Source organism: Streptomyces sp. NPDC052023 (assembly GCF_044548465.1).
Lineage (GTDB): Bacteria > Actinomycetota > Actinomycetes > Streptomycetales > Streptomycetaceae > Streptomyces.
Map to the genome: position 1 here is coordinate 387,386 of NZ_JBIUBW010000004.1, position 57,369 is coordinate 444,754.

General features: G+C 72.9%; 48 protein-coding genes and 1 pseudogene (2 of these 49 only partly in view). 33 read left to right on the plus strand and 16 right to left on the minus strand.

What is annotated here, in order from left to right; genetic code table 11:
• Together aceB and ACIHCM_RS12140 are read right to left on the minus strand one after the other, a co-directional pair.
• Positions 1–1,598, minus strand: partial view of a malate synthase A gene (aceB, locus tag ACIHCM_RS12135; protein WP_399893121.1) — the 5' portion only. 25 nt of this gene lie to the left of the window's left edge; 1,598 of the gene's 1,623 nt are visible here — the first part of the coding sequence; it begins with the start codon at positions 1,596–1,598; its stop codon lies off the left edge, out of view.
• Positions 1,599–1,782: 184 nt separating this feature from the next.
• Positions 1,783–2,385 carry an NTP transferase domain-containing protein gene (locus tag ACIHCM_RS12140; protein ID WP_399893124.1) on the minus strand — a complete coding sequence of 201 codons (603 nt, stop codon included), beginning with the start codon at positions 2,383–2,385 and terminating at the stop codon, positions 1,783–1,785.
• Between the two features lie 185 nt (positions 2,386–2,570).
• On the opposite strand from ACIHCM_RS12140, the gene ACIHCM_RS12145 reads away from it, so the two are divergent.
• Positions 2,571–2,888, plus strand: coding sequence for a DUF5955 family protein (locus ACIHCM_RS12145; RefSeq protein ID WP_399893127.1), 318 nt, complete (start codon positions 2,571–2,573; stop codon positions 2,886–2,888).
• A 144-nt stretch (positions 2,889–3,032) separates the two neighbouring features.
• Here ACIHCM_RS12145 and ACIHCM_RS12150 read toward each other — a convergent pair whose 3' ends face one another.
• The gene (locus ACIHCM_RS12150) at positions 3,033–3,827 is read right to left on the minus strand and encodes an IclR family transcriptional regulator (RefSeq protein ID WP_399893130.1); all 795 of its coding nucleotides are present in this window, start codon (positions 3,825–3,827) and stop codon (positions 3,033–3,035) included.
• 280 nt (positions 3,828–4,107) lie between these two features.
• Here ACIHCM_RS12150 and allB point away from each other — a divergent pair, with 280 nt between their 5' ends.
• On the plus strand, positions 4,108–5,442 hold the full coding sequence (gene allB / locus ACIHCM_RS12155; RefSeq protein WP_399893133.1) for an allantoinase AllB: 1,335 nt from the start codon (positions 4,108–4,110) through the stop codon (positions 5,440–5,442).
• 31 nt (positions 5,443–5,473) lie between these two features.
• The gene (alc, locus tag ACIHCM_RS12160; RefSeq protein WP_399893136.1) at positions 5,474–6,589 is read left to right on the plus strand and encodes an allantoicase; all 1,116 of its coding nucleotides are present in this window, start codon (positions 5,474–5,476) and stop codon (positions 6,587–6,589) included.
• A 686-nt stretch (positions 6,590–7,275) separates the two neighbouring features.
• Here the strand turns inward: alc and ACIHCM_RS12165 are convergent.
• Positions 7,276–8,019, minus strand: a complete 744-nt coding sequence (locus tag ACIHCM_RS12165; RefSeq protein ID WP_399893138.1) for an SDR family NAD(P)-dependent oxidoreductase — start codon at positions 8,017–8,019, stop codon at positions 7,276–7,278.
• A gap of 124 nt (positions 8,020–8,143) precedes the next feature.
• Between ACIHCM_RS12165 and ACIHCM_RS12170 the strand changes: the two genes are divergently transcribed.
• From ACIHCM_RS12170 to ACIHCM_RS12180, 3 genes are all read left to right on the plus strand, one after another.
• On the plus strand, positions 8,144–8,965 hold the full coding sequence (locus ACIHCM_RS12170; RefSeq protein ID WP_399893141.1) for an AIM24 family protein: 822 nt from the start codon (positions 8,144–8,146) through the stop codon (positions 8,963–8,965).
• Positions 8,966–9,109: 144 nt separating this feature from the next.
• Positions 9,110–9,736 (plus strand): dihydrofolate reductase family protein, encoded by a 627-nt coding sequence (locus tag ACIHCM_RS12175; RefSeq protein ID WP_399893144.1) that lies wholly within the window; start codon positions 9,110–9,112, stop codon positions 9,734–9,736.
• A 121-nt stretch (positions 9,737–9,857) separates the two neighbouring features.
• Positions 9,858–10,256, plus strand: a complete 399-nt coding sequence (locus ACIHCM_RS12180; protein WP_399893147.1) for a ribonuclease domain-containing protein — start codon at positions 9,858–9,860, stop codon at positions 10,254–10,256.
• Positions 10,257–10,339: 83 nt separating this feature from the next.
• Here ACIHCM_RS12180 and ACIHCM_RS12185 read toward each other — a convergent pair whose 3' ends face one another.
• Positions 10,340–10,543, minus strand: a complete 204-nt coding sequence (locus ACIHCM_RS12185; protein ID WP_399893149.1) for a hypothetical protein — start codon at positions 10,541–10,543, stop codon at positions 10,340–10,342.
• A gap of 170 nt (positions 10,544–10,713) precedes the next feature.
• On the opposite strand from ACIHCM_RS12185, the gene ACIHCM_RS12190 reads away from it, so the two are divergent.
• The 5 genes and pseudogenes from ACIHCM_RS12190 to ACIHCM_RS12210 all read left to right on the plus strand — a co-directional run bounded on the left by ACIHCM_RS12190 (position 10,714) and on the right by ACIHCM_RS12210 (position 15,725).
• Positions 10,714–11,985, plus strand: coding sequence for a sensor histidine kinase (locus ACIHCM_RS12190; RefSeq protein ID WP_399893151.1), 1,272 nt, complete (start codon positions 10,714–10,716; stop codon positions 11,983–11,985).
• 234 nt (positions 11,986–12,219) lie between these two features.
• Entirely contained in the window at positions 12,220–12,933 is a 714-nt protein-coding gene (locus ACIHCM_RS12195; RefSeq protein ID WP_399893154.1) for an RNA-guided endonuclease TnpB family protein, read from the plus strand.
• 26 nt (positions 12,934–12,959) lie between these two features.
• Positions 12,960–13,631, plus strand: coding sequence for a response regulator (locus ACIHCM_RS12200; RefSeq protein ID WP_399893157.1), 672 nt, complete (start codon positions 12,960–12,962; stop codon positions 13,629–13,631).
• Positions 13,632–13,800: 169 nt separating this feature from the next.
• Positions 13,801–14,334 (plus strand): hypothetical protein, encoded by a 534-nt coding sequence (locus tag ACIHCM_RS12205; protein WP_399893160.1) that lies wholly within the window; start codon positions 13,801–13,803, stop codon positions 14,332–14,334.
• Positions 14,335–14,541: 207 nt separating this feature from the next.
• A pseudogene (locus ACIHCM_RS12210) lies at positions 14,542–15,725 on the plus strand (cytochrome P450).
• 270 nt (positions 15,726–15,995) lie between these two features.
• Here the strand turns inward: ACIHCM_RS12210 and ACIHCM_RS12215 are convergent.
• The gene (locus ACIHCM_RS12215) at positions 15,996–17,018 is read right to left on the minus strand and encodes a Gfo/Idh/MocA family oxidoreductase (RefSeq protein WP_399893163.1); all 1,023 of its coding nucleotides are present in this window, start codon (positions 17,016–17,018) and stop codon (positions 15,996–15,998) included.
• A 130-nt stretch (positions 17,019–17,148) separates the two neighbouring features.
• Between ACIHCM_RS12215 and ACIHCM_RS12220 the strand changes: the two genes are divergently transcribed.
• The 8 genes from ACIHCM_RS12220 (at position 17,149) to ACIHCM_RS12255 (ending at position 28,028) form a co-directional block, all read left to right on the plus strand.
• Complete coding sequence (locus tag ACIHCM_RS12220; protein WP_399893400.1) at positions 17,149–17,886, plus strand: GntR family transcriptional regulator; 738 nt, start codon at positions 17,149–17,151, stop codon at positions 17,884–17,886.
• Positions 17,887–18,092: 206 nt separating this feature from the next.
• Positions 18,093–19,070 (plus strand): sugar ABC transporter substrate-binding protein, encoded by a 978-nt coding sequence (locus ACIHCM_RS12225; protein WP_399893403.1) that lies wholly within the window; start codon positions 18,093–18,095, stop codon positions 19,068–19,070.
• Positions 19,067–20,095, plus strand: coding sequence for an ABC transporter permease (locus ACIHCM_RS12230; RefSeq protein ID WP_399893167.1), 1,029 nt, complete (start codon positions 19,067–19,069; stop codon positions 20,093–20,095). The genes ACIHCM_RS12225 and ACIHCM_RS12230 overlap by 4 nt, the downstream gene beginning before the upstream one ends.
• Complete coding sequence (locus tag ACIHCM_RS12235) at positions 20,092–20,883, plus strand: ATP-binding cassette domain-containing protein (RefSeq protein WP_399893170.1); 792 nt, start codon at positions 20,092–20,094, stop codon at positions 20,881–20,883. Before ACIHCM_RS12230 ends, ACIHCM_RS12235 begins: the two co-directional genes overlap by 4 nt.
• Before the next feature lie 136 nt (positions 20,884–21,019).
• On the plus strand, positions 21,020–22,204 hold the full coding sequence (locus ACIHCM_RS12240; RefSeq protein WP_399893173.1) for an ROK family glucokinase: 1,185 nt from the start codon (positions 21,020–21,022) through the stop codon (positions 22,202–22,204).
• On the plus strand, positions 22,201–22,791 hold the full coding sequence (locus ACIHCM_RS12245; protein ID WP_399893178.1) for a sugar kinase: 591 nt from the start codon (positions 22,201–22,203) through the stop codon (positions 22,789–22,791). The genes ACIHCM_RS12240 and ACIHCM_RS12245 overlap by 4 nt, the downstream gene beginning before the upstream one ends.
• A 99-nt stretch (positions 22,792–22,890) precedes the next feature.
• Positions 22,891–25,710, plus strand: coding sequence for a DEAD/DEAH box helicase (locus tag ACIHCM_RS12250; protein WP_399893181.1), 2,820 nt, complete (start codon positions 22,891–22,893; stop codon positions 25,708–25,710).
• A 314-nt stretch (positions 25,711–26,024) separates the two neighbouring features.
• Positions 26,025–28,028, plus strand: a complete 2,004-nt coding sequence (locus ACIHCM_RS12255; protein ID WP_399893405.1) for an SWIM zinc finger family protein — start codon at positions 26,025–26,027, stop codon at positions 28,026–28,028.
• A gap of 78 nt (positions 28,029–28,106) precedes the next feature.
• Here the strand turns inward: ACIHCM_RS12255 and ACIHCM_RS12260 are convergent, their stop codons facing one another.
• The gene (locus tag ACIHCM_RS12260) at positions 28,107–29,048 is read right to left on the minus strand and encodes a ScbA/BarX family gamma-butyrolactone biosynthesis protein (protein WP_399893183.1); all 942 of its coding nucleotides are present in this window, start codon (positions 29,046–29,048) and stop codon (positions 28,107–28,109) included.
• 126 nt (positions 29,049–29,174) lie between these two features.
• Between ACIHCM_RS12260 and ACIHCM_RS12265 the strand changes: the two genes are divergently transcribed.
• Genes ACIHCM_RS12265 through ACIHCM_RS12275 form a run of 3 tightly spaced genes read left to right on the plus strand, consistent with a single transcriptional unit; the run spans position 29,175 to position 31,515 of the window.
• Positions 29,175–29,804, plus strand: a complete 630-nt coding sequence (locus ACIHCM_RS12265) for a ScbR family autoregulator-binding transcription factor (protein ID WP_399893187.1) — start codon at positions 29,175–29,177, stop codon at positions 29,802–29,804.
• Positions 29,801–30,673: an NAD(P)H-binding protein gene (locus ACIHCM_RS12270; protein ID WP_399893189.1), complete on the plus strand. Its 873-nt coding sequence runs from the start codon at positions 29,801–29,803 to the stop codon at positions 30,671–30,673. The genes ACIHCM_RS12265 and ACIHCM_RS12270 overlap by 4 nt, the downstream gene beginning before the upstream one ends.
• Positions 30,674–30,732: 59 nt before the next feature.
• Entirely contained in the window at positions 30,733–31,515 is a 783-nt protein-coding gene (locus tag ACIHCM_RS12275) for an SDR family NAD(P)-dependent oxidoreductase (RefSeq protein ID WP_399893192.1), read from the plus strand.
• Between the two features lie 5 nt (positions 31,516–31,520).
• Here the strand turns inward: ACIHCM_RS12275 and ACIHCM_RS12280 are convergent, their stop codons facing one another.
• A complete protein-coding gene (locus tag ACIHCM_RS12280) occupies positions 31,521–32,177 on the minus strand; it encodes a TetR family transcriptional regulator (protein WP_399893194.1) in 657 nt (218 codons plus the stop codon).
• Between the two features lie 191 nt (positions 32,178–32,368).
• On the opposite strand from ACIHCM_RS12280, the gene ACIHCM_RS12285 reads away from it, so the two are divergent.
• The 4 genes from ACIHCM_RS12285 to ACIHCM_RS12300 all read left to right on the plus strand — a co-directional run bounded on the left by ACIHCM_RS12285 (position 32,369) and on the right by ACIHCM_RS12300 (position 36,906).
• Positions 32,369–33,229: a BTAD domain-containing putative transcriptional regulator gene (locus ACIHCM_RS12285; protein WP_399893197.1), complete on the plus strand. Its 861-nt coding sequence runs from the start codon at positions 32,369–32,371 to the stop codon at positions 33,227–33,229.
• Between the two features lie 349 nt (positions 33,230–33,578).
• Complete coding sequence (locus ACIHCM_RS12290) at positions 33,579–34,202, plus strand: isochorismatase family protein (protein WP_399893200.1); 624 nt, start codon at positions 33,579–33,581, stop codon at positions 34,200–34,202.
• Positions 34,199–36,121 (plus strand): anthranilate synthase family protein, encoded by a 1,923-nt coding sequence (locus tag ACIHCM_RS12295; protein WP_399893203.1) that lies wholly within the window; start codon positions 34,199–34,201, stop codon positions 36,119–36,121. Before ACIHCM_RS12290 ends, ACIHCM_RS12295 begins: the two co-directional genes overlap by 4 nt.
• Positions 36,122–36,363: 242 nt before the next feature.
• Entirely contained in the window at positions 36,364–36,906 is a 543-nt protein-coding gene (locus tag ACIHCM_RS12300) for a transketolase-like TK C-terminal-containing protein (RefSeq protein ID WP_399893206.1), read from the plus strand.
• 329 nt (positions 36,907–37,235) lie between these two features.
• On the opposite strand, the gene pabB is transcribed toward ACIHCM_RS12300, so the two are convergent.
• Positions 37,236–39,434, minus strand: a complete 2,199-nt coding sequence (pabB, locus tag ACIHCM_RS12305) for an aminodeoxychorismate synthase component I (RefSeq protein WP_399893208.1) — start codon at positions 39,432–39,434, stop codon at positions 37,236–37,238.
• Between the two features lie 72 nt (positions 39,435–39,506).
• Positions 39,507–40,280 (minus strand): methyltransferase domain-containing protein, encoded by a 774-nt coding sequence (locus tag ACIHCM_RS12310; protein WP_399893211.1) that lies wholly within the window; start codon positions 40,278–40,280, stop codon positions 39,507–39,509.
• A 223-nt stretch (positions 40,281–40,503) separates the two neighbouring features.
• Between ACIHCM_RS12310 and ACIHCM_RS12315 the strand changes: the two genes are divergently transcribed.
• Both ACIHCM_RS12315 and ACIHCM_RS12320 read left to right on the plus strand, forming a co-directional pair.
• Positions 40,504–42,462: a helix-turn-helix domain-containing protein gene (locus ACIHCM_RS12315; RefSeq protein WP_399893214.1), complete on the plus strand. Its 1,959-nt coding sequence runs from the start codon at positions 40,504–40,506 to the stop codon at positions 42,460–42,462.
• A 253-nt stretch (positions 42,463–42,715) separates the two neighbouring features.
• A complete protein-coding gene (locus ACIHCM_RS12320) occupies positions 42,716–44,293 on the plus strand; it encodes an FAD-binding oxidoreductase (RefSeq protein WP_399893217.1) in 1,578 nt (525 codons plus the stop codon).
• 84 nt (positions 44,294–44,377) lie between these two features.
• Here ACIHCM_RS12320 and ACIHCM_RS12325 read toward each other — a convergent pair whose 3' ends face one another.
• Positions 44,378–45,526, minus strand: a complete 1,149-nt coding sequence (locus ACIHCM_RS12325; protein WP_399893220.1) for an IS701 family transposase — start codon at positions 45,524–45,526, stop codon at positions 44,378–44,380.
• 492 nt (positions 45,527–46,018) lie between these two features.
• Here ACIHCM_RS12325 and ACIHCM_RS12330 point away from each other — a divergent pair, with 492 nt between their 5' ends.
• Positions 46,019–46,777 (plus strand): SGNH/GDSL hydrolase family protein, encoded by a 759-nt coding sequence (locus ACIHCM_RS12330; RefSeq protein ID WP_399893222.1) that lies wholly within the window; start codon positions 46,019–46,021, stop codon positions 46,775–46,777.
• Between the two features lie 338 nt (positions 46,778–47,115).
• On the opposite strand, the gene ACIHCM_RS12335 is transcribed toward ACIHCM_RS12330, so the two are convergent.
• Positions 47,116–48,060, minus strand: a complete 945-nt coding sequence (locus tag ACIHCM_RS12335; protein ID WP_399893225.1) for an NAD-dependent epimerase/dehydratase family protein — start codon at positions 48,058–48,060, stop codon at positions 47,116–47,118.
• A 60-nt stretch (positions 48,061–48,120) separates the two neighbouring features.
• Complete coding sequence (locus tag ACIHCM_RS12340; protein ID WP_399893228.1) at positions 48,121–48,969, minus strand: arylamine N-acetyltransferase; 849 nt, start codon at positions 48,967–48,969, stop codon at positions 48,121–48,123.
• Between the two features lie 445 nt (positions 48,970–49,414).
• On the opposite strand from ACIHCM_RS12340, the gene ACIHCM_RS12345 reads away from it, so the two are divergent.
• From ACIHCM_RS12345 to ACIHCM_RS12360, 4 genes are all read left to right on the plus strand, one after another.
• Entirely contained in the window at positions 49,415–50,233 is an 819-nt protein-coding gene (locus tag ACIHCM_RS12345; protein WP_399893231.1) for an isocitrate lyase/phosphoenolpyruvate mutase family protein, read from the plus strand.
• Positions 50,234–50,803: 570 nt separating this feature from the next.
• Positions 50,804–52,099, plus strand: a complete 1,296-nt coding sequence (locus ACIHCM_RS12350; protein WP_399893234.1) for a 3-hydroxybenzoate 6-monooxygenase — start codon at positions 50,804–50,806, stop codon at positions 52,097–52,099.
• Between the two features lie 68 nt (positions 52,100–52,167).
• Positions 52,168–53,337, plus strand: coding sequence for a 3-deoxy-7-phosphoheptulonate synthase (locus ACIHCM_RS12355; RefSeq protein WP_399893237.1), 1,170 nt, complete (start codon positions 52,168–52,170; stop codon positions 53,335–53,337).
• A gap of 60 nt (positions 53,338–53,397) precedes the next feature.
• On the plus strand, positions 53,398–54,168 hold the full coding sequence (locus tag ACIHCM_RS12360; RefSeq protein ID WP_399893240.1) for a 2,3-dihydro-2,3-dihydroxybenzoate dehydrogenase: 771 nt from the start codon (positions 53,398–53,400) through the stop codon (positions 54,166–54,168).
• A gap of 154 nt (positions 54,169–54,322) precedes the next feature.
• Here ACIHCM_RS12360 and ACIHCM_RS12365 read toward each other — a convergent pair whose 3' ends face one another.
• The 3 genes in view from ACIHCM_RS12365 to ACIHCM_RS12375 are tightly spaced (each overlapping or abutting the next) and all read right to left on the minus strand, a layout consistent with a single transcriptional unit that may run on beyond the window.
• Positions 54,323–55,531, minus strand: coding sequence for an NAD(P)/FAD-dependent oxidoreductase (locus ACIHCM_RS12365; RefSeq protein ID WP_399893243.1), 1,209 nt, complete (start codon positions 55,529–55,531; stop codon positions 54,323–54,325).
• Positions 55,528–56,922, minus strand: coding sequence for an FAD-dependent oxidoreductase (locus tag ACIHCM_RS12370; protein ID WP_399893246.1), 1,395 nt, complete (start codon positions 56,920–56,922; stop codon positions 55,528–55,530). Before ACIHCM_RS12370 ends, ACIHCM_RS12365 begins: the two co-directional genes overlap by 4 nt.
• Positions 56,919–57,369: the final stretch of a molybdopterin oxidoreductase family protein gene (locus ACIHCM_RS12375; protein WP_399893248.1), read on the minus strand. It continues 1,625 nt past the right edge of the window; 451 of the gene's 2,076 nt are visible here — the last part of the coding sequence; its start codon lies beyond the right edge, outside the window — the gene reads right to left on this strand; it ends in the stop codon at positions 56,919–56,921. The genes ACIHCM_RS12370 and ACIHCM_RS12375 overlap by 4 nt, the downstream gene beginning before the upstream one ends.

Here is a 57,369-nt window from a genome sequence, read left to right on the forward strand (position 1 = left end):
GGCAGCGTCAGGAAGTCGGCGTAGTCCTCGTCGAGGGAGACGGTCAGCAGCAGATCGTGCGCCTGCTGCCAGTTGCCGGCCGCGAACGCCTCCTCGCCGATCTCGGCGCGCAGCGCCGCCAGCTCCTCGGCGGCGACCTTGCGGGCCAGCTCGGCGGTGACCCGCTCGCCGTTGTCGAGGACCACACCCGCGTTGATCCACTGCCAGATCTGCGAACGGGAGATCTCGGCGGTGGCGGCGTCCTCCATCAGGTTGAAGATGGCGACGGCGCCCAGACCGCGCAGCCAGGCCTCGATGTAGCGGATGCCGACCTGCACGGCGTTCACGAGACCGGCGTACGTGGGCTTGGCGTCCAGGGAGTCCACGGCGATGAGGTCCTCGGCCTTGACCTCGACGTCCTCGCGCAGCCGGTCCTTCTGGTGCGGCTTGTCGCCGAGGACCTTGTCGAAGGACTCCATGGCGATCGGGACCAGGTCGGGGTGGGCGACCCAGGAGCCGTCGAAACCGTCGTTCGCCTCGCGGTCCTTGTCGGCGCGGACCTTCTCGAAGGCGACCTTGTTGACCTCGGCGTCCCGGCGGGACGGGATGAACGCCGCCATGCCGCCGATCGCGTGTGCGCCCCGCTTGTGGCAGGTGCGGACGAGGAGTTCGGTGTACGCGCGCATGAACGGGGCGGTCATCGTCACCGCGTTGCGGTCCGGCAGCACGAACTTCGGGCCGCCGTCACGGAAGTTCTTGACGATGGAGAAGAGGTAGTCCCAGCGGCCGGCGTTCAGCCCGGAGGCGTGGTCGCGCAGTTCGTAGAGGATCTCCTCCATCTCGTACGCGGCCGTGATCGTCTCGATCAGGACGGTGGCGCGGACGGCGCCCTGCGGGATGCCGACGTAGTCCTGGGCGAAGACGAAGACCTCGTTCCAGAGACGGGCCTCCAGGTGCGACTCGGTCTTCGGCAGGTAGAAGTAGGGGCCCTTGCCGAGGTCGAGCAGGCGCTGGGCGTTGTGGAAGAAGTACAGGCCGAAGTCGACGAGCGCACCCGGGACCTGCTGTCCGTCCACCTGCAGATGGCGCTCGTTCAGGTGCCAGCCGCGCGGGCGCATGACGACGGTCGCCAGCTCCGCCTCGGCCTTGAGCGCGTACGACTTGCCGGACGCGGGGTCGGTGAAGTCGATGTTGCGGGTGTAGGCGTCGATCAGGTTGAGCTGGCCGGTGACGACGTTCTCCCAGGTGGGCGCGGAGGCGTCCTCGAAGTCCGCGAGCCAGACCTTCGCACCCGAGTTCAGGGCGTTGATGGTCATCTTGCGGTCGGTGGGTCCGGTGATCTCGACCCGGCGGTCGTTCAGCGCGGCCGGGGCGGGCGCGACGCGCCAGGTGGGGTCCTCGCGGATCTGTGCGGTCTCCGGGAGGAAGTCGAGCGTGGAGGTGCGGGCGATCTCGGCGCGGCGTTCCGCGCGGCGGGCGAGGAGTTCGTCACGCCGGGGCGTGAACCGGCGGTGCAGCTCGGCCACGAAGGCGAGCGCCGCGTCGGTGAGGACCTCCTCCTGCCGGGGCAGGGGCTCGGCGTCGACGATGGCCGGCGGAGACGGCGCTGGTGCGGACATGAGCTGTCACTTCCTTCAGCGGTGGCACCGGGTGCCAGATGGCGCGTAGGGGATATATCGCACCCGCTGTGCGGTCGGGTGCCTCTGGTCAGTGGATATTAGTTTCCTCATTGTGGAACTTCAATGGTCTGTTGATGTCGAGATTCTCTGAGTCGAGGCAAGGTGGCGCTGGGTGCCATCCCGCTCACTCAAGGTGCTGCAGATCAGCCGCCGTGTCGATGTCGTACGGCCGCGCCACGTCCCCGCACTCCACGAGACGGATTCCGGCCTCGCGCTCCTTCAGGTACGCGCGTGCCCCCCGGTCGCCGGTCGCGGTCGTAGCGACGCCCGCCCAGTGCGCGGCCCCGAAGAGCACGGGATGGCCGCGTACGCCGTCGTAGGCGGCCGATACGAGCGACGACTCGTCCGAGTAGCCGGCCAGTACGCGGGCGACCGCCTCCGGCCCGATCCCGGGCTGGTCGACGAGCGACACCAGCGCGGCCCGCGCGCCCGTCCCGGCGAGCGAATCCAGCCCTGCGCGCAGCGAGGAGCCCATGCCCCGCTCCCAGTCCGGGTTGTCCACCAGCACGCAGCCGGACAGCTCCGCCCGCTGCCGTACGGCGCCGGCGCGCGCCCCCAGCACCACATGCACGCGCGTGCAGCCGGCCGAGCGCAGCACCGCCACCGCGTGCTCGACCAGCGGACGGCCCCGGTGTTCGAGCAGCGCCTTCGGCCGGCCGCCGAGCCGGCGTCCGCCGCCCGCGGCGAGCAGGAGTGCGGCGACCGGGGGCTCGTTGTGATCCGTCATGGTTCCTGCATACCTGACCGCACGCGGACGGGGCGGTCCCCAGGGGCTGAATTTCGGTCCGCGTGGTGGCGGATCGGCACCCGGTGGCGTTTACTGGCCCGCGTCCCCGGCGCACGACCGGCGCCATGGGGCGCACGGGGGAGCAGGGTGTGGCTGTGCACAACGGTGTGCCAGGGGGGAGAGCTGTGTTGCGGAGCTTGGGGCAGAGGCCAGTGACCGGCAGCGACGAGGACCCGAGGGTGGCGGGACTGCGGTCCGCCGTCTCCCGGCTGCGCCGTGAACTCGCCACGCTCCCCGTGGAGTTCCCCGACCGTGCCGTCGCCGAGGACGAACTCGCGGCACTCGCGGCAATGACCGTCGACGGCAGACCCGAGATCCCGCGCCTGCGCCGCTCGCTGTTGCTGATCGCCGGCGCGATCGGCTCGGTGAGCGCACTGTCACGCGGGCTGTCGGACGTCCGGACCGCGGTGGACCTGTTCGGCGAGCCGCCGGGGAGGGACTAGGCCGACGGGGGCCCTCCGGGGCCGGGACGCGGGTCGGGGCCTGCTGGGTTCGGGTGCCGTGCGCGGGGCCGGGTCGGTCCGGGGCTCGGCCGGTTGCCGGGCGGCCAGGGGGTGCGTACCGGTCGGCCTGGGGCTGCCGTGCCGTCAGGCGGGGTTCTGGGTGATCAGTGCCTCGGAGAGTTCCACGGCGATCTGCTGGAGCACCGGCACGATCCGCTCCGTCGCTGCTTCCGTCACGCGGCCGGCCGGTCCCGAGATGGAGATCGCGGCGGCGGTGGGGGAGTCGGGCACCGACACCGCCAGGCAGCGGACGCCGATCTCCTGCTCGTTGTCGTCGACGGCGTAACCGGTCCGGCGGACGTCGTCGAGCGCCGCCAGGAAGCCGTCCGGCGTGGTGATCGTCTTCTCCGTCGCGGCGGGCATGCCGGTGCGCATCAGCAGGGAGCGCACCTCCTCGTCCGGGAAGCTCGCGAGCAGTGCCTTGCCCACGCCCGTGGAGTGCGGCAGCACACGCCGGCCCACCTCCGTGAACATGCGCATCGAGTGCTTGGACGGCACCTGGGCGACGTAGACGATCTCGTCCCCGTCGAGCAGGGCCATGTTGGCCGTCTCGCCGGTCTCCTCGACGAGCCGGGCGAGGTAGGGGCGGGCCCAGGTGCCGAGCAGGCGGGAGGCGGACTCGCCGAGCCGGATCAGCCGCGGGCCGAGCGCGTAGCGCCGGTTGGGCTGCTGGCGGACGTATCCGCAGGCGACCAGGGTGCGCATCAGCCGGTGGATCGTCGGCAACGGCAGTCCGCTGCTCGCGGACAGCTCGCTCAGCCCCACTTCGCCACCGGCGTCGGCCATCCGCTCCAGCAGGTCGAAGGCGCGCTCGAGGGACTGGACGCCGCCGCTCGCGGACTTGACGGCGTCGGTGGTGCTGGCGCTGGACGTCGGCACGGCGCGTTCCTTTCGAGGCTGACAGGAGGGCAGAAGCCTACCCGGCAGCCTGTGGACTGCCCGCTTGTGCGTAGCTACGTTCTGCTTGCTGGAATTGTAATTCCGCCTTGTGGAAACGTCCAGAGTGGGCGCCGGAAGCGCACTGTGGAGAAGTGTGCCTCTTGACGGTGTGCGGGCGGGAGTGAAGACTCCTTCAACAGAACGTTGAATTCCGTCAGGCGGAAGCAGGTCCCGTTTCCCATTCTCAGGGAAGCGGACGGCGGCAGAGAGAGGGGTCCGGGTGTCCGACGCTGAACTGGTGCTGCGCTCGACGCGCGTGATCACGCCCGAGGGGACTCGCCCCGCGTCCGTCGCGGTCGCCGGCGGGAGGATCACCGCCGTACTGCCGCACGACGCCCCGGCCGGAGGCGCCCGGGTGGAGGACTTCGGCGACGACGTCCTGCTGCCCGGCCTCGTCGACACCCACGTGCACGTCAACGACCCCGGCCGCACCGAGTGGGAGGGCTTCTGGACCGCCACGCGCGCCGCGGCGGCCGGCGGCATCACCACCCTCGTCGACATGCCGCTCAACTCGCTGCCGCCGACCACCACCGTCGGCCACCTGCGGACCAAGCAGGACGTGGCGCGTGCCAAGGCGCACATCGACGTCGGTTTCTGGGGCGGCGCGCTGCCGGACAACGTCAAGGACCTGCGCCCGCTGCACGAAGCCGGGGTCTTCGGCTTCAAGGCGTTCCTGTCGCCCTCCGGGGTGGACGAGTTCCCGCACCTCGACCAGGAGCAGCTCGCCCGGTCCATGGCCGAGATCGCCGGGTTCGGCGGCCTGCTCATCGTGCACGCCGAGGACCCGCACCACCTCGCCGCGGCACCGCAGCAGGGCGGACCCAAGTACGCCCACTTCCTCGCCAGCCGGCCGCGCGACGCGGAGGACACCGCGATCGCCACGCTGATCGCACAGGCGAAACGCCTCCACGCGCGCGTGCACGTGCTGCACCTGTCCTCCAGCGACGCGCTGCCGCTGATCGCCGCGGCCCGCGCCGAGGGCGTACGCGTCACCGTCGAGACGTGCCCGCACTACCTCACCCTGACCGCCGAGGAAGTCCCGGACGGCGCCAGTGAGTTCAAGTGCTGCCCGCCGATCCGCGAGGCCGCCAACCAGGACCTGCTGTGGCAGGCGCTCGCCGACGGCACGATCGACTGCGTGGTCACCGACCACTCCCCGTCGACCGCCGACCTGAAGACCAACGACTTCGCCACCGCCTGGGGCGGCATCTCCGGACTCCAGCTGAGCCTGCCCGCAGTCTGGACGGCGGCCCGCGAGCGCGGCCACACCCTGGAGGACGTGGTCCGCTGGATGTCCACGCGCACCGCGGACCTCGTGGGGCTCACCCAGAAGGGCGCGATCGAGGCCGGCCGGGACGCCGACTTCGCCGTCCTCGCACCCGACGAGACGTTCACCGTGGACCCCGTAGCCCTCCAGCACCGCAACCGCGTCACGGCGTACGCCGGACGCACCCTCAGCGGCGTCGTGAAGTCCACCTGGCTGCGCGGCGAACGCATCGTGGCGGACGGCGAGTTCACCGACCCGAAGGGGCGACTGCTCACCCGCCTCCCCTGAACCCGACGTCTGAAAGGCAGATCTGATCACCGTGACGGCGACACCGAGTTTCACCGGCGACGCGAGCCCCTACGGAGGCGGCGACCCGTACGCGGACTACCGCACCGCCGACTTCCCCTTCACCCAGTACGCCAACCTCGCCGACCGCACGCTCGGTGCCGGTGTCATCGCCGCCAACGACGAGTTCTTCGCCCAGCGCGAGAACCTGCTGGTGCCCGAGCGCGCCGAGTTCGACCCTGAGCACTTCGGGCACAAGGGCAAGATCATGGACGGCTGGGAGACCCGGCGGCGCCGGGGGGCGTCCGCCGAGCACCCCTGGCCCACCGCGGAGGACCACGACTGGGCGCTGGTCCGGCTCGGCGCGCCCGGCGTGATCCGCGGGATCGTGGTCGACACCGCCCACTTCCGCGGCAACTACCCGCAGTCCGTGTCCATCGAGGGCACCTCGCTCCCCGGCTCCCCCTCTCCCGCGGAGCTGCTGGCCGACGACGTGAAATGGACGACGCTGGTGCCGCGCACGCCGGTCGGCGGCCACGCGGCGAACGGCTTCACCGTCGAGGCCGAGCAGCGCTTCACGCACCTGCGCGTCAACCAGCACCCCGACGGCGGCATCGCACGGCTGCGTGTGTTCGGCGAGGTGGCACCTGACCCCGAGTGGCTGTCGGTGCTCGGCAACTTCGACGTGGTCGCCCTCGAGAACGGCGGTCAGGTGGAGGACGCCTCCGACCGCTTCTACTCGCCGGCCACCAACACCATCCAGCCGGGCCGCTCCCGCAAGATGGACGACGGCTGGGAGACCCGCCGGCGCCGCGACCAGGGGCACGACTGGATCCGTTACCGGCTGGTGGCCCAGGCCCAGATCCGCGCGATCGAGATCGACACCGCGTATCTGAAGGGCAACAGCGCGGGCTGGGCGTCGGTGTCCGTCAGGGACGGCGAGGACGGCGAGTGGACCGAGGTGCTGCCCCGCACCCGTCTCCAGCCCGACACCAACCACCGCTTCGTCCTGAGGGACGCCGCCGTCGGCACGCACGCGCGCGTGGACATCTTCCCGGACGGCGGCATCTCCCGTCTGCGCCTGTTCGGCTCCCTGACCCAGGAGGGCGCGACCCAGCTGGCGGCCCGCCACCAGGAACTGGGCGGCTGAGGCCACGCCCTGAAGCGCGGCCTGCCCTCCCGAAGCGGGCGGCGAACCCACCTCTGCCGGCCGGCCGACGTACCCCTGACCGGGCTCTGGTGCCATCCCTGGCCGGGGGTCACCCGGCTCCCTGGGCAGGGGCGGCTGATGCCCAGCCGGGCGGGGCGGCCGATGTCCACACGGGCGGGGGGCTGATGTCCCTCCTGGCCGGGGGGCACCCGGCTCCCTGGGCGGGGGCGGCTGATGTCCACCCGGGCGGGGGTGATGTCCCTCCTGGCCGGGGCGCGGCTCACGTCACGGGGGTTGGGCTCTGGTGCCATCCCTGGCCGGGGGCGATCCAACCTCGGCCGGGGCATCTGATGCCCACCTCGGCCGGGGAGGCCGGCGCGCCACGCGAGTCGGGGCTGGTGCAATCCCTGGCCTGGGGGATCCAACCTCGGCCGGGGCATCTGATGGCCACCTGGCCGGGGCATCTGATGGCCACCTGGCCGGGGCATCTGATGCCCACCTCGGACAGGGCAGCCCACGCAACGCTGCCGCGGGGGCTGATGCTCCGCTGGCCAGGGGTGAGCCGACCTCGGGCGGGGACGCTGACGCCTACCCCGGAGCCGGCGGCCGGTGCCCGATCCGAACAGGGCGCCTGACGACTCGCGGGGCGCACCCGGCCTGGACAGCACCGGTGCGCCCCGCGTCCCTCACGCCGCGTGCCCGCCGTCGACGGAGAACTCGGCGCCGGTGACGTACGTGGCGCTCGCGAGGTGGGCGACCGTCGAGGCCACCTCCTCGGCCGTCCCGAACCGGCCGAGCGCGGTCAGTGCCGACTGGGCTGCCGCGTACGGCCCGTCGGCCGGGTTCATGTCGGTGTCTATCGGTCCGGGATGCACGATGTTCGCCGTGATCCCGCGCCCGCCCAGCTCCCTGGCCAGCGCCTTGGTCAGCCCGGTCAGCGCCGCCTTGCTGGTCGCGTAGAGCGTGCCGCCCGGGCCCGGCACCCGCTGGGCCATGCAGCTGCCGATGATGATGATCCGGCCGCCCTCCGGCATCCGCGCGGCGGCGGCCTGGGAGGCAAGGAAGACAGCCCGGACGTTCACCGCGAGCACCCGGTCCACGTCGGCGAGCGAGAGCGCCTCCAGGGGCCCGAGCACCCCCACGCCCGCGTTGTTCACCAGTACGTCGAGCCCGCCGAGCGCCTCCACCGCACGCTCCACGGCCCCCGCCGCCTCGTCCGCGTCCGCGGAGTCCGCCCGCAGGGCGACGGCCCGCCGCCCCAGCGCCTCGACGGCGCGTGCCACGTCCTCGGCCGCCTCCTTGCCGTTCACGTACGTCACCGCCACGTCGGCGCCCTCCCGTGCCAGCCGCAGCGCCGTCGCCGCGCCGATCCCGCGGCTGCCGCCGGTCACCAGGGCCACCTTGCCCTCGAGCGGGGTCCGAAGAGTCATGTTCTGTGTCACTTGTGAAGTCATGTGTCCATTCCAGCGAGCGCCCGGCGGAGTCGCTGGCGGCGAACGGACACCGAGGTGGCACGCCCGGAACTCCCGGCGCCACCTCTCGCGTTCTTCCCACGTGACACTTCGGCTAGAGATCGTCGGCAACGCCATGCAGATGGCGGTCGTCAGCCTGGACCCGGGCCGGACCGTGTACTGCGAGGCGGGAAAGTTCCTGTTCAAGACGGCGAACGTGACCATGGAGACCAGGCTGTCGGGCCCGTCGGGCGGCGGCGCGGCACCGGGCGGCACCGGCGCGGCGGCGGCCGGCATGGGCGGTCTGCTGCGCCAGGGATTGGGGACGGCCATGCAGGTCGGCCAGCGGGCACTGGCGGGCGAGTCGCCGGCGTTCCAGTACTTCACCGCGCAGGGCGGCGAGGGCACCGTCGGCTTCGCGGGCGTCCTGCCGGGCGAGATGCGCGCCCTGGAACTCGACGGCACGCGCGCGTGGTTCGCGGAGAAGGACGCCTTCGTGGCCGCCGAGTCCACCGTCGAGTTCGGCATCGCCTTCCAGGGGGGCCGGACGGGCATGAAGGGCGGTGAGGGCTTCGTCCTGGAGAAGTTCACCGGCCGGGGCACGGTGGTCGTCGCGGGCGCCGGCAACTTCATCGACCTCAACCCGGCCGACTTCGGCGGCCGCATCGAGGTCGACACCGGCTGCGTGGTGGCCTTCGAGGAGGGCATCGAGTACGGCGTCCAGCGCGTCGGCGGCCTGAACCGCCAGGGGCTGATGAACGCCGTGTTCGGCGGCGAGGGCCTGTCCCTGGCCACGCTGGAGGGAAACGGCAGCGTCATCCTCCAGTCCATGACCATCGAGGGCCTGGCGAACGCCCTGAAGAAGGCCCAGGGCGGCGACAAGCAGGGCCCGGCGGGAGGCCTGTTCTCGACACACGCCGGGTGAGCCGGTGGGAGGCGCGCCGGTAGCCGTCGCAAGGCGGGCCGGGTGACTTCCGCGCGGGTCACCGATGAGTGGCGGGTGCCTGTGGGGTCTGCCCTGACGACAGCGGACCCCGTCCAGGGACTTTCAGGGAAAGAAGGCGCCCTCATGAGCAAGCTCGTTCTCACCGGCTTCGTCAGCCTCGACGGCGTCCACCAGGCCCCCGGCGGCCCGCAGGAGGACACCAGTGACGGATTCGCGCAGGGCGGCTGGACCGTGCCGTACGGCGACGACGACTTCGGCAGGTTCGTCGACGAGGTCTTCCGGCGCGTCGGCGCGTTCCTCCTCGGCCGCCGCACGTACGAGATCTTCGCCTCGTACTGGCCGAAGGTGACCGACCCCGGCAACCCGGTCGCCTCCCGGCTGAACGGCCTGCCGAAGTATGTCGCCTCCGCCTCCCTCACGAACCCCGGGTGGTCCGGCACCACGGTCCTGCGCGGAGACCTCGCCGAGGAGGTCACCGCACTGAAGGAGAAGACCGAGGGCGAGCTCCAGGTGCACGGCAGCGGCGCCCTCGCCCGGTCCCTGCTCGGCCTCGGCCTCATCGACACCGTGCACCTGCTGACGTTCCCGGTCGTGCTCGGCGCCGGCCGTCGCCTGTTCGCCGAGGGCACCGCCCCGACCGCCTTCCGGCACACCGGCGGCGTGATCACCTCGACCGGGGTCTCCATCCAGTCGTACGACCTGGCCGGGAGCCCCGAGTACGGCTCGTACGACCTGCCCGGGAACGCCTGACCGGACGGAATCACCTCATGGAATTCACCTTGCCAACTCCGCGAAAAAGCACAGGACTTGACGGCAAACTCCACACTTTTGACATTGACATGCCAACATCTACGCGCGTCATCATGGATTCATGAACTTCCCCCCACGACACGCCACCCGTATCGGCGCCGCAGCCGCCCTGCTGTCCGCCCTCCTCGTCGGCGGCACGGTCTCCGCCGCCCCCGCGGGCGCCGCCCCCACCGCGGTCGGCAGCATCTGCCACGGCGACCTGCCGGCGCAGGCGCACGCGACCCTGGACCTCATCGAACAGGGCGGCCCCTACCCCTATCCGCAGGACGGGACGACCTTCCAGAACCGCGAGGGCATCCTCCCCGGCCAGCCGACCGGCTACTACCACGAGTACACCGTCGAGACCCCCGGCAGTGACGACCGCGGAGCCCGCCGCATCGTCACCGGCGAGGAGCACGAGGAGGACTACTACACGGCCGACCACTACGCGTCGTTCGACCTGGTCGACTACGGCTGCTGAGGGCCGTCCTCCTCGCACACCCTGGCCCCGCGGACCCCCCCACACATCTGCCGCGGGGCCAGGCACATCCCCTGCGGCACGTCTCAGCCGGCGGGCTTGCGGATCTCGGCGGCGGCGAACAGTGCCAGGGCCAGCACGACCAGGGCGACGCTCGCGTAGATCTCGTGCCCGTCGAGGAAACCGACCCGCTGCACCAGCCCGATGTGCCAGTCGGTGAACTCGTGCACCAGACCCATGCCGCCCTGGACGAGGGCGATCAGTCCGAGGAACTCCAGCAACTGCTTCATGGTCATGACTCTCGCCCCGCGCACCCCCACACGCATCGGCCACGGGGTGAGGCCCGGCCTGCCGAAGTCTGCGATCTCCACCGCGCCACCGCGCCGAAAGTAGCCGGTGCCACGACTTTGGTCGGCGATCCCGCGCGCGGGGAGGTGGCGGGGCCGGGCCCTGCGTAGATTTGTCGACCGTGAAAGGTGACAGGAGGGCGCAGCCGGCGCCGGCGTTCGCGGGACGCCGGTGGCTGTTCCCCTCCGCCCTGATCCACGCGCTCGACCCGGACGCGGGGCTGCGAGGGCGCCGACCGCGGCGTACCGCGCGCGACTGGCTCGTCGACTTCTCCTGCTTCTTCCTGGCCGTCGTCGTCGGCCTGCTCGCGGCGGACTCCATGACGCCGCAGAACACCCCGCACGCGCTCCTGGTCGTCGACCAGTGGCTCGGCGCCCTGTCCTGCGCCGCGGTGTGGCTGCGCCGTCGCCGGCCGGTCGGGCTCGCGATCGCGATGATCCCGGTGGGCTTCGTCTCCAACACCGCGGGCGGCGCCGGCCTGGTCGCCTTCTTCACCCTCGCCGTGCACCGGCCCTTCCGCTACGTGGCCTGGATCGGCGGTGTCTCCCTCGCGCTGGTCCCGCTCTTCTTCTGGTTGCGCCCCGAACCCGAGATGCCCTACCTGGTGGCCGTCGCGTTCACCGTGCTCCTCAGCGTCTGCGTCATCGGCTGGGGCCTGCTGGTGCGGTCCAAACGGCAGCTGATGCTCAGCCTGCGCGACCGCGCCCGGCGGGCCGAGACGGAGGCCGTCCTGCGCGCCGAGCAGGCACAGCGCCTCGCCCGTGAGGCGATCGCCCGGGAGATGCACGACGTGCTCGCCCACCGGCTGACCCTGCTGAGCGTGCACGCCGGAGCCCTGGAGTTCCGGCCGGACGCGCCCCGCGAGGAGGTCGCGCGCGCGGCCGGGGTGATCCGGGAGAGCGCGCACGAGGCCCTGCAGGACCTGCGGGAGATCATCGGCGTCCTGCGGGCCGGTGAGGCCGACGACACCGGCCGTCCCCAGCCGACGCTGGCCGCCCTCGACACGCTTGTCGCCGAGTCCCGAGAGGCCGGCGGCAAGGTCACGCTCGACCTGCGGGTCGCCGACCCGGAGGCCGTCCCGGCCTCGGCCGGCCGCACCGCCTACCGCATCGCCCAGGAGGGCCTGACCAACGCCCGCAAGCACGCCCCCGGCGCCGAGGTCACGGTGTCCGTGACCGGCGCGCCCGGCGAGGGCCTCACCGTCCACATCCGCAACCCCGCCCCCGAGGGGGACGTACCGCACGTCCCGGGCTCCGGGCAGGGCCTGATCGGACTGACCGAGCGCGCCACTCTGGCCGGGGGACGGCTGGAGCACGGCGAGCTGGCCGACGGGGGCTTCGAGGTGCGGGCCTGGCTGCCGTGGGGGCGCCCGTCCGGTGAGTGATCACGTATCCTCCCATGTCGCTGCCGGCACATGGCAGTCGACTCGGGGACGGCGACCGGCCGGTGCCGGTGCGGCCGTCCACGGCGCAGGTGCCGGGAGGGAACAGCACAGTGAGTGCCGGGGGACCACATCCGTACCAGCCCCAGTGGCCACCGAACGGCGCCCCGCCGCCCCTGCCTCCCGGCCAGGGACCGTACCTGGGCTTCGCCACCGGCCCCGTGGTACGGGTGGGTGATGCGCCGGCTGCGCGACCGGTGCGGGGTACGGCCGCGGGCCGACATCGGTGGCACCGGGCTGGCGGCTGGTCGGCACGACCGTGATTACCGGGATCGCTTCCTGCGCCGGGCGGAGAAGAAACTCAGGCGTCTTCAGCGGGAGCTGTCCCGTAAGGCCAAGGGATCGAAGAACCGGGCCAAGGCCCGCATCAAGGTCGCACGCCAGCACGCCAAGGTGGCCGACCGGCGTCGGGACTGGCACCATAAGGCATCCACGCAGATCATCCGCGACAACCAAGCGGTGTACGTGGAAGACCTCGCGGCGTCCGGCCTCGGCCGCACCCGGCTCGCCAAGTCCGTGCACGACGCGGGATGGTCCGCGTTCGTCGGCATGCTGGAGTACAAGGCGGCTCTGCACGGCCGCACCTTCGCCAAGGTGGACCGCGCTTTCCCGTCCTCTCAGGTCTGCTCGGCCTGCGGATTCCGGGACGGTCCCAAGCCCTTGCACGTCCGGGAGTGGACGTGCGGCGAATGTGGCACCGTGCACGACCGCGAACGCAACGCAGCCCGCAACGTCCTCTTCGAAGGACGCCGAATCGTCGCCGCCGGACGGGCGGAGACGCTAGACGCCTGTGGAGCGCCGGTAAGACGGGCACCCGTGCCCGCACAGCGCGGTGAAGCAGGAAGCCCCCGGAAGGGGCAGACGACCCAGGCCGGAATCCCTGGACTTTAGGCCAGGGAGCACGTCAAGTGAGGACCATGACTGCGATCAGAGTGCTTCTCGTCGACGACGACCCGCTGGTGCGGGCCGGGCTGTCCTTCATGATGGGCGGCGCCGAGGACATCCGGATCGTCGGCGAGGCCGCCGACGGCGGGGAGGTCGAGGCGCTCGTCGACCGCACGCGGCCGGACGTCGTCCTGATGGACATCCGGATGCCCGCGGTCGACGGCCTCACCGCCACCGAGCGGCTGCGCGCCCGCCCGGACGCCCCGCAGGTCGTGCTCCTGACCACCTTCCACGCCGACGATCAGGTGTTGCGGGCGCTGCGCGCGGGTGCCGCCGGATTCGTCCTCAAGGACACCCCGCCGGGCGAGATCGTCGACGCCGTGCGCCGGGTCGCCGCCGGTGACCCCGTGCTGTCGCCCACGGTCACCCGCCAGTTGATGGAGCACGCGGCCGGTACCGCCGCCGACACCCGGCGCGCCCGCGCGCGGGAGCGCATGGCCGCCCTGAACGACCGCGAACGCGAGGTGGCCGTAACGGTCGGCCGGGGCCTCGCCAACGCCGAGATCGCCACGGAGCTGTTCATGAGCGTGGCCACCGTCAAGACCCACGTCTCCCGCATCCTCGCCAAGCTCGACCTCAACAACCGCGTGCAGATCGCCTTGCTGGTGTACGACGCGGGGCTGCTCGACGGGGACAGGCATTAGAGGGCCGTCTGCGGTCTGCGGTCTGCCGTCAGTCGTCCGGCACCTCCCGGGCAGCGGGGCCGAACCACCCGTTCGGGGGGATGCCGCTCGCGCCCATCCGGGAACCCCTCGTCTGGGTGGCGGCCGCCGGCCGTCCTGCCGACGATCGAGAGACGAGCCGCAGTTCACGATGAACCGTTCCGTCCACGCCCCCGCCCGCCCGCGGCCGGCCGAGAGGGCAGCACCCCCGGCGGAGCTGTCCCTCGAAGACCGCCTCGCGCTCATCGACGCGGCGATGACCGTACGGCTGGACGAGGCGGCCGTCGCCTACGAGGTCCGGGCCGCGCATCTGCACACCGAGCCGGTCGACCTTGCGGAGGTCGTCACCGTCCCGTTCGGTACCGGCCCCGCGAATCCGTACGTGACGCCGGTCGCGGCGCTGCTGCAGCGCGCCCATCAGCGGCTGCTCTCCGACGGCTGGTGCGGCGGCGCCCTGGTCGACGCCGAAGGCGCCCGTTGCATGCAGGGAGCCGTCCGGATCGAGGCACGCGGCGACCGGGTCCTGGAGAGCGGCGCCCTCGCCGTGCTGCTGGACGCCGTACGGCGCCGTTTCGGCGACGACGTCGACTCCGTGCCGGGCTTCAACGACGCCTTCGGCTCCGGCCACGTCCCGGTCCGGATGGTCGCGGAGGCCGCCGGCCTCGCCGACGCCCGCGGCCTGTGACACCGCCCGCGCCAAAGGGGCTGCAGGAAGCCGCTCTTGAGGCGCCTGCACACATGACGCCGTGGACGACTACCTCGCGGAGGGCAGGCTCCCGCGGGCCGGCAGATGCTGTGCCCGGGGCCGGGAGCAGCTGACCGGTCCGGCGGAGCCGGGTCGGGCACCCTTCGGCTGTGCCGTGCGTTGTGGTGGTGACGGGAGGCGAGCGACATGACGGACGTGGTCGATCTCGGGGAGTTCGGCGCGGAGTTCCTGGCGGACCCGCGCCCTGTGTACGCGCGGCTGCGGGCACGCGGCCCGGTGCACAGGGTCCGCCTGCCGCGGCCGGAGTCCCACCGCGAGGCCTGGCTCGTGGTGGGGTACGAGGAGGCGCGCGCCGCGCTCGCCGACCCGCGGTTGTCCAAGGACGCCACCGAGCTCGGGGTGACCTTCCTCGACGAGGAGCTGATCGGCAAGCACCTGCTGGCCGCCGACCCGCCTCAGCACTCGCGGCTGCGCGGGCTGGTCACGCGCGCGTTCACGGCCCGCCGGGTGGCGGCGCTGCGCCCCAGGGTCCAGCAGATCACCGACGACCTGCTGGACGCGATGCTCCCGCACGGCCGTGCCGACCTGGTGGAGTCCTTCTCGTACCCGCTGCCGATCACCGTCATCTGCGAGCTGCTGGGGGTGCCCGAGCTGGACCGGGCCGCGTTTCGCGCGATGTCGACGGAGGTGGTCGCCCCCACCGACGGCGACCGCGAGTACGAGGCCGTGGTGCGCCTCGGGGAGTACCTCACCGAGCTCATCGAGGACAAGCGCTGCGCCGGGCCGGCCGACGACCTGCTCAGCGCACTGATCCGCACCACCGCCGAGGACGGCGACCGGCTCTCCCCGACGGAACTGCGCGGCATGGCGTACCTCCTGCTCGTCGCCGGCCACGAGACGACCGTCAACCTCCTCACCAACGGGGTCCACGCCCTGCTCACCCACCCCGCACAACTGGCCGCCCTGCGGGCCGACATGGGCCTGCTCGACGGCGCGATCGAGGAGATGCTGCGCTACGAGGGGCCGGTGGAGACGGCGACGTACCGGTTCGCCGCCGAGCCGATGCAGTCGCGGGCGCGACCGTCGAGAGAGGCGAGGCGGTGCTGGTCGGGCTCGCGGCGGCGGGCCACGACGAGGCCCGTTTCACGGAGCCGCACCGCTTCGACATCCGCCGCGACCCCCGCACCCACCTCGCCTTCGGGCACGGCATCCACTACTGCCTGGGTGCGCCCCTGGCCCGCCTGGAGGCCCGCACGGCACTGCGCACGCTGCTGGAGCGCGCCCCCGGCCTCGCGCTGGACGGGCCGCCCGGCCCTCACCTGCCGGGCATGCTGATGCGCGGCATGCGAAGCCTCCCGGTGCGCTGGTGACGCCGGGCGGCCCGAGCAGGCGCCGGCACCCAGGTCGCCGCGCCCCCGCGTCGCCTGCCCCCGTCATCCCGGCCGGCGCCTTGTCTGCGCCCGTGTCACCCGCGCCCGGCCGGTGCCGGCCGGCGGGGCGCCTGTCGCGTCGGGGAGGCGCGGGGGTACCGGTCGCCCGCCGCGCCATGGAGTACCGGCAGTCCGCGACGGCACTCCTGGAGCCTGCCGGCGGCAGGCACCGCCGGTGTCCGCGGCTGATCCGCCGGGCAGGCCCCGCCGCTACCGCAGAACCGGCTCCTGACCCCCCGGCACCTCCCCGAGCCGCACGGGTCTGTGCTCCTGGCGTGACAGGGCGCAGGCCTCGGCGATCCGCAGCGCCTGCAATGCCTCGCGGCCGTCGCACGGATTCGCCCGCTCGCCGCGCACCACCTCGATGAAGGCGTTCAGTTCGGCCTCGTAGGCGGGCCCGAAGCGCTCCAGGAAGGTGGTCCACGGCTTGCTCGCGGCCGGGGGCCCGGTCGGCTCGGTGGACGCGATCGGCGTACGGTCGTCCAGGCCCACCACGACCTGGTCCAGCTCCCCGGCCAGCTCCATGCGCACGTCGTAGCCGGCGCCGTTCAGCCGCGTCGCGGTCGCCGTCGCCAGGGTGGCGTCGTCGAGGGTGAGGACCACCGCCGCGGTGTCGACGTCCCCGGCCTCGCGGAACATCGGCGGACCGGCGTCGGACCCGGCGGCGTACACCTCCGTCACCTCGCGCCCGGTCACCCAGCGCAGTACGTCGAAGTCGTGGATGAGCGTGTCCCGGTACAGCCCGCCGGACAGCGGCAGATACGACACCGGCGGCGGCGCCTGGTCGGAGGTCATCGCGCGTACCGTGTGCAGCCGGCCGAGCCGCCCGGAGCGCACCGCCTCGCGGGCGCCGCCGTAGCCGGCGTCGAAGCGGCGCTGAAAGCCCATCTGCAGGACCGTCCCGGCCGTCTCGACCTCGGCGATCGCGTGCAGCGAGCCGGGCAGGTCGAGGGCGATCGGCTTCTCGCAGAACACCGGGAGTCCCGAGCGTGCGGCCCGCCCGATCAGATCGGCGTGGGCGGCGGTCGCCGTCGTGATCACCACCGCGTCCACGCCCCAGCGGAAGATCTCGTCCACGCCGGGCGCGGCGGTCTCCCCGAGCCGGTGTGCCAGCTCCTGAGCCCGCGCGGGATCCGCGTCCGTGAGGATCAGGGAGCCCACGTCACGGTGGCGGCTGAGCGTGTTCGCATGAATGGTGCCGATGCGGCCCGTCCCGATGACCCCGATGCGCATGAAAACAAAGTGGAGCCGCATCCACCGCACTGTCAATGCTTATGTCCGGACAATCGGACTACACAACTTCCCGTCAACCCGTCACGGAGCTACGCTCAGGCCCGTGCCGAAACCAGACGTGGACCCGACCGTGAAGCTCGACCTGAGCGTGGACCGCAGCTCGCCCGTGCCGCTGTACTTCCAGCTGTCCCAGCAGCTCGAAGCCGCCATCGAGCAGGGCACGCTCACGCCCGGCAGCCTGCTGGGCAACGAGATCGAGCTCGCCGCGCGGCTGGGTCTGTCCCGGCCCACGGTCCGCCAGGCCATCCAGTCCCTGGTCGACAAGGGACTGCTGGTGCGCCGCCGTGGCGTCGGCACCCAGGTCGTGCACAGCCAGGTCAAGCGCCCGCTGGAGCTGAGCAGCCTCTACGACGACCTGGAGGCGGCCGGGCAGCGTCCCGCCACGAAGGTCCTGGTCAACACGGTCGTTCCGGCGTCCGCGGAGGTGGCGGCCGCCCTCGGTGTCGCGGAGGACAGCGACGTCCACCGCGTCGAACGGCTGCGGCTGGCGCACGGGGAGCCGATGGCGTACCTGTGCAACTACCTGCCCAGCGGCCTGATCGAGCTGGACACGGGGCAGTTGGAGGCGACCGGCCTGTACCGGCTGATGCGGTCGGCCGGGATCACCTTGCACAGTGCCCGCCAGTCCATCGGCGCCAGGGCCGCCACCGCCGCCGAGGCCGAGCGGCTCGGCGAGAGCGAGGGAGCGCCGCTGCTGACCATGCAGCGCACGACGTTCGACGACACCGGCCGCGCGGTCGAGTACGGCACGCACACCTATCGCCCGACCCGCTACTCCTTCGAGTTCCAGCTGCTCGTACGACCCTGACGGGCAGGCCGCCCAGCACGTCGTTCGTCGCAATGTCCGGACAATGCGACCGCGTCGTGGTCCCCGGCCGTGGGGCGGGTCATCCCCGTGTTCGATACTGGGGCGTTTGGGCCGGTGGGACGACCGGCCCCGCGTACCGAAGAACACAGCGAGAAGGGCACGGCCTCGTGGCACGGTTTGGGACCGGGTTTCGCACCTGGGTAGGCATCGCGGTGGCAGGGACGCTCTGCGCGTCGCTCGCGGGGTGCAGCAGCACCGGCGGCAAACGCGCCGAGGACGCCCGCAAGGCCGCGGCCGCGCAGGGGAAGGCCGCGGTCGACACGCCACGCTGGACCTTCGCCATGATCACCCACTCGGGTGACGGCGACACCTTCTGGGACATCGTCCAGAGCGGCGCCGAGCAGGCCGCGGTCAAGGACAACATCAACTTCCTCTACTCCCACGACGACGAGGCCCAGCAGCAGGCGCAGCTCGTGGACGCGGCCGTCGACAAGAAGGTCGACGGAATCATCGTCACCCTCGCCAAGCCGGACGCGATGAAGGCCGCCGTCGCCCGTGCCGTCAAGGCGGGCATCCCCGTGGTCACCGTGAACTCGGGCTCGGCGCAGTCCAAGGAGTTCGGCGCGCTGACCCACATCGGGCAGGACGAGACCATCGCCGGCCAGGCGGTCGGCGAGGAGCTGAACAAGCGCGGCCGGAAGAAGGCGCTCTGCATCCTGCACGAGCAGGGCAACGTCGGCCACGAACAGCGCTGCGCCGGCCTGAAGGAGACCTTCGACGGCACCGTGCAGAACCTCTACGTCACCGGCACCAGCATGCCCGACGTGCAGTCCGCCATCGAGGCCAAGCTGCAGTCGGACCGTTCGGTCGACGCCGTCGTCACCCTCGGCGCGCCGTACGCCGACACCGCCGTCAAGGCCAAGCAGGGCGCCGGCAGCGACGCCGAGATCGACACCTTCGACCTGAACGCCAAGGTGGCCGCCGGACTGAAGGGCGGCACCCTCGGCTTCGCCGTCGACCAGCAGCCGTACCTCCAGGGTTACGAGGCGGTCGACCTGCTGTGGCTGTACAAGTACAACGCCGATGTCCTCGGTGGCGGCAAGCCGGTGCTCACCGGCCCGCAGATCATCACCAAGGACCAGGCGGGCGCCCTGGCGGAGTACACGGAGCGGGGCACCCGATGACCGCGATCACTGACGAAAGGATTCTGCACAGCTCTCCGCTGCGGAAGCTGCTCAGCCGCCCGGAACTGGGCTCCGTCGTCGGCGCCGCCGCCGTCTTCCTGTTCTTCGCCCTGGCCGCCGACAGCTTCCTGAAGGCGTCGAGCCTGAGCACGGTCCTCTACGCGTCCTCGACCATCGGCATCATGGCGGTCCCGGTCGCGCTGCTGATGATCGGCGGCGAGTTCGACCTGTCCGCGGGCGTCATGGTGACGTCGTCCGCGCTGATCTCGTCGATGTTCAGCTTCCAGATGACGGCGAACGTCTGGGTCGGCGTCGGCGTCTCGCTGCTCGCCACCCTCGCCGTCGGCGCCTTCAACGGCTTCATGCTCACCCGCACCAAGCTGCCGAGCTTCATCATCACGCTCGGCACCTTCCTGATGCTGACCGGCATGAACCTCGGCTTCACCAAGCTGATCTCCGGCACGGTCTCCACCAAGACCATCGCCGACATGGAGGGCTTCCCCGGCGCGCACGACGTCTTCGCCTCCACGCTGACCCTCGGTGGCGTCAACGTCAAGATCACGATCCTGTGGTGGTTCGCGCTGGTCGCCCTCGCCAGCTGGATCCTGCTGCGCACCCGCGCCGGCAACTGGATCTTCGCCGTCGGCGGCAACGAGGACGCGGCCCGCGCGGTCGGCGTGCCCGTGGCCCGGACCAAGATCGGCCTCTACATGGGGGTCGCGTTCGGCGCCTGGATCTCCGGCCAGCACCTGCTCTTCAGTTACGACGTCGTCCAGTCCGGCGAGGGCGTCGGCAATGAGCTGATCTACATCATCGCCGCCGTCATCGGCGGCTGCCTGATCACCGGCGGCTACGGCAGCGCGGTCGGCTCGGCGGTCGGCGCGTTCATCTTCGGCATGACCAGCAAGGGCATCGTGTTCGCCGAGTGGAACCCCGACTGGTTCAAGTTCTTCCTCGGAGCGATGCTGCTCCTCGCGACCCTGCTCAACGCCTGGGTCCGCAAGCGCGCGGAGGCGGCCAAGTGACGCGGGCGGTGGGACGTACGGCACTCGTGGAGCTGTCCGGCGTCAGCAAGAACTACGGCAACGTCCGCGCCCTCGAAGGCGTCTCCCTGGAGGTGCACGCGGGGGAGATCACCTGTGTGCTCGGCGACAACGGCGCCGGCAAGTCCACCCTGATCAAGATCATCGCCGGGCTGCACCAGCACGACGGCGGCACCCTGCGCGTCGACGGCGAGGAGACCCGCCTCGGCTCCCCGCGCGAGGCCCTGGACCGCGGCATCGCCACCGTCTACCAGGACCTGGCCGTCGTCCCGCTGATGCCGGTCTGGCGCAACTTCTTCCTCGGCTCCGAACCCCGCAAGGGCGCCGGTCCCCTCAAGCGCATGGACGTCGACCTCATGCGCCGCACCACCCACTCCGAACTGCTGCGCATGGGCATCGACCTGCGCGACGTCGACCAGCCCATCGGCACCCTCTCCGGCGGCGAGCGCCAGTGCGTGGCGATCGCGCGGGCCGTCCACTTCGGAGCCAAGGTCCTCGTGCTGGACGAGCCGACGGCGGCGCTCGGTGTGAAGCAGTCCGGGGTCGTCCTGAAGTATGTGGCGGCGGCACGGGACCAGGGTCTGGGTGTTGTGTTGATCACCCACAACCCGCATCACGCGTACATGGTGGGCGACCGTTTCGTGCTCCTGAAGCGCGGCGCGATGGCGGGCAGCCACACCAGGGACTCGATCACCCTGGACGAGCTGACAAGGCAGATGGCAGGCGGAAACGACCTGGATGATCTACGTCACGAGCTGCAGCGCCGGTAGCGGCGGGGCTGTGTCAATATGCGGCTCCGCCGCGTGGGCGCGAGAACCCACAACGGAGCCGCACCCGGCAGACAACCCGGAGCCCCCACGATCCCCTTACCGCACCCAGAGTCACGGTGAGGCAGAATCGGCGTCGATGAGCACCTACCGCGACCTCGCCTTCCCCAAGGCCCTGAGCAACGCCCGGGTGACCGGCGGCGCCCCGATCGGCTCACGGCGCGCGACAGCACTGCGCACCGTGGGCACCCGGGAGCGCCGTTCCCACCTGACGGCACCCCGTGTGCCCACCGTCGGCATCGACATCGGCGGTACCAAGGTGATGGCGGGTGTCGTGGACGCCGACGGCAACATCCTGGAGAAGCTCCGCACGGAGACGCCGGACAAGTCCAAGAGCCCCAAGGTCGTCGAGGACACCATCGTCGAGCTGGTCCTGGACCTGTCCGACCGGCACGACGTGCACGCCGTCGGCATCGGCGCGGCCGGCTGGGTCGACGCCGACCGCAACCGCGTGCTGTTCGCCCCCCACCTGTCCTGGCGCAACGAGCCGCTGCGCGACCGCATCGCCGGCCGCCTCGCCGTCCCGGTCCTGGTGGACAACGACGCCAACACCGCCGCCTGGGCCGAGTGGCGCTTCGGCGCCGGCCGCGGCGAGGACCACCTCGTCATGATCACGCTCGGCACCGGCATCGGCGGCGCGATCCTGGAGGACGGCCAGGTCAAGCGGGGCAAGTTCGGCGTCGCCGGTGAGTTCGGCCATATGCAGGTCGTGCCCGGCGGCCACCGTTGCCCGTGCGGCAACCGCGGCTGCTGGGAGCAGTACAGCTCGGGCAACGCGCTGGTGCGCGAGGCGCGCGAGCTGGCCGCGGCCGACTCCCCGGTGGCGTACGGGATCATCGAGCACGTCAAGGGCAGCATCGGCGACATCACCGGCCCGATGATCACCGAGCTGGCCCGCGAGGGCGACGCGATGTGCATCGAGCTGCTCCAGGACATCGGCCAGTGGCTCGGCGTCGGCATCGCGAACCTGGCCGCCGCCCTCGACCCGTCCTGCTTCGTGATCGGCGGCGGGGTCTCGGCCGCCGACGACCTGCTCATCGGCCCCGCCCGGGACGCCTTCAGGCGGCACCTCACCGGCCGCGGCTACCGTCCCGAGGCCCGCATCGTGCGCGCCCAGCTCGGCCCCGAGGCAGGTATGGTCGGCGCCGCCGACCTCGCCCGCCTGGTCGCCCGCCGCTTCCGGCGCGCCAAACGGCGCAGGGTGGAGCGGTACGAACGCTACGAGCGGTACGCGCAGGCCCGCCGAGGCCAGGAGGCGCCATGACGAACCGGCTGCCGCAGCAGACCGCCCCCGCCGACGCGCCGCCGCCGGCCGAGGACCGCCGCCATGTGATCCGCCGCCGGGCACTGACCCTGCTCATCATCGTGCTGCTCATCGGCATCCCGGCCGGCTATCTGGTGATCTCCGCCAACCAGAGCCGCGCCAGCGGCAAGGACAAGGAGGAGAAGTACTCGGCGCGGGGACTGACCGAGGGCTGGCCCTCGAAGGTGCAGCGGAGGCTGTACCAGGTGCCGATACCGCATCCGGCCAACAAGGTCGCCTGGTACGAGACCAACAACTGGAAGACCAGCCGGCTCTACGTGCAGTTCCAGACCACCCACGCCGGGCTGGACGCCTTCCTCGAGCAGGTGGGCGCCGAGCGGAGCGAGCTGGTCGAGGGCGACATCACCATCGGGGCGCGCGACCGGCACGTCACGGGCTGGACGTTCTCGGGCACGGGCGCCCGCCCCGGCGCGAACTGGGGCCTGGTCCGCCAGCGGAAGAACCCGAAGCCGACTCAGGACGTCGTGGTGAACACCGGCAACCCGACGTACCCGATGGTCTACGTCGTCTCGCGGCTGACTCCGTGACCGGTCCGGTGCCGCCCGTCGGCCGGAGCCGATTGTCAGACCCCGCCCGTAGAGTCGAAGACAAGTGATCCGATCTGCGGGCGGGAGGTGGCAGGACGTATGGGTGAACCCGGGTCCGTGCCGGTCCGGCTGGCCGCCGTCTTCCTTCCCGCGCCGGTTCCCCGTGAGGGACGCGTGGCCTTCTGGGACCCGGACGACCGGGGCACGGCGGCCGTGCCAGGCCTCACCTCCACACAGCTGACCGTCGTACGGCCCCATGGGGCCGGTGTCCGCCGCAAGGAGACGCAGGCGCTGACCCTGCCGGTCGGCGAGGCACTGCCGTCACTCGTCCGCGCCCGGCACGACCCGGCCGCCCACCCCGCCACGGCCTGCTGGGGCGCGGCGGCCCTGCACGCGCTGCGGCTCGCCGCCCGTGGCCGCCTGCTGCCCGGCCTGACGCCCACCGGGCACGACGCCTGGCGGGCCGGACCCCTCGACCCCGACGACATCGCCCACCTGCGCGCGGTGGCCGCCGCCCTGCCCCACGAAGGGCACGCCGTGCCGATTCCCGGCCCGGGACCGCTTCTGCTGCCCGAGCGGGAGGCGCTGATGCGGGCCTTCCTGGACGCGGTCGCGGACACGCTGCCGCGCACCCCCGCCGCCGCCCACGCCTGCGGCAAGCCCTTCGCGGCCCTGCCGCCGCAGCGCCTGCCCGCCGCCCACGAGTGGGCCGCGGAGGTCGCCGCCGGGATGGACGCGGGTGTACGGATCTCGCTGCGCCTGGACCTGGCGGCGTACGACCTGTTCGAGACGGGGGACGACGGCGACCGGATGCGCCGGGCGGGCGCGGCGATCGTGCAGGTGCACAGCCTCGCCGACCCGACGCTCGTCGTGGACGCGGCGGCGCTCTGGGCGGGGGACACGGACGCCGAGTTCGGTCCCCGCGCGCGGGTGGACGCCGCGCTGGCGGTCCGGCGCGCGGCGCGCGTCTGGACGCCGCTGGACCGGCTCGCCGAGCAGGACGTGCCCGACGTGCTCGCCCTGTCCGAGCCCGAGCTCGGCGACCTGCTGGGCGCGGCGGCCGCACGGCTGGCCGCGGCGGGCGTCGCCGTGCACTGGCCCCGCGACCTCGCGCGCGACCTGACGGCGGCCGCGGTGGTACGGCCGGCTCCGGGCTCGGCGACCGACGGCACCGGCTTCTTCGAGAGCGAGGAGCTGCTCCAGTTCCGCTGGCAGCTGGCGCTCGGCGGGGAGCCGCTCAGCGAGACCGAGATGGACGCGCTCGCCGAGGCCCACCGCCCCGTCGTACGGCTGCGGGACCAGTGGGTCCTGGTCGACCCTGCACTCGTGCGCAAGGCCCGCAAACGCGAACTGGGCCTGCTCGACCCGGTGGACGCCCTGTCCGTCGCGCTCACCGGCACCGCGGAGGTCGACGGCGAGCAGGTCGAGGCGGTGCCGGCCGGCGCGCTCGCCGCCCTGCGGGACCGCCTCACCGCGGGAGTACGGCCCGCCGAACCGCCCGAGGGCCTGCGCGCCACCCTCCGCGACTACCAACTCCGGGGCCTGGCCTGGCTCGACCTGATGACCTCCCTCGGCCTCGGCGGCTGCCTCGCCGACGACATGGGCCTCGGCAAGACCGTCACCGTCATCGCCCTCCACCTCAAGCGGGCCCGCGCGGAGCCCACCCTGGTGGTCTGCCCGGCCTCCCTGCTGGGCAACTGGCAACGTGAGATCGAGCGGTTCGCCCCCGGCGTCCCGGTCCGCCGCCACCACGGTACGGAACGCACGCTGACAGGCCTCGACGGCGGCTTCGTCCTCACCACGTACGGCACCATGCGCGCGGCGGCGGCGACGCTCGCCCAGCAGAAGTGGGGCATGGTCGTCGCCGACGAGGCGCAGCACGTCAAGAACCCGTACTCGGCGACGGCGAAGGCCCTGCGCACGATCCCCACGCCCGCGCGCGTCGCCCTGACCGGCACCCCGGTCGAGAACAACCTCTCCGAGCTGTGGGCGCTGCTGGACTGGACGACGCCCGGTCTGCTCGGCCCGCTGAAGTCCTTCCGCGCCCGGCACGCGCGTGCCGTGGAGAACGGCGAGGACGAGGAGGCGGTGGCCCGGCTCGCCCGCCTGGTCCGCCCGTTCCTGCTGCGCCGCAAGAAGTCCGACCCGGGCATCGTCCCCGAACTGCCGCCCAAGACGGAGACCGACCACCCGGTGCCGCTCACCCGGGAGCAGGGCGCGCTGTACGAGGCGGTGGTGCGCGAGTCGCTGCTGGCGATCGAGACGGCGGAGGGCATCGCGCGCCGTGGCCTGGTGCTGAAGCTGCTGACCTCGCTGAAGCAGATCTGCGACCACCCCGCGCTGTACCTGAAGGAGGAGCACGGCCCCTACGGCGGCGACCGCCTCGCCGCCCGCTCCGGCAAACTCGCCCTGCTTGACGAGCTGCTGGACACGCTGCTCGCGGAGGACGGCTCGGCGCTGGTCTTCACGCAGTACGTCGGCATGGCCCGGCTGATCACCGCCCACCTGAGCGCGCGGGCCGTACCGGTGGACCTGCTGCACGGCGGCACACCGGTGCCGGAGCGCGAGCGCATGGTGGACCGCTTCCAGGACGGCACCACGCCGGTCCTGGTCCTGTCCCTCAAGGCCGCCGGCACCGGCCTGAACCTCACCCGGGCGGGCCACGTCGTCCACTTCGACCGGTGGTGGAACCCGGCGGTCGAGGAACAGGCCACCGACCGCGCCTACCGCATCGGGCAGACCCAGCCCGTGCAGGTCCACCGCCTCGTCACCGAGGGCACGGTGGAGGACCGCATCGCCGAGATGCTGGAGTCCAAGCGCGCCCTGGCCGACGCGATCCTCGGCTCCGGCGAGGCGGCGCTCACGGAACTGACGGACCGTGAGCTGTCCGACCTCGTGTCACTGCGGAGGGAGTCATGACGGGGGAGCGGGGGCGGTCCCGGGCGTGGGGTGACGGTGAACCGACCGGCGAGGGACGGGTGCCGGGCGAGGGCGAACGTCCTGACGACTTGGCGGAGCCGGCCGAAGAGGCCGCTCAGGCGCGGCCGGCTGATGTGGCGCGCCGGGCGTTGTGGGCGGCTCGGGGGCAGGGGAGCGGGACGAAGGATCAGGGCGATGCCCTGGACGAGCGGAGCCTGCCAGGGGACCGGCAGCCGCAAGCCGCCGCTCCCGGCCCCGGACCGGGCAGCCCCGCGAGCCGCGCGTCCCGGCCGGGCGACGCCGCTCGGGCCGCGTTGAGGCAGGCGGTGGCGCAGCGGCGGGGGAGTGCCGAGGAGGCCGGGGCGGTCGAGGCGCCGGGGGAGGGGCCGGCCCCGAAGGCCGGCGGAGCCGGCGCGGCAGAGGCGTCGGGCGCAGGTGGGCCGTCGGAGGCCGGCGGCGCTCCCGCGGCAGGGGCATCGGGTGCCGCACCGCGCCCCGTCCCCAGGAGTTCGCAGCACGCCGACTCCGCCGCTGCCGCCGCCGCCGATTCCGACGCCGACGCCGCCGCCGATTCCGATGCCCACGCCACTGCCGCCGCTGACGGCGACGCCGCCGCCGATTCCGACGCCCACGCCGCTGCCGGCGCCGGACCCTCCGGCGAGGTCCCTGACGCGGAGGCCCCGGCCACGGCGCCCGCCGCCACCCGTCCCGCGGACGTCGCGCGGGACGCGCTGCGGGCCGCCCGGAGCCGGCGAAAGGCGCAGCAGGCGCGGGAGGACGCCGGAGCCACGGGCGTCGAGCCCGCGCCCCGCCCGACGCCAACGGGCCCGGGCACGCCTCGCGGTTCGGCGGATCGGTCACGACGCCCGCGTGCGCTGGGCGAGTTGTTCGCGAACACCTTCGGGACGCCGGGACCGGCGGATGCGCCCGCCGCCCCGGTCGATCCGGGACCCACGGCCGCATGGACGGCCGCGGCAGCAAGATCCGCGCCACCTCCCGGTCCGTCCCCGGAGCCCACCCCCGCCGCCACGCCCCCGCGCGTGCCCCGTTCCATGGCATCCCCTCACCGCGACGGTGACCTGCGCCGCACCTTCCCCGCGTTCGCGCCCCGCCCCTCGGACGACGACGCGGCATTCGCCGAGACCTGGTGGGGCAACGCCTGGATCACCGCCCTGGAGCGGGGCGCGCTGGACGTCAAGCGGCTGGCGCGCGGCCGTGGTTACGCCCAGCAGGGCCACGTGGACGCGATCACGGTGACCCCCGGCCTCGTCCTCGCCTACGTCCGTGGCAGCCGCCCCCGGCCGTACCGGGTGCAGGTGCGGCTGCGGACGCTGGACGACGCGGACTGGGAGCGGTTCCTGGACGCCGCCGCCGACCGGCCGGGGCATATCGCCGCGCTGCTCGACAAGGAGATGCCGCAGTCGCTGGCCGACGGCGACGTGCCGTTGCTCCCCGGCCCCGGCGATCTCGACCCGCGCTGCAGCTGTCCCGACCGCGGCCACCCCTGCAAGCACGCCGCCGCTCTCTGCTACCAGACCGCACGCCTGCTCGACGCCGACCCCTTCGTGCTGTTTCTGCTCCGCGGCCGGGGCGAACGCGAGTTGCTCGACGCCCTCTCCCGCCGCAACGCCACCCGTGCGGCCCGTGCCGCCCAGGAGAAGGAACCGGCCCCGCTGCCGGGCGTCCGCGCGACCGAGGTCATGGCACGACGTGAACTCCCGCCGCTGCCGAGCCCGTTGCCCGCTCCGGCGCACCCCGAGCAGCCCCCGGTGTACCCGGCGGCCCCGGGGGGCCCCGACCCGTTCGCGCTGGACCAGCTGGCCACGGACGCCGCCGCCCGCGCCCACGCGTTGCTCGTCACCGGCCGTGACCCGGTGGCGGAGCTGACGCTGTGGCAGGACGCGGTACGGCTCGCGGCGGCACGCCCCGGCTCCGGCCTCACCGCGGGCACGCGCGCCCTGTACTCCTCGCTCGCCTCCGCCGTGGGCCGTACGCCGGCGGAGCTGGCGCGGGCGGTCGCGGCCTGGCGGCAGGGCGGCCTGGACGGCCTCGCCGCCCTGGAAGAACCGTGGGATCCTCCGGCCGGCCGCTTCGACCGCGCCCGCCCCCTCCTCCTCGCCGCGGACCTGCCCGCCTTCCGCCCCTGGCGCAACCGCCTCACCCACCCGGGCGGCCATGTCCAGCTCCGCCTGGGCCGCGACGCCCTGTGGTACGCCTACGAGTCCGAACCCGGCCAGGACGACTGGTGGCCCCGAGGCACCCCGGACCCCGATCCTGTCGGCGCCCTCACGGGTCTCGGCGGTGCGGACGGACTCTGAGTATCGGGCTCCGCCGTCAGGGGCCCCGGGCCGCAGGACAGGCCGGCCATGTCCTCGCGGACCAGGGGCCCGTGGCGGTCACCGGGAGAGCGGGACCGGTTCCGTGGTCACTGTCGAGGTGAACGCCGGACGGCCCGCCTGACGGGCGGTGACCTTGACGCGGGTCCGTCCCCGCTCGTCGGGTTCCGCGGGCTCCGCCGTGATCAGGCAGGGCTGGTCGAACTCGACGTAGCGCAGGAAGGTCGTGTCGAAGCAGACGGCGACGGAGGCACGTGGCATGGCCTCGGCCAGTGCTGCCTGACCGGCCGCCTCCAGGAGCACCATGCCCGGGACATGGTCGTGCGGGTGGTCGAAGAGCACGGTGTGGCGGGTGTCGAGCCGGAGCGTCCAGGTGTGGGCGGTCCCGGTCGGCGTCAGGACGACGTCCTTCTCCGCCGTGCGGCCGACGCGCAGCGGCGGTACCGGCGCGGTGAGCGGCAGTGCCCGGGCGAAGGCCTCGCCCGCGTCGGAGTAGGCGCCGCGCAGCCGGTCGTAGATCATCGGCGGATGGGTGGTGTACCGCACGTCGGCGGTGGCCAGCCGGACGCCGTCGCGCAGCGCCTCGACCCGCGCGGACAGGTGGACGGAGCCGAGCCGGCGCCTCGTCACCCCGGTGCAGGTGATGAGCAGTTCGATCGACGCGGGCTCGTGCCCCGCCTTCAGGCCTCCGGGTTCGATGTCGCAGCGCAGGCGCTCCCAGCCGAGCCGGTGGTCCAGCGGGATGTCGTGCTGTGTGTGGGTCAGCAACGCGAGTGCCTGGCGGATGGTCTCCGTGACGAGGAGCGGGGAGTAGCGCCCGCTCTGCACGTAGAAGGGGTGGCGGGCCGGCCAGTGCGCGGTGACTGTCTGCGCCTCGCCGGAGATCCCGTCCCATGAGGTGATCAGGGCCTCGGTCCGTACCGCCTTGCGTACCAGCGACCCGGTGGAACCTTCGGGTATACGGGTGCCCAGGCCGGACCGGCCGGTGGTGTCGGTAGCCATACGTCTTCGCTCCCCCGAGAACGACGTGCTGGACAGGTGACATGCTGAACTCTTGCGGGATCCTTGGATCCGCGTGCATAAAATAAAGAAGAGTTTTCTTTTTGTCGAGGCGTAACGAGGCTGCGCATGGGTGTCCGGGCTGTCAAGCAGGAGAGAGCGGTCCGCACACGTGCGGCCCTGATACGAGCGGCCGCGGAGGTCTTCGCGGAGTCCGGCTTCGCCGGGGCGACCGTCACGCAGATCGCCGAGCGGGCAGGACTGACGCTCGGGGCCATGTACTTCCACTTCAGGTCCAAGGAGATGCTGGCGCGCGAGATCGTCGCCACCCAGCCCGACCTCGTGGTGCCCCCGTTGGAGTCGGAAGGGCTCCAGCACGCCATCGACCTGACGCTCACGTGGGCGTACCAACTGCGCGACAATCCCGTCCTGCTCGCCGGAGCGCGCCTGGTCATGGACCAGGAACTCTTCCTGGAGCGGAGCGAGAACTCCCACCAGCAGTGGACGAAGGTGCTCATGGAGGACTTCGAAGTGGCGCGCAACAGACGTGAATTGCGCGCGGGAGTGGACGAGGAAGGGCTCGCCAGGCTCATCGTCAACGCGTGCACAGGTGCCCAGATGCACGCCCGTCTCGAAAGCGATCACCTGGACCTGCCCGCGCGGGTGGAGGAGATCTGGCGGTTCCTGTTGCCCGCCGTGGCCGTGCCGAGCGCCGCGAAACGTGTCGAACTGGGCGCGGCGAGGGGGAGGACGCAGTGAACGCCGGCGACCGCGGCGCCCCCGCCGTGGTGGTGACGGGCGCCACCGGTGCCGTGGGCCGGCACGTGGCCCGCGTGCTGGCGGGGCGGGGACCGGTGCGGTCCCTGGTGCGCGACACGGCCAAGGCCGAAGCCCTCGGGATCGGGGGTGAGATCGTCGTCGGCGACTACCAGGACAGAGCCGGCCTGGAGCGGGCCTTCGCCGGAGCCGGGGCCGTCTTCGTGGTCACGGCCGACCCGTTGCGCCCGCAGGACGACGCGCACATCCTCGACGCCGCCCGGGCCGCCGGGGTGCGCAGGGCGGTCAAGCTGTCGTGGCTGGCGGTGGCCGACGCCCGTGCGAACGACCTCGTCGCCCGCTGGAACCGCGAGAGTGAGCAACTGCTGCGGTCCTCGGGCCTCGCCTGGACCGTGCTGCGGATGCGCACACCGATGTCGAACGCCCTTTCCTGGGCCCCCTCGATACGCCGGGAGTCGGTCGTGCGCGCCCTGGGCGGGGACGCGCGCACCGCGTGCGTCGACCCCCGCGACGTGGCCGAGGCCGCCGCGCGCGCCCTGACCGAACCGGAACACGAAGGCATGACCTACGCGTTGACGGGCCCGGAGCTGCTCTCGGCACGGGAGCAGACCGATACCCTCGCCCGAGTACTGGGGCGGCCGGTGGGGTTCGAGGAACTCACCCCGGAGCAGGCCCTGGCACGATGGTCCACGCGCCTGCCCCGCCCCGTGGCGGAGGCCCTGCTGGAGGCCGCGCAGCGGCGGCAGGCCGGGGAGTCCGCCGAGGTCGAGGGCGACCTCGGCCGGTTGCTCCGGCGACCGCCCACCACCTTCGCGGCCTGGGCGGCCGACCATGCGGCCGCGTTCGGCTGAGTGCGCGTACCCGTTGGCCACAGCACATTCGACGACAAGACACAAGTGGGGGAGACGAAATGCTGGGCGACCTGGACAGTCAGGGGCTGCTGCGAGGCAAGACCGTCATGGTGACCGGTGCGTCCAGCGGCATAGGCAGGGCCGCCGCGCGGCTCTTCGCCGCGCAGGGAGCGGCGGTGGTCGTGATGGCGCGGCGCGAGGCGCACTTGCGTGCGCTGGCGGCCGAGATCACCGAGGACGGCGGCCGGGCCGGGGTGGCCGTGGGCGACGTCACGCGCCCCGAGGACGTGCGACGTGCCGTCTCCATGGCCGTCGATGCCTTCGGCGGTCTGAACGCCGCCTTCAACAACGCCGGTTGGGGCACCGTCGGCACCACGCTGCACGAGACCGACGACGCCGTGTACGAGCAGATCATGGACGTCAACGTGCGAGGTGTGTGGAACTGCCTCAAGTATCAGATCCCGGCCATGATGAAGCAGGAGACCGGCGGCTCGATCGTCAACACGTGCAGCATCGCCGGGGCGTTCGCGACCGGTGCGCTGGCGCCGTACGTGGCCGCCAAGCACGCCGTGCTCGGCCTGACGCGGGCGGCCGCGGCCGAGTACGGCGCGCACGGTATCCGTGTCAACGCCCTGATGGTGGGAACCACGCGCACCGAGCTCGTCGAGCAGGCGATGAAGAAGATCCCGGATCTGGAGTCCGCCGCGGGAGCGCGCGCCGTCATCCAGCGGATGGCCGATCCGCTGGAGGTGGCCCGGGCCGCCGGCTGGCTGTGCAGCGACCAGTCCTCGTTCGTCACCGGGGGCGCGGTCCCCGTCGACGGCGGATGCAGCGCCGTCTGATCCCCTCAGGTCAACTCCGTGCAACGGGACGGAGGATGCCCGTGGGCCTCGCCGGACGGGTCCGCGGCGGTGGCCGACGCGGCGGTGACGCCGTTCAGGATGAGCCGCCAGGCGGCGGTGAGCTGCCCGACGGCGTCCTGAGGCGGGCTGCCGGGGGTGGTGACGTTCTCCCGCACGCAGATCTCGGCCCCCCGCACCAGCAGCACGCACAGCGAGGCGACGGCTGCCGGGTCCACTCCGCTGCGCAGCTCCTGGGGAGTGGCCCGCAGCTGTTCGAGCAACACCGGCGCCCACATGGCGATCCAGGCGTCCGGCGGGCCGGTCTGCCGCTCGCGCGCCAGGCGCGCGGCGGCCCGGACGAGGACCTCGTCCTCGAGCAGCCCGACGAGAGCGAGTGTGAGGGCCACGGCGGCGTTGAGGGGCGGTTCCCCGCCCTCGGTCACCCGCGCCACCACCCTCCGGGTGATCGCCTCGCCCTGGGCCCGCACCACGTCGGCCAGTTGCTCCTTGCTGGAGAAATGGAAGGTGAGGGCGCCCATGGAGACGCCCGCGGTGCGGCTGATCCGGGTGAGGGAGGCGCCGTCGTACCCGTCGCGGTCGAACTCCGAAGCGGCGGCCCGCACCAGGGCGTCACGCGTCCGGGCGGCTCGTGCCTGTTTCACCAAGGCCCCTTCCTGGCACCCGGCACTGGCAGGGGCGCAGTGCGGTCGGCACGACTCTACGGAGCCGTGGAGGGCCGGTCAGGGACCGGCCTTTCGAAAAAACAAAAAGCACACTACTATTTTGCCAGTCGTTGGTGATGGGGCCGGTGCGGCCCCATCCGCAATCAGCGCATAAGGGGGGCACGGGGGATATGGACATCAAGGTCCTGGGGGTGCTGACCGTCACGGAGGGGGAAACGCGCATCGCGCCCGCGGCAGCGGAGCCACGCCAGGTGCTCGCGCTCCTCGCGGTGCTGGCCGGCCGCGTCGTCCCGAGCGACCTGCTGATCGGGGACCTCTGGCCCGACAGGCCACCCCACCAGGCCAAGCTCATGCTGCAGACCTACGTCAGGCAGCTGCGGGAACTCATCGCGATCGCCCTGCGCGACCGCGAGCGCAGCGGGGCGACGCGGGGCCGGCTCGACCGGCAGGCGGCCGACATCCTGGCCGACACCCCTGGTGGGTACAGGCTCGACAGCGGCGGTGACACCAGCGACGCCTGGGACTTCGAACGGTCCGCCGGCGCCGGCTACCGCGCCATGGCCGCGGGAGACCTCGCCACGGCCGCGCGGCGCCTTCGCGAGGCACTCGGGCTGTGGCGGGGCGAGCCGTTCGCCGACGTGGCGGCCGGACCGCACCTCGCCGCCCAGAGCGCCCGCCTGTGGCTGTCCCGCGAACGCGCGTTCGGGCAGTGGATCGAAGCGGAACTGCGCCTCGGCCGCCACCGGGAGCTGGCCGCCGACCTGCCGCTGGTGCAGGTCCCCGGCCGCGTCCGCGACCAGCTCCCCGCCATTCTGAACCGGTGCGCCGACCAGGACCAGGCCCTCGCGGCCTACCAGCAGTTGACCCAGAGGGCGCCGTCACCTCACCCCACGGCTTCCCCTCGTGTCCCGGTACCTGGGCAACGCCTCTACGGGCGCGCGCTGCCGGAGCCTCGCGGCCGCGTGGCGGGGTCCACGCGCTACGGCATGGCGGCGGGCAAGGCACGCACCGCGCCGCTCAGCAGGCCCTGAGCCGCCCCCATCGACGAGGACCTGCCGTCGACGGGCGCCGCCCGCAGTTCAAGCCCCGAGGGGCCCGACGACCGCCGTCGGGCCCCTCAGCTGTTCCCTTCGCCCGCGGTGATTGTGCGACAGACGCAACGGGTGGGGGACTTGATGGACTTCTCTCCACTTGACGTAGTCCGGGACGGCGCGTTGGGCCCGCACGGGACCCCTCCACAGAATCGGGCGCAACAGCCTGCCGTCGCGCGAGAAGTTCGACGCCCCGGCCCGAGCGAAGGCCATACGGCCCGCGCGAGGCTCGCCGTCGACTCCCGCCCGTACCCGGGGCACCCGGTCCACGCAAGACGAGAGGATCTCCATGGCCGGTCTGCCGTCCATCGACAACTACCCGATGCCGCTCGCCCACGCCCTGCCGGCCAGCGTTCCGCAGTGGTCCGTCGATCCCGGCCGGGCGGTGCTGCTGATCCACGACATGCAGCGCTACTTCCTCAGGCCCTTCCCCGGCCCTTTGCGCGAGGAACTGGTCGCGAACGCCGCCGCGCTGCGCGACCACTGCGCCGCGCGGGGCATCCCTGTCGCGTACACCGCGCAGCCCGGAGGGATGACGCCCGAACAGCGCGGTCTCCTGCGGGACGTGTGGGGACCGGGGATGCGGACAACCCCGGACGACCGGGAAGTGGCCGACGAGCTCGCCCCCGCCCCCGGCGACTGGCAGTTCACCAAGTGGCGCTACAGCGCGTTCTTCAAGACCGATCTGCTGGAGCGGATGCGTGCGCACCGGCGTGACCAGCTGATCGTCTGCGGCGTGTACGCGCACGTCGGCGTGCTGATGAGCGCGGTCGAGGCGTTCACCAACGACATCGAGACCTTCCTGGTCGCCGACGCCGTCGCGGACTTCACCGAGGACGACCACCGGCTGGCCCTGCACTACGCGGCCCGGCGCTGCGCCGTCGTCACCACCACCAAGGAGGTCATCGGATGAGCGGCAACGACGGGAACACGGCCACGGCGTCCGCCGCCACGGACCTGCTCGGCCGTGCGCTGGCACCGGACCCGCCGGCCTTCGCCCTGCTGCACCGGCCCGAGACCACCGGCACCGGCACCCTGGACGTGCTTGTCGGTACCGTCTCGCTGCCGCGCACCCTGGCCGACATCCCGGTGCCCGCGTCGGGAGCCGCCACCGGCACCCCGTACCAGGAGGTCCTGGCCCTGCTGCCGTACCGGCAGATCGCCGAGCGCGGCTTCGACTGCGCCGACGACGGTGCCCCCCTGCTCGCCCTCGCCGTCACCGGACAGCAGTGTGTCACCCTCGCCGAGGTGCTGCGGCGCGTCCCCGACGCCCCCATCGAGCTGCGGGACAGCCACTTCGACGTGGACGACCCGGCGTACGCGGACATCGTCCGCAAGGTGATCACCGACGAGATCGGCACCGGCAAGGGCGCCAACTTCGTCATCAAGCGCTCCTTCACCGCCGAGATCGGCGACTTCGGCGTGCACCGGGCCCTGGCGTTCTTCCGCCGCCTGCTGGAGCGTGAGCAGGGCGCCTACTGGACCTTCATCGTGCACACCGGCGACCGCACGTTCGTCGGGGCCTCCCCCGAACGGCACGTCAGCCTGGCCGCCGGCACCGCCGTCATGAACCCCATCAGCGGCACGTACCGCTATCCGGCCTCCGGCCCCACGCTGGACGGCGTCATGACGTTCCTGGCCGACCGCAAGGAGGCCGAGGAGCTGTACATGGTGGTCGACGAGGAGCTGAAGATGATGGCGCGGATCTGCGAGCGCGGGGGGCGCGTCGTGGGGCCGTACCTCAAGGAGATGGCGCGTCTCGCCCACACCGAGTACTTCATCGAGGGACACACCGACCGCGACCCGCGCGACATCCTGCGCGAGACGATGTTCGCCCCGACCGTCACCGGCAGCCCGCTGGAGAGCGCCTGCCGGGTCATCGCCGGCTACGAACCGCACGGCCGCGGCTACTACAGCGGTGTCGCCGCCCTCATCGGCCGGGACGCGCAGGGCGGGCGGACCCTGGACTCGTCCATCCTGATCCGCACCGCCGAGATCGAGGGCGACGGCCGTCTGCGCATCGGCGTCGGCGCCACCCTCGTACGCCACTCCGACCCGGACTCGGAAGTGGCCGAGACGCGCGCCAAGGCCGCGGGCCTCGTCGGCGCCCTGGAGGACGGTGGACCCGTACGGTTCGCCAACCACCCCCGGGTGCGCGCCGCGCTCGCCGAACGCAACGCCCCGATCGCCGACTTCTGGCTCGCCGACCGCGCCGGGCGCGTCCGGTCCGCTCCGGCGCTCGCCGGCCGCCGTGCCCTCGTCGTCGACGCCGAGGACACCTTCACCGCGATGATCGAGCAGCAACTGCTGTCCCTGGGCCTCGATGTGACGATGAGCCGCTTCGACGAGCCGTACTCCTTCGACGGCCACGACTTCGTCGTGATGGGTCCGGGGCCCGGCGACCCGCGCGACACCGGCGACGCCAAGATCACCCACCTGCGTACGGCGATCCGGACCCTCCTCGACGAGCGCAAGCCGTTCCTCGCCGTCTGCCTGAGCCACCAGGTGCTCTGCACCCGGCTGGGCCTCGAACTGCGCCGCCGGGACACGCCCAACCAGGGTGTGCAGCGGGAGATCGACCTGTTCGGCGTACCCGAGCGCGTGGGCTTCTACAACACGTTCGCCGCGCACAGCCCCTCCGACAAGTTCGACGCCCCCGACGGCACGGTGGTGGAGGTCAGCCGTGACCCGAGGACGGGCGAGGTGCACGCCCTGCGCGCTCCGCACTTCACCTCCATGCAGTTCCACGCGGAGTCCGTACTCACCCAGGGCGGTCCGCGGATCGTGGCCACCCGCCTGACCGAGCTCGCCAAGGGGATGCTCGTCGTCTGAGGACGACACGCCGCGCGGCCGGTGCGGACCGGCGACCTCCTCGCCCGGACAGTGGACGGCGCTGTCCGGGCGAGGACCTCCGAGGCCGGCCCGGACAGCCCGGGCCGGCGGACGGCTCCAGCCGCAGGCCCGGTCGCCGGCACCGAACGCGGGGGATCGGCACCGGGTCCGCGCGGATCCGCCGTCCCGGCACGAACAGCCCGTCCTGTCAGCTTCCTTCGCCGAGGAGCTCTGAGCACCCAGTGACCATCCAGGAACGCACGACAGCGGCCGACGGTACGGCACCTTGCGACGGGACCGGCACCGGCCATCGCGCGGTGGGCGCCGCTCAGGCCCCCGGCGCGAACGGCCCGTGGCCCGTGGACATCGGTGAGGACGCCCCCGCCGCACGGGGCGGCCACGTCCTCGCCGAAGCGGAGGGAGGGGCGCCGGACGTCGTGCTCGTCGCCACCGGAGCCGACGTGCACATCGCCCTGGCCGCACGGGACATCCTGCAGCGGGAGGGCACCGCCACCCGCGTGGTGTCGATGCCGTGCGCCGAGAAATTCCAGGCCCAGAGCGAGGAGTACCGCGACGCGGTGCTGCCGCCCGGGGTGCGGGCCCGGATCTCCGTCGAGGCGGGCGTCGAGCTCGGCTGGTACGCGATGCTCGGCGGGGCCGGGCAGTCCGTCGGCCTCGCGCAGTTCGGCGTCCGCGCCCCCTACCGGGAGCTCCACCAGCAGAGCGGTCTCACCGCCGAGCGCGTGGCCGCCGCCGCACGTACCAGGCTGCACCGGGCGACGTGATGTCACCGGCCACGGGGGTCGCCCTGCCCCGGCCGACCTGACACAGCGCCGGGAGCAGGCTCGCCCCGGTGGGGGGAGCACGCCGAGAATGAAGGTGCCGGGGAGACAGCCGGCCGTCGGTGCCCCCCTCATCCGGCTGTCTCCCCGCAGAAGGCGGCCTTCGCCCCAAGGCCGCCCTCGCGGGCCTCGCGCCGAGAGGTAACGAGGGGCCGTGCCGCCGTTTCCACGAACGGGGGCCGTGCCGCCGGTTCCAGGAACGGGGGCCGTGCCGCCGGTTCCACGAGCGGCGGCACGGCCGAGTTCCCCTGCCAACTGGCCGGGTTCCTCTGTCATCCGGCGCGGTGCGGCCGCGCCGCGACCGCGCCCTCGGGCTGCCGTACCCGGGCGGACGGCCGAGCCGCCCCCGCCCCGGCGGCCGCACCCCGGGACGGAAGCGGCGTCCGGTGCCGGGGAAACGAGCCGCCCGTCAGGGCCAGCAGCGGCCGGGACTTGACCACCGTCTCCTCGAACTCGGCCTCCGGCGAGGACAGGGCGATCACGGCGCCTCCCACGCCGTAGCGCAGGCGGCCCGGGGTGAGCACCGCCGTGCGGATCACCACGCTGAGGTCGGCCGCGCCCGACAGTGAGAAGTAGCCGATCGCCCCCGAGTACACCCCCCGCGGCCCGGCCTCCAGCTCGTCGATGATCTCCATGGTCCGGATCTTCGGTGCGCCCGTCATGGAGCCCGGCGGAAACGCCGCCCGCACACAGTCCACGGGGGAGCGGTCCTCGCGCAGCCGAGCGCGGACCGTGCTCACCAGCTGATGCACGGTCTTGTAGGTCTCGACCTGGAAGATGTCCTCGGCCTCCACGGACCCGATCTCCGCGCACCGGCCGAGGTCGTTGCGGACCAGGTCCACGATCATCAGGTTCTCCGCGCGGTCCTTCTCGTCCGTCAGCAACTCCATCACCAGTTCGGCGTCCTGCTTCCGCGTGGCCCCGCGCGGCCTGGTTCCCTTGATCGGCTTCGACTCCACCTGACGGTCCGCGCCGACCCGTATGAACCGTTCCGGGGAGGTGCTGAGCACCGACAGTTCCCCGAAGGTCAGCAGCGCGCCGAACGGCGCGGGGCTGACCCGGCGCAGCAGCCGGTAGCTCGACCACGGATCGAAGACGCCCTGTGCCTCGGCCATGTTGGTCAGGCACACCTCGTAGCTCTCGCCCGCGGCGATCTCCTCCAGAGCGGCGTCGATCATGCGGAGGTACTCCTCCTGGCCGTGCCGGAGCGTCACCTCGGCACCCGGGCCGGTCATGGGCGGGTCGGTCTGCGGGCGGCCGGACAGCCGGACCAGGGCGCGCGCCGTGTCCTGGATCCAGCGGCGCGCGGCGTCGGGGCGGCCCTCCTCCGCCAGCGCGAGCACGTAGGTGGTCCGGGTGGCGTGGTCGAACACCACGCCACGGTCGGCGAAGACCATGACGGCGTCCGGCTCCGCCGCCCGGTGCACCGCGCTCCCGCCGCACTCGGCCTTGAGCTCGTAGCCGAGGTAGCCGACCCACCCGAGGGCGAAGTCGAAGGGCAGCTCGGGCATCGTCGTCCGGATGGCGGCCAGATCGCGGTCCAGCCATGTCAGGAAGTCACCGGAGATCACCTCGCTGCCCGCCGCGGAACGCACCGTGGTGGTGTTCGTCCACACGTCGGCCTCGGCGATCCGCGCCAGCGGTCCCGACGCGTCGCCCATGAAGGAGAAGCGGCCGAGCGGGCCGCCGGAGATCTGGCCCGTGCTGCTGTCCAGCCAGAAGGCGTGCTCGCGCGCGCCGAAGAGCTCGGCGAACGCCACCTCGTCGGACCACTGGGTCTCCAAACGCTCCACCAGCAGGCGCAGTTCCCGCACCGCCGCACGCTCGCGGGGCGGGGTGACCACCGGCCGCGCCCCCGCCCGGGACCGCTCCGCATGCGCGGGGTGGTCCTCGTGCCACCCGCGGGCCAGTTCGACGAAGTTGTGCAGCAGCGTCTTGCCGTGGCGGGTGAGGATCGACTCGGGGTGGAACTGCACGCCCCACATCGGCCGGCTGCGATGCCGCAGAGCCATCAGGACACCGTCCGGCGTCCACGCGGTGCCTTCCAGGCTCGGGGGCAGGTCGGTCACGGCCAGCGAGTGGTAGCGCACCACCTCGAACGGCGAGGGGATGCCGGCGAAGAGTTCGTCGCCGTGGTGCAGCACCGGCGACAGGCGGCCGTGGCGGGGCTCGGGCGCCCGGACGACGCCGGCGCCGTGCGCCAGGGCCACCCCCTGGTGCCCCAGGCAGATGCCGAGCAGCGGCAGCTCGCAGCGCTCCACCAGTTCACGGCAGATCCCGAAGTCGGCGGCGCGTTCCGGAGTGCCCGGACCGGGCGACAGCACGACGGCGTCGACCTCCGCCAGGCGCCCGATGTGCCACTCCGGGTCGTCGTTGGGCACGACGACCGGCTCCTGGCCCGTGATGCGGGCGAGGTAGTGGACGAGGTTGTGGGTGAACGAGTCGTAGTTGTCGACGAGCAGGATGCGCATGGGGTGTCCGTCTTCCACGTGAGGTCGGCAGGGGCGTGGTGCGTAGGTCCGTGCGGACGGAGCGCGCCGGGCTCAGCCGGACGTACGGGCCGGCGGCGCGGACTCGGGGCGCGGACCGGCGGCACCGGCTTCCGTGCCCACCCGGGTCGCGGATACCTTGATCAGCACGTGCTCGACCAGGTCGCGGCCCTCCCGGATGCGCATGCTGCGCAGCACCTGCAGCTCGCGCCCCGACGCCTCGGCGAGGTCGTACAGGAGCGCCAGGTCGCCGCGGTCGCTGAAGTGCAGCAGGGCCGAGCCGCCCGCGGTCGTCCACAGCGGCGCCTCGCGCAGGTACCGCTCGTGGGCGGCGTAGCCCGGGTCGACGTAGGCGCGCTCGTGCATCGACTCGTAGCGGTAGTCGGCCGGGGCCAGGACGAAGTTGGAGTGCCAGTACACCGTGTCGAAGCGCTGATCCGGGTCGATCGCGTCGAACAGGTCGCTGTGCAGGGCGGACACGCGGTCGGCGACGCCGTGCCGGCGCGCGTTGAGCGCCGCGTTGTCCACCGCGTGCGGGTTGATGTCCGTGGCCAGTACCCGGTCGCAGCCCGCCAGGGCCGCGCTCACCGCGATGATGCCGGTGCCGCAGCCGATCTCCAGGAACGAGCCGTGCCGCGGGACCTGGGTGCCCGCCATGAGACCGAGCAGTTCCATGGCGGCGTCCGTCGACGCCGAGTACGGCGGAGCGAACACGTCAGGCAGCAGCCGCCACTCACGGCCCCGCATGGTGAAACGGTCCGGCCGCCCGCTGTCCGTGCGGGCCCTGCGGCTGCGCTCCAGTGAACGTTCGTGGCTTCGGATCTGCAAGGTCAGCCCCCTTCCTGTGGCGGAGAGACAACTCTCCGCGTCGGCGGCTCGAGCCTCCGGCAGAGCGGCACCCGGCAGGAAGGTGGTCCCGAAACACCGCGAGGGCGCCGAAGTGGTGCTCCCAACACCAGGGCACTTCAACGCTCCTGTTCAGCGTTGACGTGTAAAAGTTGCGGGAACTATTTTCTGCCGCGCCTGCCGGCTTGAGATACGGGGGAAACACATGTCTGGCTTTCACGCGCCCGAAGACGACGACGGTGTGCTCGCGGTCCTCGCGCTGCTCGCGGAGGAAGCGCCGCCGGGCCGCTTCGAGGCGTTGTTGCAGCGTGCGCGTCGTGACCCCGCGGATCCCGCGGAGCTCGCCCGTGTCGAACGGGCGGTGCAGCTCGCCCGCGAAGTCCACGCGTCCCTGGACCGCCGGCAACAGCGCGAGGCCGGGTTCGCCGCGCTCGTCGACACCGCGCGTGACCTCACGTTCCCCTACGACCTTGACACCCTCCTGAGCGTGATCACACGACGGGTCAGGCTGCTGCTCCACTTCGACATGACGTACGTCGCCCTGGGGGACGGGGAGAACGACATGGTGATCCACACCTCGGAGGGTTCCACCACGGCGCTCAACACCGGACTCCGGGTCAAGGGCGGCAGCGGTCTGGGCCATCAGGCGCTGGTCTCCGGGGCCCCGCTGTGGACGGCCGACTATCTCAACGACGAGTCCATCGCGCACGCCGACAGCATCGACGCCGTGGTCGAGGCCGAGGGGCTGCACGCGCTGATGGCCGTTCCGCTGCGCTGCGGCGACACCGCCGTGGGCGTGCTGTACGGCGCCGACCGCAAGGTGCGCCACTACACGCCCGACGAGATCGGCCTCATCTGTTCCCTCGCCGACCTCGCGGCCGTGGCCATCGAGAAGACCGGACTGCTGCAGCAGGCCCGCACGCACGTGGCGGAGCTCGAACTCGACGGGTTCCGGACCCGCTCCAGTCTCGCCCGCCTGGAGCAGCTCGGTGAGGCCTACAGCCGGATCATGAGCCTGCTCGTCGCGGGCGCGGACCTGACCAGTGTCGCCAAGGCCGCCGGTGACGCCCTGGACGGCACCCTGCAGATGCGTGACCCGGCGGGCCGGGTGCTGGCCGCGGGCGGGGAGATACCCGACCTGGACGAGGAAGCGGTGGCCCGTGCCGTCCTGGCGGCGCACGCGCAGCGCGGTCCGGTCGAGGCCGACGCCCGGACCTGGGTCACCCCCGTCATCGCGGGTACGGAGGACCTCGGCGTCCTGGTGCTGCGGCCGATGGCCCAGCTGGTGGGGCAGGACAGCTGGCTGCTGCAGATCACCGCGCAGGCCTTCGCGGTGCACCTGCTGATGCAGCGCAGCGCGGCTGTCGCCGAGGGGCCGGTGCGCGACGAACTCCTCGACGAACTGCTGGCCGCGTCGGCCTCCACGCACCCTCCGCACCAGACGGTCCAGCGGGCCCGCAGGCTCGACATCGACCTCGACCAGCAGCATGTCGTCGTCGTCGCCCGGCCCGAGGGCGGAGAGCAGGGCCGGGCCGTGGTGTGGGCCTCCTCCTACGCGTACCGGATGTCCGGTCTCAAGACCGTGCAGAGCGGCTGCATCGTGCTGCTGCTGCCCGGAACGGACGCCTCCGCCGCGGCCCGTGCCGTCGCCGACGAGCTCTCCCCGCTGCTCGGGCACCCGGTGTCCGTGGGTGCGGCGGGGCCCGACTGGGGCGCCGCCTCGATCACCCGGATGTACCGGGAGGCCATGCGCTGCCTGGACGCGCTGACCGCGCTCAACGGCGCGGGTTGCGCGGCCTCCGCCCAGGACCTGGGCTTCCTGGGCCTGCTGCTGTCGGACGACTACGACGTGGACGGTTTCGTCAACTCGGCCATCGGACCCGTCCTGGAGTACGACGCGGACCGCCTCACCGAGCTCACCCGCACGCTGGAGGCCTACTTCGCCTCCGGCAGCAGTCCCACCAACGCCGCCGAGGCACTGCACGTGCACCCCAACACCGTCTCGCGCCGCCTGGAGCGCATCACCGAACTCCTCGGCGCCGACTGGCAGAAGCCGGGCCAGGCCCTGGAGGTGCAGCTGGCCTTGCGGCTGTTGCGGGCTCAGGGGGTGCTGCGCGACCGGCGCGGGCACGGTGGGTCCCGGCACACGGACGAAGGGCAGTGACCCGCCGGGGCCGGCGGCCGGCGGGCGGTGACCTGAGGGGGCAGGGCGCCGGGGGGCGTCCGGTGAGTGGCACGGGCGACCTGAATGCATCCCTCGGCGGCTCGTTCCCGGCGCCTGACGGCCGCGAGATCGGTGTACCTGACAAATGCTTTCGGAGAGTTCCGGGACCTCCGGCGAACGGCGCGGAGGCTGGGGTTCAGCAAGCGGACGAGCTCGCCAGGAGAGCAGCTCACGACACGGGAGCGTGAACCAAGTGAACTCCAACTTAGCCAACGCCCGACCGGCCTCCGTCACCCCCGAGGACGCGGCGCCAGGCCGTCACACCGGCGCCATCCCCACCGTCACGCCTGGCGACGCGCGCTACCCGGACATGATCAGGGGCCACGGCAACAACCGGCACGTGGCCGCCCCGGAGGCCATCCGGCTTCCGTCCACCACCGCCCAGGTCGTCGAGATCGTCGAGGAGGCGGTCCGCGACAACAAGCGCATCGCGCTCCGCAGCGGCGGCCACTGCTTCGAGAACCTCGTCTTCAACGACGAGACCGAGATCATCGTGGACCTGCGGCTGATGGACCACGTCGGCTTCGACGAGGAGCGCGACGCCTTCGTCGTGGAACCCGGCGCCACCCTCCTCAAGATCTACGAGACGCTGCACATCGGCTGGGGGGTCACGCTTCCCGGCGGCGGCTGCTACGCCACGGGTGCCGGCGGCCACTTCTCCGGCGGCGGGTACGGCATCCTCTCGCGCCGCGACGGCATCCTCAGCGACCACCTCTACGCCGTCGAGGTCGTCACCGTGGACGCACGGGGCGAGGTGCGCGCCGTCGTCGCCACCCGCGATCCGGAAGACCCGCACCACGACCTGGCCTGGGCCGTCGCAGGCGGCGGCGGCGGGAACTTCGGTGTCGTCACCCGCTTCTGGATGCGCAGCCGCGGAGCGGAAGGCAGCCCGGGCGATCTGCTGCCGAAGGCGCCGTCCACCGTCTTCTCCGTCTTCGCGGCGTGGTCGTGGGACCAGATCACCGAGGAGGCGTTCGCGAACTTCATGGCCGTGTACGCCGACTGGTCCAAGGCGCACGGCGGCCTCGACTCGCCCTACCTCGACCTCGGCCACTGGATCTTCCTGCAGCACGCCGACTCGGGCACGTTCAACGTGGTCGCGCAGATCGACTCGACCCTGCCGGACGCCCGTGAACTGGTCGATGACTTCATCGCGTTCGTGACCGACGCGCTGGGCGTCGCGCCACGGGCGAACGACATCACGGAGCGGCCGTTCTTGAAGGCCACCGCGCAGACCATGACCGCCGGTGAGACGATCACCAGCCCGAGCCTGCGCACGTCCCACAAGTCGGCGTACATGAAGGACGCCTTCCCGGAGCGTCAGGTCGCGACCATCTACCGGTACCTGACGAAGACCGACAACCCGAACCCGTACAGCTTCCTGGTCATCAACTCCGTACGGGGGCGGATCACGGCCCTGGACGACGCCGCCACCGCGGCCACCCACCGCGACGCCCTGTGGCTCGTGTACTTCGAGTCGTACTGGCACAAGGCCGAGGACGACGAGCGGAACGTCGCCTGGCTGCGGTCCCTGTACCAGGACCTGTACGCCGACACGGGGGGCGTCCCGGTGCCGAACGACGTCACCGACGGCTGCTACGTCAACTATCCGGACAACGACCTCAGCGACCCCACGTTCAACAGGTCCGGTACGTCCTGCCATGAGCTCTACCACAAGGACAACTACCCACGGCTCCAGCAGGTGAAGGCCAAGTGGGACCCGCGGAACTTCTTCCGCCACCCGCAGTCGATCGAGCCGCCGGGCAACTGATCCAAGGGACACCGGGGGAGGGGGGCACCGCCGCCCGGGTGCCCCCGCCCCGTCACCGTCCCGGACCGGCGCCACCCCTTCTCGTCAGGCGGCGTACTCCAGCCCGAGGCTGTCGGTGGCCAGCACGGCCGCCGCGTGGGCCGCCGAGGCGAGCGTGATGTGGCGGTGCCAGCCCCGGAAGGACCGCCCCACGAAGTCGCGCAGCCCGACCTCCTCACCGGTCTCGGCGAAGTCCCGGGCGACGCGGCGGGTCAGTTTCGTCAGCCGAAGCAACGGTGCGACCGGCGCGCTCATCAGATCGGTCAACCACACTTCGGACAGCGGACGTTGCGGGTCACGCCATTCGCCGAGGAGCAGCATCGGACGCTGCCGTCCCGCCTGCGGGTCCAGCAGCGACACCCGGACCACCGAGGCGAGGGAGGTGCGCGAGGCGTGCCGCTGGACCGGGTCGATCCAGTGCACCGGGCGGCGCAGCCCCTTCGTCGACTCCAGGATGTGCTGGGCGGGCAACGGCCCCGCACCGAACCCGGGCAGGGCCTGGTCGGCCACCGTGAGGCGGCACGACGCGGCGATCCGGCCGACGACGGGCAGCCGCGCCCGGGCCAGCCGCGCCAGCGTGGGACGGACGGCGCCGCCCCGCAGGTCGAGCAGGACCGGCCGGCGTGTGACGTTCCAGTTCCGCGCGGTGTCGAGGGCCACGGCCACGGCGCACTCCTCGGGGCTCTCGCATCCCGCGCCCCGCGGCACCTCCGCCCGCTCGCGCCGCTCATGGTCGTTGACCCACTGATCGGGCAGCAGCAGACGCCAGTTGACCGGGACGCTCAGCTCCTCCGAGGCGAACCACAGGCCGGACGCCTGCTGGCCACGGAACATCTGGCCCAGCTGAGGGGCGAACAGCCGGTCCACGCCCACCGAGTGCTCCCCGGCCTTCGGGATGTGCAGCGACCCCACCACCCACGCCCGAGGCGCCCCACCCCGCTCCAGGTACGCCGCGAGCCCGGCCCGTATCGGACGCCAGTCCCACGTCGAGCTGGAGATGAAGTGGTGCAGGCTCTGCTCGGCGGCCGCCGAGCCGACGTGTGCGGCGATGTTGCGGATGGACTTACGGCCCTTGGCGAACAGCAGGCCGCGCAGATACTGCTCGGCCTTCAGCCGCTGATCCTTCCTGCGGAACGTGGAGAACAGCGTCGCGCTGATCTCGGTGACGACGTCGTCCCAGATCGCGCTGTCCACACGCTCCTGGACCAGTCCGCGCCGCAAGCCCGGTTCGGCACATGTCTCCCGCCTGAGATCAGACGTATTCACAAAGCTCTCCCCCATCCGATCGGACCGCCCTTCGGCTGACATCCACCGTCGGGGCCCGGCCGGGGCACGAACGAGGTGCGCCCGTCACCTAGTTGAGCGACGCTCCAGTGCCCGGGCCACCAGAGGGCGCCCGGCGCCGCTCCGCCTGCGACCGAGGCCGGCCGCGGCGCCGGTCGCGGGTGTGGCCGGACCACCTTTACGGGGGAACGAGGAGCGAGGAGGCTTCAGGGGATCGGTTAGGTGACAGACTCTGACCAGGCCTCCTTCCGCTCATCGGCAGGTGGTCGGACCATCGCTTGACCACAGACGCGGAGCGCGGGCCGCGGGCCGCCGCCGGAGCCTTCCGGTGGTCCCCGCGCCCACCCTGGCCGCCGCGGCGGCGGAGCAGCCCCCAGGGCTCGAGAGGTGAGAAGTCTCGACGTGACCACACCATCCACAAGGGCTCACGGGCGCCGTATCGAGTCGTACGCGGCCCTGGGCGACGCCCTGGACGAAGGCCGTGAGGCCTCCGTGACCCACGGCGCGTCCACCGACTGGGCGGACCGGCTCGCCGTGCTCCTCGCCGAGGAGCGGCCCGAGGGCCTGCTGCACTACCTCAAGCCGGCGCGTGGGCGGTTCCTGGACCAGACCGGCGCCGAACAGCTCGCCGTCGTCAGGGAGTCCGCCCCCGACCTGGTCAGCCTCTGTGCGGGCAACGCAGACCTGCTGCTGCCCGGGAGCGACCCCGATACCCTCGCGGAACGCACGGAGGAGGCGGTCGGCGAACTGTGCGCCCACGCGGGCACGGTGCTGCTGTTCACCGGGTTCGACGCACGCGCGATCCCCGGGCTGCGACATCTGCGCGGCAAGGCCGCCATGTACACCGCGCACGTACGGGCCATCGCCGACCGGCACGGCTGCCCGGTGGTCGACCTGTGGTCGCTGCGCGCGCTGCACGACCGCCGGGCCTGGGACGGGGGCGGGCTGTGTCTGTCACAGGCGGGACACCGCCAGGTCGCCGCGCAGGCGGCCCGGGTGCTCGGTCTGCGGTACACCGCCTCCGAGGGCCGGCTGGTGCGGGGCCCCGGGGCCTCCCCGAGCCGGCTGCGCCGGCAGGGCACCGGGTGGCTGCGCGAGTACTACGCACCGTGGCTCGCCCGCCCGGTGGAGAACGGCGCCGAGGGCGGGCACGAGGCGTGAGCGGTACGTACGGCTCCGTCCGGCGAGGCCGCCGCCATGCTCGTTCCCGTACGGGACGCACCATCCGGAACTCGGCCTGACCCTCGCCCGGCCCGCCGGAGCCCGCAGCCGTCCGCTGGATCACCGGTCCACCGGTCACCGGGTCCCGCCGCATGCCGCGAAGCCGTCGCGTCATGACGCCGGCCGGCCGTCGCGTCGTACCGGCGGCTGATCGTGCGATCCCGACCGCTGCCCGTGAGATCCCGGGGCGGGTGCCGTCGAGTCCCGGGCATGCGTCGGCGGCCGGGCGACCGTCTGGTCGCCCGGCCTTGATCACCGCGCCGGCATGCCGCGGGGCGTCACGCGTCGGCCGTCGCCCCCAGCTCCGCCGCGAAGCCGTCGCGCCACGACGGGTGGCGCGGCTCCCAGGCCAGGACGCGTTTGGCGCGCGCGTTGTCGGCCCCGCGCAGACCGGTCAGATAGAGCACACCCCAGCCGCCGACGGCCAGTCTGGCCAGGAAGGCCGGAGCCGACTTGGGCTTCGGTGCGCCCAGGATCCGGGCGAGCTCCGGGAGCCACACATGCACCGGCGCCGGGTCGTCGTCGACGACGTTGAGCACCGTGGCGTCGGTGGCGACGGTCAGCGCGGCGACGATCGCGGAGGCCGCGTCGGCGGTGTGGGTGAAGGAGAACACCGAGTGCCCGCCACTGACCACCGGCACCTTCCCGGCCCGCACCTGCGCCACGAACGGTCCGTCGTCGGCGAAGCCGGTGCCCGGACCGTAGAGGTGCCCGAAGCGCAGCACCAGACCGCCGGCCGCCGACGTGATGCGTTCCAGGTCCCGGACCGCCTCCAGCACCGGCCGGTACGCCTTGGGCGGGTTGCTCAGGAAGGGCGCGTCCTCGTCGGCGGGGCCCCGGCCCGGTTCGTTGACGAACGCGATGCTCTGGACGATGACGCGCTTGACGCCGGCCTCGGCGGCGGCGTCCACGAGGTTGCGGGTTCCCTCGGTGCGCAGCCGGTTGGTCGGCGCGAACTCCTCGTCCACCCGCTTGGGGTTGGGGTTCGCCGGGATCGCGGTGAGCAGGTGCACCACCGCGTCCGGTGCCGCCTGCCGCGTCGTGGCCATGACCCAGTCGCGGTCCAGGGCGTCGCCGTAGACCATGCGCACCCCGGAGCCCTCGAGGTCGGCGGCCCGGCCCCTGGACCGGGCCAGGCCCACCACCTCGTGGCCCGCGGCGAGCAGCTGGCTCGCGAGCTGCCGTCCGATCGCTCCGGTGACGCCGGCTATCAGAATCCTCATGCCAATTCCTCTTGTCGCTGGGCGGGGCCGCTGCTGAGCTCGTAGCTGCTGAGCGGACGGCTACTGGGCGGAGCGGTTGCGGGACAGGTGCGCGGTCACCTTGGCCGCCTGATCGTCGGGGACGGTCAGGCCGAGCACGTCACGCAGGGCCGGTACGACCTCCTCGGCCGGAAGGAGCCTGCGCTCGCTGGTGAAGTCCGGGTAGCGCGTCTCCAGGACCCGGTCGCGCAGCACGTGACGGACCTCGGGGCCGACCCGCATGGCGACGATGTGGCCGCGGAACACCGAGCGCGGGCTGGTCATCGAGAAGTGCGCGGCGACCTCGAGGTCGATCGGGTACTGGGCCTCGGTGGTGAAGGAGTACACGTCGAACCAGCCGTCCTCGTGCATCGAGCGGAGCACCCACTCCGCTCCGTCGTCGTCGAGGCGCCAGTGCCAGCCGCCCACCGTCAGGGCGGCGCCGTCCTCGAACCGGATCGGCTCCAGGGGGCCCTCGTCGCCGAAGCCCACGTCGGCGAGCCACCGCTCGCCCCCGGCCTCGGCCACGAGCGTCGTGTGCGACCGGAACCGGATGTCGGTGGTGTTGCCGCGCCGCACACGGGCCAGATGCCGTGTCACCCGGAAGCCGAGCCGGGTCAGCACTGCGGCGAACAGCAGGTTGTGCTCGTAGCACGAGCCGCCCTCGCCACCGTCCACCAGCTTGTCCTGCAGGGACTTGAGGTCGAGCGGCAGCTGGTCGCGTTCGATTCCGTCGGCGACGAATCCGATCGCCGCCAGATGACCGCGGTGCACCGCCCGCAGGGTGTCCGCGGTCGCGGTGCGCGGCCCGTCGTGGCCGATACGCCGCAGATATGCGTCCAGGTCCAGCTGGTCGCAGCCCCAGATGACGTCCTGGCCGGAGTTGTCCACGCTTGTGATAGTCAACGGCTTGCCCTCTCAAGAAGAAGGGCCCGGGGACGACAGGGGAGGCCCGGGCCTGGTGCGAGGTGACCCGCTGTCCCGGACGTCGCGGAACCGGGCCGGTGGGCCGCGTGCGCGGCCGGCCCCGAGCGACTCGTACTTCGCACGGTGCAGGAGTGTGGCAGCGCGTCCCGGCCGGCGCTTCCCGCCCGCACGAGTCTGTCAACTCGACGTCGTGGTAGAGGAGTCGGCGCACACTGTGCGGAACCCGGTCCGCACCCCGTGAACGACCGTGACATGACGGACTCCGGCCGTGCCGGTGGTCCTGGGTGACGTGATCCGGTGGGGTGTCCGGTCGTGGGGCCGGCCCGGCGGGCGCGGCCCTCGCGCAGGCACACCGCCCCGCAGACGTGCCGACACGGACAGCAGCCGAGGACCGGAACGAGGAGAGCCCATGGCAACGGTTGACGTGGCAGTGCTTGCCGCCAAAGCGGAAAGGCTGCGCGCGCTGCACGGCGACCGGCCGTTCGTCCTGCCCAACGCATGGGACGCGGCCAGTGCCCAGGTACTGGTCAAGGCGGGCTTCCCCGCGCTCGCCACGGGCAGCAAGGCCGTGGCCGAGAGCCTCGGCTTCACCGACCACCAAGGGGCACCGGCCGAGCAGATGCTGGCCGCGGCCGCACGGATCACGCGCGCCGTCGACGTCCCCGTGACCGTGGACGTGGAGGCGGGATACGGCCTCTCGGGCAAGGACGTGGTGGCCCGCCTGCTCGCGGCCGGAGCGGCGGGCTGCAACATCGAGGACACCGCCCACCCGGGGACCGACCTGGTCGACATCGCTGCCCAGGCCGCCCTCCTGGCCGAGATACGGCAGGCCGCGGACGAGGCGGGGGTTCCGCTCTACGTCAATGCCCGGGTGGACGTGTGGGAGCCGGGCGCCTTCCCTCCGGACACTCCCCCGGGGGAGATGGTGGAGGAGGCGGTGCGGCGAGGCCGCGCCTATCTGGAGGCCGGCGCCGACTCGGTGTTCCCCGTCTTCGCCGCCGAGGAGGGGACGATCGCCGCCCTCGTGGAGGGGATCCCCGGGCCGGTCAACATCATGTACCTGCCGCAGACCCCGTCCCTGCCCCGTCTGGGCGAACTGGGCGTGGCCCGCGTGACGTTCGGTCCCGGTCTGCACATGGCGACGCTGATGGTCCTCGAAGGCCTGGCGCAAAAGATCCGCCAGGGCGACGATCCGTACGCCGAATTCCTCAAGCGGCGCCCGGCCTGATCCGGCCAGTTCCCCGCCGGCCACGCAGGCCGGCGGTCCTGTACGCGGCGGCCCCCCCCTTGCGCCGCGTCCGTGCCCCCCGGCTACCCCCTGGCCGGGGGGCACGTCATGTGCCGTGGCCGGGCCGCTGACGCCGCGCTCCACTCTCGCCGTGTCGCCGTGTCGCCGTGTCGTCATGTCGCTGTATCGCCTTGTGGCCCTGCGCCCCTGCGCCCCTGCGCCCCTGCGGCCCTGCGGCCCTGCGGCCTCGTGACCCTGTGGATCGAGCCAGCTCCTCCGTCCCGGCGAGCACCGGCGCGGGCCGCTCCGACATGACGAAGTGGCCGGACGAACGTTGCTGCGAATGTCTGAAATCCACAGCATGGAACCGTCCTCACCGACCGTCCCCGAGCCACCGCCCCTCGCGTGTGTCTCTCCCGGGGACGACCCGAGCCACCGGCCGCCCCGCCGCACCGGACATGCGGCACCGCATCGCCCTGGGGCCGCACGGGTGACGCACGCCCCGCCTGCGTCCGCCGCACTGCACAGCCGGAAGTGCCCATCCCGGACAGAGACCGAGGAGACGAAGCGATGTCGAAGATAGTCGTCGCCGGTGGCGGCATCGGCGGCCTGGCCGCGGCCATGAGCCTGGCCGGGCACGGCCACGAGGTCACCGTGCTCGAACGCAGGGACACCTTCGCCGAGTACGGCGCCGGGATCCAGCTGGCCCCGAACGCCTTCCGCGCCCTCGACCGGCTCGGTGTCGGCGAAGCGGTCCGCGACCGTGCCGTGTTCATCGACGCGCTGCGCTTCATGGACGGCACGACCGGGCGGACGGTCGCCCGGATGCCGCTCACCGGTGCCTACCGGGAGCGGTTCGCCAACCCGTACGCCGTGGTGCACCGCGCCGACCTCTACCAGCCGCTCCTCGACGCCTGCCGGGCCTCGGACCGCATCGAGCTCCTGCCGGGCAAGGACGTGCGGGCGTACGAGTGGACGGGTGGCCGTGCCACCGCCGTCACCCGTGCCGGAGAGCGGTTCTCCGGTGTCGCCCTGATCGGCGCCGACGGCATCCGCTCCGCGATCCGCGCGCAGCTGATCGGGGACGGGCCGCCGCGGGTGTCCGGCCACACCATCTACCGTTCCGTGATCCCGATGGAGCAGGTCCCGCAGGAGCTGCGCTGGAACACGGTGACCCTCTGGGCAGGTCCCGACTGGCACTTCGTGCACTACGCGATCGGCGGCGGCAGGTTCCTCAACCTGGCCGCCACACGCGACGACGGCGCCCCCGAGGCCCTGGCCGCCGAGCCGGTCCGCAAGGAGCGGGTGCTCGGCCAGTTCCCGGACGTGTGCGACACCGCCCGCGCCCTGCTGGAACTGGGGGAGCAGTGGCGCGCCTGGGTGCTGTGCGACCGTGACCCGGTCGCGGACTGGTGCACCGGCCGGGTCACCCTGCTCGGCGACGCCGCGCACCCGATGCTGCAGTACGCCGCCCAGGGTGCCTGCATGGCCCTGGAGGACGCCGTCGTCCTCGGCGACACGACGGCAGGCATGACCTCCGACGACGTTCCCCTCCGGCTGGCCGAGTACAACGCGGCGCGGCGCGACCGCACGGCCGCGGCACAGATCGTCGCCAGGGAGATCGGGAGCCGGCTCTACCACCCGGCGGGCGAGGAGGCCGCGGCACGCAACCTGATGCTCTCCTCCCTCTCCGAGGACGAGCTGTACGACAAGGTCGCCTGGCTGCACGGCGGCGGGTCCGGCCTGCCGCCCGCGGGCCTGCGCCGTCCGGCCGCCCGGTTCGAGCCGGGCGAGGTCCTCGTTCCCGTGTACACCTCCGCACCGCCGGCACCAGGAGCGGCGGACGGCGGAGGCTTTTCCGTTTGAGCACCGCCCACTTGCACGTTCCGTGAGACGTCCGGCCGTATCTGCCTCGCACCCTTCGGAGACTTTCAGTGGACAACACCCTGGACGGAATATGCCTCAGAAGCGCTCTGCAACAGCCGAAATGGGGTGATGGCGAGCAGACCCAGCTGGTCCGCAAGGAGCTCTCCCTCAGAGCGCCGCTGGTGCGCGCGGACGACGTGCGCGCCCTGCGCGAACAGCTCGCCCTGGTCGCGGCGGGCGAGGCCCACGTCGTGCAGGCCGGCGACTGCTCCGAGGACCCCGGCGAAAGCACCCCCGAACACGTGCACCGCAAGGTCGCCGTACTGGACCTGCTCGCCGGGGCGCTGAAACTGGTCACGCGCGGGCCGGTGGTCCGCGTCGGCCGTATCGCCGGGCAGTTCGCCAAGCCGCGCAGCAACGACACGGAGATCGTCGACGGGGTCGAACTGCCCGTGTACCGGGGGCACATGGTCAACTCGCCCGAGCCCGATCCGGAGAGCCGCAGGCCCGACCCGCTGAGGCTGCTCACCGGCTACATGGCGGCCAGTGAGATCACCCGGAACCTCGGCTGGCACGGCGCGCGCCGCCCGCACGCGGAATCCACCGTGTGGACCAGCCACGAGGCGCTGCTCCTCGACTACGAGGTGCCCATGGTGCGTGAGGAGCCGTCCGGCGAGCTGCTGCTCACCTCCACGCACCTCCCCTGGATCGGCGAGCGCACCCGCCGGCCCGACGGCGCCCACGTCGCGCTGCTCGCCAAGGTCAGCAACCCCCTCGCGTGCAAGGTCGGGCCCACGACGACCGAGGAGGAACTGCTCGCCCTGTGCAAGCGCCTCGATCCGGACCGCGTGCCCGGCCGGCTCACCCTCATCGCGCGGATGGGCGCGAAAACCGTCGCCGCGCGGCTGCCGGCACTGGTGAGGGCCGTCCGCAAGGCCGGCCACCCGGTCATCTGGCTCACCGACCCCATGCACGGCAACACCGTCCGCACGCCGTCGGGGCACAAGACCCGCCTGGTGCCGACCGTCGAGCGCGAGGTGCGGGCCTTCCGGTACGCCGTCGAATCGGCCGGTGGCGTCGCCGGCGGCCTCCACCTGGAGACCACCCCCGACGACGTCACCGAATGCGTGCGGCACGCCGCCGAGGCCGAGCGGGTCGGGGACGTCTACACGAGCCACTGCGACCCGCGCCTCACCGCGGCCCAGGCGATATCCGTCGTGACGGCCTGGGCGGGCTGAGTGGCGGACATCCCACCTCCCGGGTACGCCCGGGACCGAGCGACGACGGAGGTCGCAGCGATGCAAGGACAAGTGGCCCTGGTGACCGGCGCGGCCGGGGGAATCGGGGAGGCGGTCGTCAAGGAGCTGGCCGGACGTGGCGCCGCCGTCGCCGCCCTCGACCGGGACGCGTGCCGGCTGGAGGAGACGGCCGGGAAACTCGCGGCGGAGGGACTGTCGGTCACCGCCTTCCCCACCGACGTCACCGACAGCGAGCGGGTCGAGGAGACCGTCGTGCGGGTCGAAGGCCGGCTCGGCCCCGTCGACATGCTCGTCAACGCGGCCGGTGTGCTGCGCCTCGGCGACGTCGTCTCCTACCGCGACGACGACTGGCGCACGACGTTCGACGTCAACGTCGACGGTGTCTTCCACCTGTCGCGGGCCGTGGTGGGCCGCATGGTGCGGCGGTCCAGGGGTGCCGTCGTGACCGTGGCCTCCAACGCGGCGGTCACCCCGCGCGCCGGCATGGCCGCGTACGCCGCCTCCAAGGCGGCCGCCACCATGTTCACGAAGTCACTGGGCCTGGAGGTCGCCCGTTTCGGCGTGCGGTGCAACGTCGTCGCCCCGGGCTCCACCGACACCCCGATGCTGCGGTCGATGTGGGCCGACGAGTCGGGAGCGCGGCTGACGCTGGCCGGCGACCCGGACAACTTCCGGGTGGGCATCCCCACCGGCCGCATCTCCCTGCCGACGGACATCGCCGCGGCCGTGGCCTTCCTGCTGTCCGACGAGGCGGCGCAGATAACCCTGCACGTCCTGACGGTCGACGGCGGCGCCTCCTTGGGCGCCTGAGCCCCGGGCGACCGCGCCACCCCATGTGCCCCCGGTACGGCGGACCGCCTGCCGGGGGCACGTCGTGCGGTGGGCGGAACCGGGGCCACACGAGCGGCCCGGCGGAACGGGCCCGACGGGCCAGAGGTGCCGTGTGCGGGGGCGGCGGCCTGACTCAGGCAGCCGCGAGCAGCGCGTCCGGCGCGGCGGGGAGCCGTCGGCCGAGCAGGGCCCGCAGCGTGCCGTAGGCCGAGGTGTCCCCGGCCAGGACGCCGCCGATGAGCGTGGTCGCCGAGCTGTCGAGGACGAGTTTGGCGTAGCGGTCGCCACCCCGGTCGCCGCGGATGAACTCGACGGCGCCCTCGGTGCGCGCGTGCGCGTCTCCGAAGCTCGCGACCTCGACGCCCAGCAGCTTGAGCTTCGTGGAGAGGTCGGCTCCGGCGAACGCGGCCTCGCGGTCACCGGTCAGCTGCCGGGCCACGGCCTCGGCCATCCGGTAGCCCGGTGCCACCAGGCCGTAGCTCCGGCCGTCCACTGCCGCGCACTCCCCGACGGCCCAGATGCGCTCGTCGGCCGTGCGGCAGCGGGCATCGACCCGGAAACCGCCCCGCTCGCCGGTCGGCAGAGCGGCGTCGGCGGCCAGCTCGTCACGGGGGCGTACACCGGTGGAGAACACCACGAGGTCCGCGGCGACGACTTCGCCGCCGGCGAGCGTCACCGACCGCACGGAACCGTCCCCGCCCGCGTCGACCGACCGCAGCCCCGCACCGCAGTGCGGCCGCACCCCCAGTCGCGTGAGCAGACGCCCGAGCACGGCACCGCCGCCCTCGTCCAGTTGCAGGGGCATCAGCCAGGGCGCCGCCTCCACCACGTGCGCCCGCATCCCGAGCGCTTCGAGCGCGCCCGCGGCCTCCAGACCGAGCAGCCCGCCGCCGACCACCACGGCCGTCCGGCCCGGCCGGGCCGCGGCGCGGATCGCGGCGACGTCGTCCAGGGTGCGGTACACGTGGCAGCCGGGCAGGTCGTGCCCGGGCACCGGCGGGACGAACGGCCGCGATCCGGTGGCCAGCACCAGGGCGTCGTAGCCCACCTTCGTGCCGTCCGCGCACGTCACCGTGGCGGTGTCACGGTCGATGCGTACGACGGGCGTGGACAGCCGCAGCTCCACGCGCGCGTCGTGTGCGAAGCCGGAGCCGGGAAGGGCGAGCCGGCCGGCCGGGGTGCCGCGCGCGTAGGCGGACAGGGCGATCCGGTCGTAGGCCGCCACCGGTTCCTCGGCCAGGACGACCACGCGCCAGGCGTCTTCCTGGTCACGGGCGCGTACCTCCTGGACCAGCCGGTGGCCCGCCATGCCGTGGCCGATCACGACCAGCACCCCGCTCATCCGGACTCCTCCCCTCGCGCACGGGCCGCACACCAGCTCCGCACGTCGTCGGCGCAGCCGCCGCAGCCGGTGGTCGCCCGGGTGGCGGCGGCCAGCTCGGGCACGGTGCGGGCGCCCGCACACCAGGCGGCGGTGAGGTCGGCGCCCGTGACGTTGTTGCAGTGGCACACGGGGGCTTCGTCCGGCAGCCGTTCGCCGGCGTAGTCGATCGGTGCGCCGAGCAGCAGCGCCAGCCGGTCGGCGGGGACCGGCTCGCCGCGTCGGTAGAGCCGTGTCACCGTGGCGACGGCGCGTCCGGGGCCGAGCAGCACCGCGCCGCTGACGCGGCCGTCACGGAGCGACAGCCGGGCGTACCGGCCACGGGCGGCGTCGCTGAGGACCACCGTCTCCTCGGCCCCGTCCGGTGTGCCGAGCCGCATCAGGTCCACCTCGCGTGCCCTCAGGCGCAGTACGGCGTGGGTTCCGGTCCAGCGGGCGGGCGACCCGGACAGCAGGGCGGCCAGGACCTCGGCCTGCTCCCAGGCGGCGGCGTGCCCGAGATGCGGCCCGGTGGCGCCGGCGGGCTGCGCGCAGTCGCCGAGCGCGTGGATCCGTGGGTCGGTGGTGCGCAGTTCGTCGTCGACGACGACGCCGGTGCGCACCGCTAGGCCCGCGGACCGCGCGAGCCCGGTGCGCGGCACGACTCCCGTACACAGCAGTACGTCACCGGCGGCCACCCACCGGCCGTCGTCCAGCCGGAGCTTGCCGCTGCGGTACGCCTCGGCCGTCCGGCCCGTGCACAGGTCCACGTCCAGGGCGCGCAGCCGCGCGGACAGCAACTGGCCCGCGCGGGCTTCGAGATGCCGGTCCAGCGGATAGGGACCGCGGTGCACGAGCGTCACGTCCCGGCCGCGGCGGCGCAGGGCGAGCGCCGCCTCGATCGCCAGCGGACCCCCGCCCACGACGGCGACGGGATCCGGTCCGGTGAGCTGCTCGCACTGCGGCAACGTCCGCAGCACCCGGACGCCGGGGGCGAGCCGTCCGTCGGCACGGCGTGCCCAGGGCAGTGGCGGGACGAGGGGAGCGGCGCCGGTGGCCAGCACGAGCCGGTCGTACGGATAGCCGTGCCCGTCACTGCCCTGCACCAGGCGCCGCCGCCGGTCGACGGCGGTGGCCGTGACTCCGGGCCGCAGGCGCGTGCCGTCCGGCGGGGCGGGCAGCCGCAGTGCCCCGGCGGCGAGCGAGCCGTCGAGCACCGAGGTCAGCAGCGGCCGGTGGTAGGCCGCCGACGCCTCGGCGCCGAGGACGGTGACCTCGCCCCGGTGGCCGTGGTGGGCGAGCCGTTCCACCAGCCGGTGCGCGGCGGGCCCGTGGCCGACGACGACGATCCGCTCGGCTCCGGGCCCGCTCACGGGGCCGCCTCCAGCCGTACCGCGCACACCTTGAACTCCGGCATCCGGCTGCGCGGGTCGAGCGCCGCGTGCGTGAACAGGTTCGCGCGTCGCTCGCCCGGGAAGTGGAACGGCACGAACACCGTGTCCGTACGCAGCGACGCCTCGTACCGCACCCGCGCGAGAGCGCTGCCGCGTGCCGACACCACGCGGGCCGGCTGCCCGTCGGCGAGCCCGGCACGGGCCGCGGTGTCCGGGTGCACCTCCACGAACGGCTCCGGCGCGGCCTCGGCCAGCCGGGCCACCCGCCGGGTCTGCGCACCCGACTGGTACTGGGCGAGCACCCGTCCGGTCGTCGCGTACAGCGGGAACGCGGGACCCGGCAGCTCCGCCGGGTCCCGGTGCTCCACCGGGGCGAACCGCGCCCGGCCACCGGGGTGCGCGAAGCGGTCGAGGAACATCCGCGGC

What these genes read in the sequence shown, in the direction of transcription:
- ACIHCM_RS12245 (WP_399893178.1), top strand. Translation starts at nt 22,201, where the DNA reads ATGACGAACCGGCTGCCGCAGCAGACCGCCCCCGCCGACGCGCCGCCG.
- ACIHCM_RS12230 (WP_399893167.1), top strand. Translation starts at nt 19,067, where the DNA reads ATGACCGCGATCACTGACGAAAGGATTCTGCACAGCTCTCCGCTGCGG.
- ACIHCM_RS12265 (WP_399893187.1), top strand. Translation starts at nt 29,175, where the DNA reads ATGGGTGTCCGGGCTGTCAAGCAGGAGAGAGCGGTCCGCACACGTGCG.
- ACIHCM_RS12140 (WP_399893124.1), bottom strand. Translation starts at nt 2,385, where the DNA reads ATGACGGATCACAACGAGCCCCCGGTCGCCGCACTCCTGCTCGCCGCG.
- ACIHCM_RS12360 (WP_399893240.1), top strand. Translation starts at nt 53,398, where the DNA reads ATGCAAGGACAAGTGGCCCTGGTGACCGGCGCGGCCGGGGGAATCGGG.
- ACIHCM_RS12290 (WP_399893200.1), top strand. Translation starts at nt 33,579, where the DNA reads ATGGCCGGTCTGCCGTCCATCGACAACTACCCGATGCCGCTCGCCCAC.
- pabB (WP_399893208.1), bottom strand. Translation starts at nt 39,434, where the DNA reads ATGCGCATCCTGCTCGTCGACAACTACGACTCGTTCACCCACAACCTC.
- ACIHCM_RS12195 (WP_399893154.1), top strand. Translation starts at nt 12,220, where the DNA reads ATGCGCCGGCTGCGCGACCGGTGCGGGGTACGGCCGCGGGCCGACATC.
- ACIHCM_RS12315 (WP_399893214.1), top strand. Translation starts at nt 40,504, where the DNA reads ATGTCTGGCTTTCACGCGCCCGAAGACGACGACGGTGTGCTCGCGGTC.
- ACIHCM_RS12260 (WP_399893183.1), bottom strand. Translation starts at nt 29,048, where the DNA reads ATGGCTACCGACACCACCGGCCGGTCCGGCCTGGGCACCCGTATACCC.
- ACIHCM_RS12165 (WP_399893138.1), bottom strand. Translation starts at nt 8,019, where the DNA reads ATGACTCTTCGGACCCCGCTCGAGGGCAAGGTGGCCCTGGTGACCGGC.
- ACIHCM_RS12205 (WP_399893160.1), top strand. Translation starts at nt 13,801, where the DNA reads ATGAACCGTTCCGTCCACGCCCCCGCCCGCCCGCGGCCGGCCGAGAGG.
- ACIHCM_RS12345 (WP_399893231.1), top strand. Translation starts at nt 49,415, where the DNA reads ATGGCAACGGTTGACGTGGCAGTGCTTGCCGCCAAAGCGGAAAGGCTG.
- ACIHCM_RS12200 (WP_399893157.1), top strand. Translation starts at nt 12,960, where the DNA reads ATGACTGCGATCAGAGTGCTTCTCGTCGACGACGACCCGCTGGTGCGG.
- ACIHCM_RS12275 (WP_399893192.1), top strand. Translation starts at nt 30,733, where the DNA reads ATGCTGGGCGACCTGGACAGTCAGGGGCTGCTGCGAGGCAAGACCGTC.
- ACIHCM_RS12185 (WP_399893149.1), bottom strand. Translation starts at nt 10,543, where the DNA reads ATGAAGCAGTTGCTGGAGTTCCTCGGACTGATCGCCCTCGTCCAGGGC.
- ACIHCM_RS12180 (WP_399893147.1), top strand. Translation starts at nt 9,858, where the DNA reads ATGAACTTCCCCCCACGACACGCCACCCGTATCGGCGCCGCAGCCGCC.
- ACIHCM_RS12365 (WP_399893243.1), bottom strand. Translation starts at nt 55,531, where the DNA reads ATGAGCGGGGTGCTGGTCGTGATCGGCCACGGCATGGCGGGCCACCGG.
- ACIHCM_RS12295 (WP_399893203.1), top strand. Translation starts at nt 34,199, where the DNA reads ATGAGCGGCAACGACGGGAACACGGCCACGGCGTCCGCCGCCACGGAC.
- ACIHCM_RS12335 (WP_399893225.1), bottom strand. Translation starts at nt 48,060, where the DNA reads ATGAGGATTCTGATAGCCGGCGTCACCGGAGCGATCGGACGGCAGCTC.
- ACIHCM_RS12175 (WP_399893144.1), top strand. Translation starts at nt 9,110, where the DNA reads ATGAGCAAGCTCGTTCTCACCGGCTTCGTCAGCCTCGACGGCGTCCAC.
- ACIHCM_RS12350 (WP_399893234.1), top strand. Translation starts at nt 50,804, where the DNA reads ATGTCGAAGATAGTCGTCGCCGGTGGCGGCATCGGCGGCCTGGCCGCG.
- ACIHCM_RS12240 (WP_399893173.1), top strand. Translation starts at nt 21,020, where the DNA reads ATGAGCACCTACCGCGACCTCGCCTTCCCCAAGGCCCTGAGCAACGCC.
- ACIHCM_RS12215 (WP_399893163.1), bottom strand. Translation starts at nt 17,018, where the DNA reads ATGCGCATCGGGGTCATCGGGACGGGCCGCATCGGCACCATTCATGCG.
- ACIHCM_RS12250 (WP_399893181.1), top strand. Translation starts at nt 22,891, where the DNA reads ATGGGTGAACCCGGGTCCGTGCCGGTCCGGCTGGCCGCCGTCTTCCTT.
- ACIHCM_RS12285 (WP_399893197.1), top strand. Translation starts at nt 32,369, where the DNA reads ATGGACATCAAGGTCCTGGGGGTGCTGACCGTCACGGAGGGGGAAACG.